Raw genomic sequence first — 41635 nt, 5'->3', positions numbered from 1 at the left:
AAGCTCTTAAGAGAACACAACAAGTTAGACCGGACTTGGCTGCTAAATGGGTACAGTCACACCGCGCAAAACAGAAAGAAGAGGATTGTTGATAACTGATATATCAGTTATCAACAATCCCATAATGTAAGCTATTTGCTCATCCTGAAGGTAACCCTCTTCCCTCCAGGTATCTCTATCTCTTCACCAGTTCGAGGATTTCTACCCTTTCTGGGTGACCTTTCAGTAACCTTGAAGGTTCCAAAGCCCCTTATGATCACGTCCTCCCCTTTCTCAAGAGAGGATCTAATCTCACTCAACATCTCTTCGAACACCTTCTGTACTTGTGACTTAGTCATACCAGTACGTTCTGCCACCTGATTTATTAATTCTGTCTTTCCAGGCATGTTAGTCCCTCCCGAAAACTTTTCTCTCCTGCTCACAATATATGTGAGTTGGCCGCGATTATAACATATACTTCAGCTATACTCACATAGCGTATAGATCATATGCTACACGAATTTTGATTCTTAGCGGCAAGATGCCTGCCACAATAAATAAAGTTTTATTAGGAGCATGCCTAATGATAAAGCCTTCTACGTTCTCCATAGTCGCGTTAGATCCAGTTACTGGAGAATTGGGCGTAGCCACCCAAAGTAAATTCCTAGCTGTGGGTGCAGTAGTACCCTGGGCTAGAGCCAATGTAGGCGCTATAGCCACACAGTCATGGGCAAACACTTCTTATGGTCCCAAAGGACTAGATCTACTTGAGCAAGGTCTTTCCCCTCAAGAGGTGTTGGACAGGTTACTAGATGAGGATCCAGATAGGGAATTTCGCCAGGTAGGAATAGTGGATTTCCAAGGAAGATCCGCAACTTTCACAGGCTCCGAGTGCTTTCCATGGGCAGGGGGTAGAAGTGGTCCATACTATGCTTGTCAGGGCAACATACTAGTCAGCGAAGACACAGTCATAGCCATGGAACAGACGTTCAACGAGTCCGAGGGGGAGTTAGCAGACAGATTAATAGCTGCCCTGCAGGCTGGCCAGAAAGCTGGTGGTGATAGTAGAGGGCAACAATCAGCAGCCTTGTTGGTGGTCAAAGATAGAGGGGGTTATGGTGGCTTTAACGACGTATACATAGATCTCCGAGTTGATGACCACTCATCACCTATAGATGAATTAGCAAGGCTGTTGAGACTACACAAATTGTACTTCCCAAGGGAGAATGAAGAGCTACTAGAGATAGATGATAATATCCTCAGTGAAATATCTAGTGCATTATCTTCTCTCGGCTACCTAGAAGATAGTAACCAAGGCAAAGAATCCATTATGAAAGCCTTTGAGAAATTCGCAATGAAAGAAAACCTAGAAGAAAGGCTACGGGAAGATAACAAGATTTATCGCGTCGTGCTTGACTTTCTTGCGGAGAAGGCAGGTAATCGTTGAACATGATCGGACACGCTCTCTTGGCCTATATTCTGCTGTGGGACTCCGTATATCGGAGAGGATTCATTAGGAGTGGACTGTAGAGTAATGATAATGAAAAACCAATCATCTACCTCTTGGAACCCGCTGAAAAAGACATATTTGTTATTCTTCATAGTAACGCTATTGCTGATTGCCTGCAGTATAGGGCAGGAAACTAGCAGCCAAAACAAAAGCAGTACTCCCACGGAAGTCAGCAGTGCATCGAGCCCGAGTCCTGCTGCGATTTCCCCTCAAAGCCCTTCTCCTAGCCCAACCGCCATACATACAAATAACTCGTCATCTAATAGCAGCGCTAGCGCAAACCAAAACAAGCATACTAATGTCCCTCAGTTCATCAGACAGGAGGGTGAATTAAGCATACCGGAAGTGGTGCACATGGTGAAGCCTTCTGTGGTGGAGATAATAGCGTGCGAATTCGAGAATTGCAGCCGCGGTAGCTCCGGTACCGGATCGGGCTTCATCATCGACAAAGAAGGCCACATAGTGACGAATAATCACGTGGTGGAAGGTGCTCGGCGAGTCACGGCTATACTCTACGACGGTCGTATCAGAGAGGCCAAAGTCGTGGGTACAGATCCCCTCACAGATGTAGCTTTAATAAAGATAAACGACAATAAGTTGCAGCCTGCGAAGTTAGGAGATTCCAGTAAGGCACAGGTAGGAGAGACCGTAGTAGCTATAGGTAGTGCTTTGGGATTGATGGGAGATCCTACCGTCACCGTAGGTGTGATCTCTGCTTTGGATCGAGCTCAGGAAGAGCCAAGTACGGACCCAACACAGCCTGGGACTAACCTATATGGACTAATTCAGACTGATGCTGCGGTTAACCCTGGTAATAGCGGCGGTCCCTTGCTTAATCTCAAAGGAGAAGTCATAGGCATAAATACACTTGGAGCTAGGCTAACTGAAGGTGGAGTCCCCGTTCAAGGTATAAACTTCGCCGTATCGATCAACACGGCCAAGGATGTTGTCCAAGAGATACTACAGAAGGGAAGAGTTACCTACCCTTATATAGGTATATGCACGACATTTATCTATCCTGAGGATGTAGTGCGCCAGAACCTTCCTAATGTAAGAGGTCAACTGATAACCCCTTGTGCGCCAGGAGTCCCTGGAGTTAGACCTGGTACACCAGCATCAAGGGCTGGTCTGCAGGAAGGAGATATAATCGTCGCTATAGATAATCATAAGATCAGCAACGAAAGCGACTTCGTCCGGATACTTAGAGAGCACGAGCCTGGAGACAAAATTACCCTAACAATAGAAAGAAACGGCAAGAAGATTCAAAAGGAACTAATATTAGCAGAAAGGCCATCTAATTCATAGTCATAAAATACTACAAAAACGAGAGTATCCCACAGGTCCTGTTTATAATGTTACCTGTGGGATACCTTTCTAGGGCTAAGTTTATATGCGTAGAAACTGGGCAGATGTAGTACTCGAATCCTGCGCAATCTTCGTATTGGTTATGGCGCTTTCTTACCTAGGAAAGTCAAAGTTCAGAGATCTTCTGCTAGACCTAGGTTGGCTGTCATCTAATGGCCCCACCAAAACATTTGCAGAATGGTATATAGCAACACCTGGTCATGCAGCTATAACCTGCTTGTTGATAGCTTTAGCTGTTAGTAGCTTATACACACTCACACAAATCGTGACTTTTAAAGTCATAAGGGGAGAGGATTAACCCCTCCCCATTACAATTGGAGCGAGGGACGAGACTCGAACTCGCGACCTCTTCCTTGGCAAGGAAGCGTTCTACCAACTGAACTACCCCCGCATCACCTTAGGAGCGGGCAACGGGAATCGAACCCGTGCCTGGTGCTTGGGAAGCACCTGTGATACCTCTTCACCATGCCCGCTTGTTAAGGTTCACCTCGATTGCATCGATAGTATAGAAAGAGTACAGTCTTGGTGTCAAGATCAAGGTAGCGATATAAGTTCTATTGCTTGGAACTGTAGGGATCAAGTACATCACGAATGCCATCTCCTATATAAGAGAGAAGAACAACCAGCAGGACAAGCATAGCACTAGGTACAAAAACCTGGAACTGGGACTGAGAGAAGAACTTAACGGCGTCATTTATCATCCTGCCTATGCTTGCCATTGGAGGCTGGGTTCCGAGTCCAAGTAGACTCAAAACCGATTCGTTAATTATCACTCCTACAGCATCCAAGGTTGCAGCCGTGATGACTAGGCCAATAACGTTAGGCAACACATGATTTAGAAGTATACGCCGATCCGTGACGCCCAAAGCTCTAGCTGCTAGTATAAATTCTCGCTCTCTTATAGAGAGCGTTTCGCCGCGCACAAACCTAGCCATAAGAGGCCAGCTTACCAGGCTAAGCGCTGTGGCTACTAGAAGCAGTCTACCAATACTCCCAAAGTGCTTGGTGACCCAATCCCCCCAAACTGCGGTAACCAATATAGCTAAGAGCAACCCTGGAAAAGCAAAAAGCATATCTGCTAAGCGAGAAAGCAGATTATCAATCCAACCTCCTAGGTAGCCCGCTAGTAGGCCAATGGTAGCTCCCAGAAGCACATTTATTGCTTCTACTACAAGGACCACCAACAAGGAAACCCTCAACCCCTGCAGTAATCGGGCAAGCGTATCTCGACCTAGGTTGTCAGTCCCCAAAGGGTGAGAAATAGAAGGTGCGCTATTGATAGCTAAAAAGTCGGTAGCAGCTGGATCAACTCTATATATAAAAGGGCCTATCAAGGCAGCCAACACTATAAATACAAAGATAATAAAACTTAGGAACGTAATTCTATTGCGGCGAAATCTCTGCCAGTAGCTGTCTCTGACATGTGATGGTTCTGCCAGCAGCCGGACTGCAGAGTCTTCTTGCGCCTGCATAGACCTATTCCTAACTCACTCTTATTCTGGGATCCAATATCATGTAAGCCATATCTGTCAACAAGTTCATGATAACTACAGCCACGCCAAGCAGGATAGTAGTTCCCTGAATAACTGCGTAATCTCTCTGCTGAATCGACTGAACTGTGAGGAAGGCTATACCAGGAACATTAAGCAGGTTTTCTACCACAAAAGCACCAGTAATGAGAAAGGCCACAGAAGGTCCTATTACAGTAACCAAAGGCAGCATGGCGTTCCTAAAGGCGTGCCTCCAGATCACCAGTCGTCTGGGTAATCCTTTAGACCTCGCAGTACGAACGTAATCCTGCGTAAGCACCTCGAGCATGCTGTTGCGTGTGAGACGAGTTATATACCCAATATTGGCAGCAGCCAATATTATGACCGGTAAGACATAGTGTTGCCAGGTTCCCCATCCAGCAACCGGTAAAGTAGGTAATCCAGCGCTATTCATAAACCTTATTATCTCCCAAGCAATGGGGATGAGAACGAATGAGGGCACAGCATAAAAACCCAAAGTCAAAAATACTATTGCCCTATCCACAACCGAGTTATGCCTTATAGCAGCAATAACCCCTAGGGGTATCCCGATCATCAATCCCAGAACTAACCCTAAACCACCTACCCTGAACGACACGGGTACTCCCGATTTGATTAGATCCCAGACACTTCTACCTTCATATCTGTAGGAGAGTCCAAGGTCGCCGTGCAGCAATCCCCATATATAACTTAGGTATTGGATCCATAAAGGTTTATCTAATCCGTACTCATGTCTTAGACGGGCGTATGTAGTTGGGTCCTGATGAGGACCCATTAATATAAGGATGGGGTCACCAGGAGCTAGATGTCCTACCATAAAGGTTATAAACGTCAAGCTAAAGAGCACGAACACAGCACTAAGTAACCGTCGTGCTATAAACGATCCCATTGTGTTCGGCCTTCTATACAGTTACTTTAGACCAGTCAGGAGCCATTATGCCTTGACCAGTAAGTACAAGCCCCTTTACAGATGGTCTGATCAGAGCAGTTACCAGTGGGTTGTACAAAGGTAACCAGCCAACTTCGTTTACAGCTATCTGTTCAGCCTGATTATAAAGCCTGAGCCTTTCCTCGAACTGAGAACTAGCGCTCATAACATCAGCCTTCTCTGTCAGCTCATCGAACTTCTTATTGGACCAATGACCATTGTTGTTTGGTGACTCAGTCTGTAATTGCTGTGACAGGAAGTTTTGAGGGTCTGGATAATCTGCACCCCAAATACTTAAGTAAAACTGCAAACCTTTTGTAGGATTCTCCCGAGTAACATCCAAATTCTTTGAGAAAGTACCTAACTCCATGGGCTGCAGGTTCACTTTTACACCCAGGTTGGTCTGCCACATACTCTGCAACGCCTCGGCAACACGTTCATTATCGCCCTCCTGACCGTAGGCAAGCGTTACACTAATAGAGGAAGGGTTAATCCCAGCAAGCTTTAGTTCCTGCTTTGCCTTATTTGGATCATATTCTAGGCCCTTCACAGGCAAATCAGACCCTGGAATTCCCTGAGGCAATATACGATCAGTAGCATGGACAGTACCGCCTAGTACTTTCTCTGCTAATGTATTACGATCAGTTGCGAAGGCAAAGGCTCTTCTGACATGAACATTGTCGAATGGCTTCAGCTTATTATTGAAGCCTATATATCTCACAGCTAGAGCGGGTACTTCCTTGTAGTCAGGTTTGCCTTTTACGTTAGGAATCTCCTGGGCCGGGATACCATCCTGCCCACCACCGGTAATGTCTAACTGGCCAGTTTGATAGAGTTGATAGGCGGTCTCGCTGTTTTGGATAAACGGCATCTGTATGTTTATCTGTGGTTTGCCCTGCCAATAGTAGGGATTAGGTTCAAGAGTCATGCTCTGGTTGTGTTTCCATTCTCTGATCCTGAAGGGACCTGTGCCAAAAGCTTTGTTCGTCCAATCCTTTCCACTCTCAACCAGCTTTCGGGGAGCAACAAATGAGTAGGGGAAAGTCATCAGATCCAGGAAATAAGCTATAGGCCTTTCAAGAGTTATTTCCAATGTCTGCTTATCTACAACACGAACACCCTTAGCCTCTTTCGCCTTACCGCTAGCTACATCCTTTGCACCCAAAATATCTTGCAGCTGGAAAGGGGCAGCAAAACTTTGAGTTGTAGGGGTCAATGCTCGATTGATAGCATATGCGAAATCTTCAGCAGTGCACTCAGAGCCATCTGCATACTTGAGACCATTTCTGAGCTTAAATGTATAAACTGTACCATCCTTAGATACTTTCCAACTCTCCGCAGCGTCTGGTACAACCTCCAAATTCTCATTAAGTTTGACCAGTCCAGAGAACACTAGGTTGATGATAAGAATGCTCTGAGCATCCTTAGGATTAGCTGGATCTATGCTAGATGGTTCAGAAATACCTGTATTAGCCCACCTTAGTACCCCTAAAACTGAAGGAGTAGCTGCACTCGGTACCTGAGTTACAATTGGGGTGCTGACAGCAGGCGCGGTTGGGGATGCACTCGGTGCAGCGGTTGGAGATGGGCTAGGGGATGATGGAGCTTGAGATGCACTCGGGGTAGGGGTCGGACCTGTAACAGATAACCCAGGGGTTGGTGTAGCAGTTGAAGATTTGCCACAAGCAGCCAATGCAAGCAGAGCACTGGTCTTCAGACTTAGCCTCAGGAACTTTCGTCTGTCCATGTCTTACTCTCCTGAGAGGGATAATAAGGTTACCATTGCCAAAAAACGGGCTAAGATTAGTATAATCCTCGCAGGCTCCATCATCAAAAGGCTAGAGATTACCTGCTTAGCTGCAAGTATAGAAGTAACTAATCCTCACTAGAGAGCGCAGACCATTCCCCGTTGGGATGAATCAGCGCATCAAGCTCTGATCCTCCGTATTTCCTAACTTTACCTCTACCCACACCTACATAATGTAACCCTGCCTCCTGAGCCTTCAACGGATCCAAAACGTTCCTGCCATCGATAATGATTGGCGTGTGCATAATAGAAGCTACTCTCTTGAGGTCAATGGATTTGAACTCTGTCCATTCAGTAAGGAGTAGCACCGCATCCGCACCCTCAGCCACCTCATATACATTCCTGCACATCCTGACGTTAGGCAGTCTTCTTGAGGCCTTAGGCATGGCCACCGGATCGTAAGCCTTTATCTCTGCGCCCTCCTGTTCGAGCAGTCTCATAATCTCTACGGACGGTGACTCGCGGATATCATCTGTATTAGGCTTATACGATATACCCCACACGCCAATAGTTCTCCCCTCGATGTGCCCTAGCTGCTCCCTTAGCTTGAATAGGACTCTACGAAACTGGTGGGTGTTGACATCCATCACGGCCTTCAGGAGCTTGGGGTCTGCTCCATGTATTGCCCCAAGATGTGCCAATGCCATGACATCCTTGGGGAAACAAGATCCACCGTAGCCCACACCAGGACGGAGGAAAGCTTTCCCTATCCTTTTATCCAATCCCATACCTTCAGCGACTACCGAGACGTCAGCACCAACCTTCTCGCAGATATCTGCTATCTCGTTGATAAAGCTTATCTTGGTAGCCAGAAAGGCGTTCGAAGCATATTTGATCATCTCAGCACTCTTGGTATCAGTTATCAACACTGGGGCATCGATTGGCTCATACACCTGCTTTAAGCGCTCAGCGGCAGACCTATCTTCCGCGCCTATCACTATGCGATCTGGGCTCATGAAATCCGAGATCGCTGATCCCTCACGTAGGAACTCAGGATTAGATAATACTTGAACACCTGCTAGTCCAGGGTTAACAGTTGATATCAGCCTCTGCAAGCTCTGGCAGGTACCAACTGGAGCTGTACTTTTGTTCACTACCAGCACATCCGGAGACTGTATTATCTCAGCGATCCTGGCTACAGCAGCCCGTAGTATAGTCACATCAGCGGCCCCATTAGAGCTGGGAGGAGTAGGTAGACATAGAAAGATAATATCCTTGTTTATCAGCCCTTCACCATAATCAGTAGTAAAGAACAACCTCTCGCTGGCAACATTGCGATGCACGAGCTCCTCAAGTCCAGGCTCGTAGAAAGGAATCTCTCCTCTTTGTAGTCCATCAATACGCTCTACATCTATGTCTATACAAACCACCGAATTACCAAGCTCTGCGAAGCACGCACCAGTTACAAGGCCTACATAGCCAGTACCCAATATTGCTATCTCGTGCACAATTCCCTACCTCGTAAGGTTTTTAGTTTTATTCCGGATTTTCAAGGCAGTATAGCAACCTGATAAGAAATTCATGCAAACTATAATTTACATTGCGTGATCATCAATCACAACTTTACAATATTATGTGTCCGAGCTACTCATCGTTGCTACTTCAGATAACCACCTAAGCAAACACTACGCCAAGCTTACTCCCCGCAAGCTAGAGATTAGAAGATCCTGGCTGCAGAGAGCATTTGAGGCGGCAGTTGATTATGCTCTCCAACACGAAGCCTATATATTCGTGCAGGCAGGAGATCTGTTCGATACTCCTGACCCTTCCAACGCTGATTTGGACTTTGTAGCTTCCTGCTATAACAGACTCCTACAGAAGGGCATAAAGATCCTGGCAGTAGGAGGAAATCACGATACACCATCCAACCAAGGCGTACAAGGTGGAAAATCCCCTCTAGCTCCGCTAGCTACACTTGGTGTGCTCAGTTTGCCAGAACGCGGCAACCCATGTCAGCTCAATGTCAATTTTGAAGGAAGAGATATAAGTATTATCAGCTTCACACCCGACTTTAACAGTCGCTCGACAGACCCCCTTGAGACTGTCCTGGATCTCGGTTTAGATCCAGATATATTAGTAACCCATGCTGCAGTCGAAGGACTTGCGCCATTTTTAGAAAATGATCCCGTAATTAGACATACATCTATCAATAGATCTCAAAATCTGAGACTTATCATTACTGGACATATACATCAATTTCAAATATTCCGACTTGGAAAAGTTCAAGTGGTCATACCTGGGTCTACTGAGCAGATAACGTTCGGAGAGGCGGGTAACCCTACAGGATTTGCTGCAATCAAAATATCTTCAGGCATGAAGATAGAGATACAGCAAGTAGATACTCCTCACCAGCCAAGAATCAATCACAACATACACATCACTGATGGAGACACTAACCTGCATGAAAAACTCCTCTCAACCATCCTGGAGTCGGCTTCGCCTGACACACTCATGAGGTTAGTGTTGTCGGGAGATATCTCAAGGACAACTTATAGATCTCTTGAGTTGGCACAGCTAATAAAGACAGGCCAAGAGGCTAATTTCCACTTTGAGATAGATACCACACGCCTGCTTTTGGTAGAGGAGTTTGCAGTAGGTATATCCAGAGGGCTGAGGATATCTCAAGTCGACAGAATTCGCGAAGTAGCTGAAGAACTGATAGGCAGCACAAACGAGCCCTCACAGGCAGGTTTGATCCAAAAGGCAAGAGACATAGTACTGGAGCTTTACAACGAGTGATTACCCTAGGAGAACTGCAAATCACCAATTTCAAAAGAATTAGGTCGCTCTATATAACCTTCCCGCGTCAAGGAACAATACTGGTAGAAGGGCCAAATGAGTCTGGAAAGAGCACTCTCTTTGAAGCCATATACTTTGCTCTTTATGGTCAACCCATAGTCACAGAGACCAATAGGAAGTCTTTGGACGATCTCATAACTTATGGTGAAAACCAGCTTCGAGTAAAGCTATCGGTGCATACTGACAAAAACACCCTGTACATAGACAGGATCGTGAAAAGAAGCAAAGGATCGACGATTACATTCAGAATAATGAGCGGATCTGGGAGAGAAGAGGTTATAAACTCCGTTAGAGCAGCAAACAGTCGTATAGTACAGGAACTTGGTGGTATCGATGGTTCTGCTTTACTTAACTCCTGCTTAGTAGAACAAAAAAAGCTCTCCAAGCTCGAGGAGCTAGATGCCAAAGAAAGGCGAGACTCACTCATGAAGATACTCAACTTGGAGAAGCTCTCTTATATCGAGGACAGGCTTCGAGTGTCCAAAGGGGAGATAGAGCAGCTCGATGCGCTCAAGATTAGGTACGAACTTGCAAACTGCTTGTCGCAGAAGGAGCAGTTGCTGATATCTCTTCGGGAGCTCGAAGAGGACTACAGGAATGGGCTCACAAACATGGCCGCCAGCCAAATCAAATCACTATACTCCAGAATAGCCAGCGCTAAGAACGACCTTGGGCAGGCTATGGAGTTGCAACAGCTATTAGCTCACAAAAAGGAGCTTGAAGGAAACATCTCAGCTAATAGGCCCAATAGGCTATTCCTAGAACCTAATACCCTAGCAGCTTTATTTCTATCAGTAATTATCTTCCTCGTAGCATTGTTCACAAATACAAGTTGGTTCATCAAAGGTCTATTGCTGATAGCCTCGATAGCCTTTATAGCTTACCTGGTGGTTAGCAATCTAAGAAGGTTAACCTCAAAGGAGGCGACTTCTCAAGATTCAGAGGCTCAATTATTGGCGCTCAGTCGTAGGGTCAGTGAAATAAGTGCCAACCTTGGGCTGAAAGATCTTAACAGCTTGCAGAACCTAGTAAATCACAGGAATATGCAGATAGCCGAATATGAGGCACAGATAAAGTTCCTGCAAACTAATCCTGAGATGGTGCTTGGTGGAGATTTACAAAGTAGGAAACAAAAGATCGATCAGATAAAGCAGGAAATACAAGTACTCGACCATAGGATAAATTGGCTCAGGAGCGAAGTACCTTCCGGCGAGGAAACCTTGCGCTCTCCTCAAGAGTACAAGAAGGAGATAGAAAGGCTTGAGGAAGACATAAGAGTACGTGAAATTGCTGTGCACATCCTGCAAGAATCAACCAAACGCATAATCTCCAATGTACTACCTGATACTGAGAGGAACATGAACTTGCTCCTACCTATCCTCACTGCTGGTCGATACCACGATGCCAGAATAAGCGAAGATTACAAGATAGAAGTCTGGGACGAAGAAGCCGGTCGATACGTAGGAAAAAACATTTTCTCAGGCGGTACCAAGGACCAGATGAGCCTCGCATTACGATTGGCCTTTGCCATCGCCAGCCTGCCGCAGGAAAGGGGTGCTTCGCCAGGATTCCTGTTCATGGATGAGCCCCTGAGCTCGTTCGATGAAGAGAGGACGCACTCCCTAATAGACCTGGTAACTATTGGAGAGCTGGCGAGGATATTTCCACAGATATGCATAATATCTCACAGCAAGTCCTTTGATCCGGGTGCATTCCAGTACTTCATACGTATGGAGGATGGCAGAGTTGCCTCTAGCAACCTAAGTGGTCGAGAAGAGTTAAGCCTGGCCTAAAGAATGCTATAGCGACCACCAGCCCAACACTTATGGAGGCGATATGTGGGAAGAGCATCAAGATGATGAAGCCATCGTAGCGAAGAACGTCTGGAAGGAATTCGATGGCACACCAGTAGTCAAGAACGTGTCCTTTACAGTCTTAGAGGGAGAGATCTTTGGCTTTATAGGGCCTAGCGGTTCCGGCAAGACAACCATGATAAGGATGCTAGTTGGGTATTATCTCCCTACGAAGGGGGACATAAAAGTACTTGGCATGCCTCCTAGCAAGCTTGGGCGAAAGGGTCGCAGGAGATTAGGATACTTGCCACAAAACTTTGTACTTTACCCCAACTTATCAGTCATGGAGAATATGCGGTTTGCCGCATCCCTCTATGGGTTACTTCCTATACAAAGGCGAAAATACATAAGAAACACTTTAGAGTTCCTGGAGCTTTGGCCTCACCGAAAAAAGTTAGCAGATAATCTTTCTGGAGGCATGCAACGTAGGTTGGAGCTGGCTGCTGCGTTAGTACATAATCCAGATATTCTGTTCGCAGATGAACCTACAGCAGGCATAGATCCAATCCTTAGAGAACACATCTGGGAAGGATTCAGACAACTCAAGGGTGAAAAGAAGACTCTCTTTGTCACAACCCAGTACGTCACTGAGGCTGAGTACTGTGACCACGTAGCACTCATGTCGAATGGTCAGATAGTAGCCTGTGATACTCCTGAAAACCTCAGGAGGACAGCTATAGGTGGGGATGCTATCGATGTTGAGCTAGAGGGCGTTGTTCAAGGTGACTTAGCAGACGTAATACAGTTTGAAGGACTGAAAAGAGTTGAAAAACTTTCGGATAACACTTGGAGATTTTATGTGAACAACGCTAGCTCCAGCGCGCAGGTGCTAGTTACCTGCCTGAACTCGTGCGATATATCTGCAAGGTCTATAAAAGAGTACAGGCCTAATTTTGACGAAGTCTTTGTAAGACTGCTACAGGATAGAGAAAAAACAGCCCCAAGCAAAGCAGATCCTACCCCCCGTTGATTCTAGAGCGCACTATTGCCATCACCTCGCTGGACTTGGCCCTAGCGGTGGATTCGATTTCCTCTGCTCGTCTCCTGTATCCATCTGCCTGAGTACTATCCCTCATCAAATTACAATTTATGTACACATTCAGAAGTGCTCCCCTCGCTGCTGCCTCGGCCATCAACGCGGATACACCAGCATCGCTAACTGCGTTGGCATTGCCTTTACCTGCCACATACTCAGATAGCTCGAGCACTTCCACGCATTTCTGAGCTATAGTCAGAGGCACCTCACAAGCTCCAATCAAGGACTTCTGTATCTCAGCGTTCCTTACGGCTACCTGTTCTTCAGTGTCTTTGGGCAATCTGAATGCATTCATTAGAGCATTATAAGCTTCTTCATCATCATGCATAAGCTGTAGCAAAGAGGACCTGAGTTCCCCACAGGAAGCTACTACCCTCCTCATATCCCCCTCAAATTGCATATATTTCTTCTTCCCTATGGTGAGGTTGGCCACCATAGATGAGAGCGCAGCTGCTATCGCCCCTACAAGTGCTGAGGCTGCACCTCCCCCAGGTGTTGGTGCACTGCTGGCAAGGCTGTCTAGAAATTCTTCCAAATTCACCTCAGACCTCCTAGAGAGTATTGACATCTCTACAAGTTGACTAAAGCTCAATCTTGGTAAGCCAAGAGCATACGAAGCAGCTCCAAGAGCTACACTAGAAGGCATTAGCCCCACAAGCTCACTACTAACCACGTAGGTTCCCTCCTGAGCAGCCAGCTGCTTCACCCTCTCAAAAACTAGATGCAGCGGAGCCCTCACCGGATCAACTATATTCATTGATACTTGAGCAAGCCCCAGGCTCTCCAGCCATAGACCTAGGGCTCTGACACCCAGCATACCCCCAGAGGATTCTCTTATTCTAAGGGCTATCCTTTTAGCTATGGAAACATCAGGCGTACCAAGAACACAGTTAAAGGCTATTAGTGGACCCCTGGCGCCCACAACACAAGCACCTGCTGTCGGATGCGGCATGGCAGGGCCAAAATCTGGCTCTAGGAAATTCCCAGCCAGTATGGCCTGAGAATATAGCCTTCTCACATCCGGTAGAGCCCTATATTCAGGATGCCTTGCGGCCCATTCGTACAAGTACACCGGAACTTCAAGCTCATCGCCTACTCTAGATGCAACCTCAATTGCCGCCTTTACGCTATCCTCTTGAGTAGCTGCCCCAAGCGGCACAAAAGGCACTACATCCACAACCCCTATTCTGGGATGCACCCCCACATGGCGCCTTATATCTAACACCTCCACTGCCCTTCGTATCATAGACATTACAGCCTCAACTATTTGATCAGCGGGAGCAGTCAGAGTGATAACTGAACGATTATGGTTGGGGTCTGAATGTATGTTTAGGACATAAGCTCCCAATGCTCTAGCAGCCGAGGCTATGGACTCTATCTTTGCTCTATCTCTGCCCTCGCTAAAGTTGGGTACGCACTCGAGCCATCTACCTAACAACTGCAGCACCGCCCAGCATCTTAATATTGAATCTCTCAAGCATTCTTACCATAGCCTCTAGCGGCAAACCAACCACATTGGTGTATGATCCCTCCATTCTCTCCACTGGCGAGAAAAACTCATCCTGAACAGCATACCCCCCAGCTTTATCCATAGGAGATCCAGTTTCTACGTATGAGACGATTTCCTCATCGCTATAGTCGCGCATCTTTACTCGAGTCGTTACTACGCTGCAAATCAGCAACGTTCTATCACCAGCACAAACAGCGGTATGTACTAGGTGCTCCCTGGCTCGGAGAGCCTGTAACATCTCGAAAGCTTCCTCTCTAGAAATGGGCTTTCCGAGCGAGCGACCATCGAGATCGACAACAGTATCGGCAGTGATCACTAGGTAGTCTTCAAAGCCAGATTTGGATGCTACATTTCCCCACTTCTCATAAGCTAGCCGCCGTGCTAGATTCCAGGGACTTTCACCCGGAGCAACATCTTCAGGAATGTCAGGTGAGAAGATCTCAAACTGAATCCCCAGTCTAGAAAGTAGTTCTTTTCTACGTGGTGAGGAAGAAGCCAAAACGATCTTTCGATGCAGCATTCTATAGATAGACTAGCAAAAACTGTAAAAGCTTGAGTACAAATCCTAGTAACTGTAACTCCAAGTTGATAGAGTCGTTAGTGTGAGTGGAGAAGAAAGGCAACTCAAGAAAATAAGAATAACTCTTCTACCAGCTGCCCAGAGATTTATCCTCGATGCGGCCAATACCCTAACGGAGCAAGAAGATAGCGCAGCTATGGGGATAGAGTCCCCCTGTGGTGGGGCAGGGTTCTGCGGGAAATGTAGAGTCCGCTTTCTTGAGAATATCCCACCACCAACGAGTTGGGACAGGCTACACTTTGAGAGCAAGGAGCTATCGGCAGGTTTTCGCCTGGCTTGTAAGGCAAAACTAGACTCGGACTCTATAGTGGTAGTACCCAATAAGCCCGGTAAGGTGTGTATACAGGGCAAAGAGTACAAATACAACTTTGCCCCTAGTGCGCAAAAAACAGTGATACATGCCTCGCTCTCGGATGTTACAGATGATAACAGGCATATCCTGCCTATAACTATCCTAACAGCTTACAGGAAAGAGCTAACATTATATTCTGTCGGGAGTGATATAACAAAAACGGAGCCGGGAGTAAGTAAGAAGCAGTGCCAAGGAGTGGCGGCAGTCGTAAGAAACAGAAGTATCTCGGTATGGGCCCACGATCTAGAGACTGGAGAGGAGATCTTCACGGCTACAGTCAAGGAGATCAATAAGGGACAGTCTCTACAGGGCTTGTTAAGAGCAGCCTGTCTTAAGCAGGGCAGACGCCTCTCTGACATAAACGACGCACTCATAGTAACAGATGGAACCCTGAGGATAGACGAAGAGGAAGGCAACTATAAGATCTTTGGACGTGGGAAGCCTCCCATTTGTGGACTCGCGATTGCTTCGATGATGGGAGCAGATATACAAGTAGACGCGCCGAACATGCTCATGTCCCTAGAACCATATCCATGGATTCTCCTCACCGTCGGGGACAGATGTCTACTCACCTGGGACTACAATGGCTTCTTCAGGAAGGATCTATTCAATTTTGAGCACGATATAGCTGATGAACTTAAACCAACCTTCGCACAGGCAATCGAAGCCACGATAGCCTTAAAAAAGATCAATCTAATTGATGATAAAGGACTGCTTCATCTCACAACCCCAATCAGAAAGAACCCAGAGATAGAAGTCCTTGATATAATCCATAGCGACAAGAACCTTTCTATTCGAATTCGCACACAGACAGATACATTCCTGCTCTCCCAAGCACACATACGGCAAGTTCAGAGGATCAAGGGAGTACTTGCAGATCTTCAGGATAAATTGCTCACCAGGGCAGATATAGATAGCAACGAGTTGGTGAAGATAGTGTTATTAGGGGAATCCCTCGGATTTACTTCTCAGAAAGGACTGAAAGATCTAGGGATTCTAAGAGCGTCAGAAGGCACAGTTATAGAATCCTTCCCCGATGCTGAGGCATTTGGTGCCAGGCTGATGTTGCTCTCATCCCGAGCTTACAAGGATGCTACAGGGCTATTGGAAACTATCGAGTCTATCCCTAATCCAATGTTAAGCAGGGACTGGGCATCTAACCTCTATATCTCAACACAGAGCAAAAATAGCCACAAGCTAAAGCCTAAGGAAAAAGCCCTCTAGAAGCTCAAAAAGACTTGAATTTGATCGCTATGAGTTGATAGACTTTTTATGCGCGGAAGTGTCGGAATTGGCAGACGAGCATGACTTAGGATCATGTGCCGCAAGGCGTGTGGGTTCGAGTCCCACCTTCCGCACCTAAAAAACAAACAAGACATAACAAAGCTGGAGGATAATTATCCTCCAGCTATTTTTATATAGACCTGGTTTTTATACACTATGCAAGCTGGAATCGTATATGAGGCCAGTTGATGGGGCTACCTAGGTTTAAGGCCCGGAGAGAGCTTCCCAGCCCCGGAAAAATTCAAGCTTGAGAAGCTAAAAATAAAGCGGGGAATCTAAGATTCCCCGCTCTGGTGGAGATGGGGGGAGTCGAACCCCCGTCCAGAGGCTTTGGACCGAAACATCCTACAGGCTTAGCCGATCTTTGCCTTCTCGCTTGAGTACTCCCGACCGGCAGGGTTACTCAAGCCAGCCGGATTTAGTCTTAGGCGTTCGCGCCCCGGCAAGCACTAGCGCCGCACTCCGGTTTCTCGACGCCCATCTCAGCTCCACCGGAGAGGGAGCTGAGTGGACGTAGCCGCAGCTAAATTAGGCGGCTAGAGCGTATTCTGTGTTGGCAGTTGTTTTCTTGCCCCTTCGTCACGGGGTCGAGGCATCCCCGGCCTGCAGTTTCGCGCCCTACACCCCTGTCGAATCCGGTCATCCCCATGTTTTCAAGGTGCCTATCTAACCCTATGCTTCATAGCCGCCTGGATCTCTCTTTGAGCATCCCGCTCGGCTATAGCCTGACGCTTGTCATACTCTCGCTTACCCTTAGCAAGGGCGATTTCTATTTTAGCAATTCCATTCTTAAGATACAACCTTAGAGGGACCAATGTATAGCCCCTTATCTGCTGCTTACCCGCCAAGCTAGCTATCTCTTTGCGATGCAGCAATAATTTGCGAGGTCGAAGTGGGTCATGGTTGAAATACTTCCCACTTTGTTCATAAGGAGATATATGCATGTTGTACACCCAAGCCTCGCCATTTTCGACTCGAGCATAGGCATCCCTTAGATTCACCTTGCCCTGACGTATGGACTTAATCTCACTGCCTGTGAGAGCTAAACCAGCTTCGATCTTATCTTCTATGGCATAGTCATGAAAGGCCTTACGGTTAACAGCGATAGTCTTCTGCCCTTCAGCAGATGATTGTTGAGTCTTTGACATTTCCCCTACCTTAGTGCCCCTGTTCTCTACCGAGAGTATGATGATAACACATAATGTATAATCGCTGTGATGTGGTCCAGGGATCATAACAACCAAATACTAAGATGTATTTCATTCCTGTTTATAGTATTTCTGCTCTTGATAGGCGGGGTTATCGTCCCTGTACCAACAGCTAGGGCTGCATTACCCGCATCTAACGCAGCCGTAGTCTTGCCCTATCCAGAACCTAATATAACTGCTAAATCGGCTCTAGTAATGGATCGTAAGACCGGTAAGATTCTATGGGCCTACAAACCCAACAAGAAACTCGCTATGGCCAGCACCGCCAAAATGATGACGGCCATCCTCGCTCTACAGTATGCAAATCCAGAAGAGGTCATCAAAGTATATCCTCGTGACCTTGTAGGCGGATCCACTGCTTACCTGCGTGCGGGAGAAAGGCTAACCCTAACAGATCTCCTCAAAGCGGCCCTTATACCATCCGGTAACGATGCAGCGGTAACAATAGCGGATTACATAGGACGAAAGTACCTAGGCGGAGTGGGGGACAACGGTATCCAAGTATTCGTTGATGAGATGAACGCTAAGGCACATGAGTTGGGTTTAGACCATACAGTGTTTCGGACTCCCAACGGTTTTGATGCTCCCGGACAGTACTCAACAGCCTTGGACCTAGCCAAACTGGGGAGGGAGCTGCTTGATAACCCTCTACTGTCCTCGATAGTTGGGACTTATAGGACAAGAGTAATTGGATACTTGGGGGGAAAGCCTGTATATCACACGTTGGTATCCACCAACGATCTATTACCCACATATCCTGGTATGAAGGGGATCAAAACAGGCACTACGCCTGCAGCTGGAGAGAATCTAGTATCTTACGTGAAAAGAGGCAATGTAGAGCTTATAGCGGTTGTATTAGGATCGCAAGACAGATTTGCTGATACTAGGGCTATCCTCGACTGGATGTTCAGTAGTTACTCCCTCGCAGAGTCGGTTCTACCTATAACTTCGCCGATGACTGCACATGTAAACTACCTTCAGATGTACCCTTACTATCTGGAGGCCAGAAGTGAATGAGCCTATACGTCTACACAAACTGCTCGCACAGATGGGAGTTGCGTCCAGAAGAGCAGCGGAAAAAATGATAGCTGAGGGTAGAGTCTCAGTAAACGGTCGTATCGTCAACACACCTGGAGCAATGGTCAGTCCCGAAGACGAGATCAAGGTGGATGGTAAGCTGGTACGACAGCAACCCGAAATGAGGTACATACTGCTGAATAAGCCGGCAGGCATACTGAGCACAGCAAAAGATGAACGAGGCAGAAAAACGGTTATAGACCTGCTTGGACAATCTCAACGTGTCTATCCAGTTGGGAGGCTTGATAAGGATTCTGAAGGATTGATGCTGCTCACCAATGATGGAGAGCTTGCTCAAAGGATTACTCATCCACGCTATGGTGTGCACAAGCAATATATGGTGGAGGTCGAGGGTTATTTCTCGGATAGATCGCTCCAAGACCTCCTGCAAGGTGTGGAGTTAGAAGACGGCTTTAGCAAGCCACTAGATGCCAAAATCATCAGCAGATCCCGTAACGAGAGCAAATTACTTATCACGATGGGTGAAGGTAGAAAGAGGCAGGTACGTAGGACCTTGGCAGCGCTAGGTTACAACGTAACGAGACTAATAAGAGTTGCACTGGGCCCGCTGAGCCTAGGTGAGCTTAAGCCCGGTGAGTACAGAGAACTAAGCGATCAGGAGGCAAAATGGCTAAGGAGTCAGCTGGGGCTAACTCCAGAGATATCCAACATTCAGCAAAACCACAGACAATAGCCATAGACGGACCATCTGGAGTCGGGAAGAGCACTATAGGCAGGCTTTTGGCGGACCGACATGGATATCTATTCTTCGACACAGGGGTTCTCTACCGAGCACTAGCGCTCAAGGCAATCGAGAAGAATGTAGATCCCAAAGATGAAGAAGCCCTAGCTAATATTGCATCAAGTATGAAGGTTAGCGTATTACCTTCGCCTGCAACTTCTCACTCTATGTATAAGGTAATAGTTGATGGAAGCGACGTTACCGACAGGCTACGCTCCTCTGAGGTCGAAAATATAGTCTCAATCGTATCAGCACACCCAAAAGTAAGACGATCCCTGCTGGAGCACCAAAGGCGTATAGCGAAATCTGGCCCGAGCGTAGTCGTAGGCAGAGATATAGGCACAGTAGTCCTGCCGGATGCACAACTGAAGATCTATCTAGACGCCACACCAGAGGAGAGAGCCAATCGAAGATACAGAGAGCTCCTATCTCGAGGGGTAAACACCACCTACGAGCAGGTGCTCACGGACATCCACCGCAGAGATAAGCTAGACTCAAGTAGGGCAGCCTCTCCACTAAGGGTACCTAAGGATGCAGTAGTAATAGATACTACTGGCAAGAATATCCAGGAAGTATTAGCAGAGGTGGAGCATTGGATGTAAAACATATTACAAACCGATCTCCAAAAGATCGACTCTCACATATAATAGCCCGGTGGATTATAGTCCACATAATTACCCCTCTAATGGTCAAACTGGAGATCATTGGTAAGGAAAACATCCCCAAAGAAGGGCCATTCATAGCCGCTGCCAATCATCTGAGCAACCTCGATCCTCCACTACTGATGTCGCAGTTGCCACGTGTTCCCCGAGTAATGGCTAAAAGGGAGCTCTGGCGGTTTCCAATAGCCGCAGCTTTCTTCAACTGGGTTGAAGCCATTCCTATCAAGCGTGAAGGGTACGATAGAAGGGCTCTTCGGGAGGCTGAAGAGGTATTGGCTTCAGGAAGACCTTTTGGTATTTTCCCCGAAGGCACCCGTAGCAGAACAGGCAAGCTACAACCAGGATTACCAGGAGTAGGGATGCTAGCGATACGCTCTAAAGTGCCTGTAGTTCCAATAGCATTTATAGGTACCAACCAAGTTTTCAAGGGGCGCAAATTCCACCCAAGAACTAGAATAAAGATGATCATAGGAAAACCTATTTCTCCCGAAGAGATACAGCATTTAGGAAATGCCAAAGCTGTAACAGACTACATCATGAGTAGAATAGCTCAAATGCTTCCACCAGAGATGCGTGGGGCATACTCTGAAGAAAAATTCGAGAAAGAATCTGAGAGAGATCCATCCTCTAGGGAGGAACAGAGCAATGTTTAGAGCTGCAATAGTAACCGCATCGGATCGAGGTTTTGCAGGAGTCAGAGAGAAGGACGAGAGCGCGGAAGTTATACGCGACATGTTAAAGGACCTGCCAATCGAAATCGTTTCGTATCAAATAGTGCCAGACGATCTAAACAAGATAGCCTCAACCTTGTTGACGCTATCCACCCGGGAGGACGTTCATCTCATATTGACCACCGGAGGCACAGGACTGTCACCCAGAGACGTTACACCTGATGCAACACTGCAGATCATTGACTATGAGGTACCAGGTATAGCAGAGGCAATGAGATTGGAGGGATTGAAGCATACCCCCATGTCAATGCTCTCGAGAGCAGTTGCCGGAGTAAGATCCGACACCCTAATTATAAATCTGCCAGGCAGTCCTAAGGGTGTAAGGGAATCTCTTTCTGCTGTCATACCAGCTTTAGTGCACGCGCTAGAAAAGCTCTCAGGAGATGAAGAAGATTGCTATCCACAACCAGAAAGTAACTAGAATCTCTACAATGCAGCATTAGATTTTCCATAAAATACTGTGTAGAGGAATTACTATTAGTTAAAATTTGAAAGTGGGTAGCTTATTCGGATACACTCTAGTGTTAGGTAAATATTTAGTGGGGCAAGATTGATAAGGCCCATTCATATCACGGACCTACCGTATCTAATCAGGCGCCAGCGACTCACGTCGCTAGATATGCCAGAAACCTCGGTTAGAGGCTTCTCTCCAGTAGTTTTTGCTCTCAAGTCTTCGCTATATCCCATGAGAAAGCACTACCGAGCTTTCGCCTACACTACCCCAACACATATAAGAAGCATATGCTACACCCGTACAACGCAGAACGAGGACACGCTGCACCTTATAGCCCTCGGGGATTTTGGAAATTATTCTCCTAAAACAGAAACCTACAGAGAAAAGCTGTTGTCTTCTGTGTGTGCTTGGGCTGTAAGGGAGGGCAAACAGAAGGTAGTAGCCAAAGTGGCGGAGGATGACCCTCTTGTGGAGGTATTGGTAAGTCTAGGCTTCACTAGAGTCACTGAAGAAAAAGTATTCAGCCGTGAGATATTCAATGCAGGATCCAGTTCGGCTATACCTGAAACTAGCCTAGCTGAGCAGGACATATGGGATGCATGGAGGCTCTATAACTATACAGAACCCGCAACAATAAGAAGAGCTGATGGCCTGACCCCGAGCGTGTGGAAACGCAATCATATTGAGAAGACCCAGCACAAGGAATGGATTGTGCGAGACACAGAAGGTAACCTCGCTGTATACGGTAATCTAAAAAGTGTGAAAAGAAACTATATTCTGAATTTCTTCTATGATCCAGAAATCCCAGAGTTAGAGCAGAGCTTGCGCCTAGCCCTAAACCTGGGTATCAACAAGATATCGCAAATAGGACATGTTCAGGTTTATTGTACAGTCAGGGAACATCAGGACGAATTGGAGTGTTTATTAAATGATGAAGGGTTCTCTCTCCTACATAACCAATTACGGCTTGTCCTGTACACTACAGCATTCGTCAAATCTAAAGATAACCAAACAGTACCGTCAGTCGAAACAAACCCGGCAGCCCTCCAAACAGGCTTCTTCCGGAAGAAAGATACTACACAAAAAGACGCTATAATCTAGTTATGTCAATAATGAGGTGCTTATGGTGCACGAACTGAGATACGAACACAACGAAGAATACACAGTAACAGATGATCTGGATGCCATGCTTGCGGCTATTCCACCTCGTATCAGTAGGCCTCTCAAGGAGATGCCTGACCTCCCTGACTTAATCGAGGTGGTAATGGACCTTGGCAGGCTACCTGAAGCTAGGTTTCCACATAGAGAGGTTACCCTAGGGGATAATGAGGTAACCCATGAGGATCTACGATATGTCATAAGCAGGATCGGAAGCTTTGGGGACGATAACAGAGCGGGAATCGAGAGAACCCTGCATCGCATAAGCGCTATACGCAACCGTAAGGGAGACGTGATTGGTATCACATGTCGAGTAGGCCGGGCGGTTATGGGCACGATAAACATCATCCGTGACCTAGTAGAGACCGGCAAGAGCATCCTGATACTTGGCCGTCCTGGTGTTGGTAAAACCACCATGCTGCGTGAAGTAGCAAGGGTACTATCAGAAGACCTGAGAAAACGCGTGATAATAGTCGATACTAGCAATGAAATAGCTGGTGATGGCGATATACCACACCCAGCCATTGGGCGTGCAAGAAGAATGCAGGTACCTACACCCAGCATGCAGCATGCTGTGATGATAGAGGCTGTGGAAAATCACATGCCCGAGGTGATCATAATCGATGAGATAGGTACTGAGCTTGAGGCAGCAGCGGCACGTACTATAGCTGAGCGAGGAGTACAGCTGATAGGTACAGCACACGGTAATACGCTAGAGAACCTGATGATGAACCCTACCCTATCAGATCTGATAGGCGGTATACAGTCCGTTACATTAGGTGACGAAGAGGCTAAGCGCAGGGGCACCCAGAAGAGCATCCTTGAGCGCAAAGCTCCTCCGACCTTTAATATCCTTGTAGAGATACAAGATAGAGATAGGGTAGCTATACATCCAGATGTAGCTGAGACGGTGGACGCTATCCTTCGTGGCTACGAGATCAAGCCAGAGGTCAGATGGAGAGATGCTACTGGCAAAGTACACATCGAAAGAGGAGTAGCTTCATATTTCCAGGAGCGTCCCTCCAGACGCCTCGAAAACAGGATGGACAGTGGAATCGATAGAAAAAGTGTCTCATTAACTACTGAAACTACTGAGACACAGCACATCCCAAAAAACGTCAAACAGGAAAGTGAGGAAATACCGCCCGAGGCCCAGGAACCTATAATCAAACCGAAGAAGGTCTATCCTTTCGGTGTAAGCCGCAACAAGCTGGAGCAGGCAGCTATCAGGATGGGAGTACCTATCATAATAGTCAAGAACCTTGACGAGGCAGAAGTAATCATTACGGTAGATAACTACTATAGAAAAGCTCCTCCAGCTATAAAGGATGCTGGAACTAGAGGCAAGTCTGTATACGTACTACGAACTAATAGCGCTACGCATATAGAGCGCCTGCTGTCCAGCTTGTTTCATATACCGATTCCAGTAGACCCAGTACTGTCAGCTCAATACGAAGCCGAGGAAGCAGCACAGAAGATCCTGAATGACGAGGTTCCAGCTGTCAAATTATCTCCTCAAACACACTCCATAAGGAGAATGCAGCACCAGATAGCTGAGAGATATAACCTCCAGTCACGTAGCAGCGGCAAAGAACCTTTTCGAAGCGTAACCCTCTTCAAAGGGGAGTAGGGTGTTCATAACTTTTGAAGGACCAGAGGGCAGTGGCAAAACTACTCAAGCTAGAATACTCGCCACTGCCCTTGAAACACTGCAATGTAGAGTAGTACTAACCCGTGAGCCTGGAGGCACACTCGTAGGTGAAGAGATTCGAAAGATACTGCTTGGACCTTTAGGCAAAGATCTTGACCCTAAGTGCATTCTCCTGTTATTCTCTGCCGCAAGAGCACAGTTAGTCAGGCATGTCATCAAGCCTGCAATAGACTCAGGTAAGATAGTAATATGCGACAGATACGCTGACTCCACCAGGGCTTATCAATGGGGGGGTGATGGGATACCAAGGGACGAAGTAGAAAGAGCTATACAGCTAGGGACTGAAGGCTTGGAGCCGGACATAACTTTCTACCTAGACTTAAGCCCGGAAGAAGGACTGAGAAGACGGAGAACTGATTTGTCCAGAGGGGCAGAAAGCGGCTGGAACTCTATGGATGCCAGAGAGTTAGAGTTTCATCAGAGAGTTAGAGAAGCCTACTTATCTCTGGCTAAGGAGTACAGTTCAAGGTTCTATGTAATAGATGCCACAGGGCGCATCGAAGATATCCATAGGACTATAATCGAGATCGTCAACAAGAAGCTACAATCTCGTATAGGAGGGAAGGTTTGAAGTTAGTCATTGCAATTATCAGCAGTCGAGATACCAATGCACTGCTAGATGCACTCAACCGTGAAGAGATAGGAGCAACGCTCATCAACTCAACTGGAGGATTCCTCCGAGAAGGTAACGCTACCGTCTTCATAGGGGTAGAAGACGAGCGGGTGAATAGGGTCATCACTATTCTGTCGCAGACTTGTAAAACCCGAACTCGATTAGTAAGCCCCTCGATCCCGGCTATTGAGTCTGGCGAATACTTACCTACCGGGCCTATTGAGGTAGAGGTGGGCGGCGCAACTATATTCGTCCTGCCTGTAGAAAGATACGTGCGCATATAAGTACCGAAAGTGACCACCAGCTTATACGAGCTTGTACGGCTGGGGCTGGCTCTTGCTGGGGCATTCATAGCCATGATATGGATAGCACTAGCCCTTTGGACGTACAAGGACTCGCAGAGTAGATCTAATAACATACTGGTCCCTATTCTTTCAACTATCCTAGTAGCAGCCACCTTCCTAGTAGGATGGTTGATATACTTGATGTTGCGCCCCAGCTATACCCTCGAGCAGGTACGCTTGATAAAACTCAGAGAAAGAGAATCACTTGCTAAAGTCTCCGAAGTGGAACTATGTCCAAGGTGCAAGACACGCGCACAACCGGAGTTCAAATACTGCCCAATCTGCGGATTAGATCTTAAAAGCACTTGCCCAAACTGCAGACGGTCGGTCCGAATTACATGGAACATATGCCCTTACTGTGGCCATCAGCTTGAGGACCTAGAGAACTAACAAGTCTGTGATATAGAAATAAGTTACATTATGTCTTATAATTACTGTCCACATAGCGTATATATTCCCGAGGCCGGAGGTCACATTATGCATAACACAGACACCTCCCGACAGTGCGCAATATGTGGACATCCCCTGCCCGAAGACCACTTCTATATTGAGGAACGCTGGAGCAAGAGTGAGGTAGAGAGCAGCCACATACTTCCCCTGCGACTTAGCAGGTCACAGATAGATGACCAAGGCAGATATGTGTTTTACTTCTGCCGCTGGAGGCATCTAGGAGACTTTCTCTCGGAGTGCGGCTTGACATCTACCCAGCGTAGAGAAAGGGACGAGCACGCAGACTCTACCTACCAAAAAGCCTAGATCGTCTTTAGTGCTATTCTCTTGCCTTGCAGGCGCGGAAAACTTACCGCACTCCCACCAATAAGGGGCATGGCATACTCCACAAACGCCTTTGTAACGAAATTACCCTCCGGAGAGATATACTCCTCAGGTAAAAGTTTTTGCTGGTTAGCTATCTTCTCGAGCTCTACCATACCAGGTCTACTCATATAGGGATCGTTTGATATTCGTTCTATAGTTACCATGCGATTGGTAGTGCCCTTGGTAGCTTCTTCTACAGCATATTGTCCCACCATATAAGCCTCTTCTAGATCTACCTGGCTAGCCATCGACATAGACATCCTCTGGATGGTGCCCGGTTTATCATACCGGGCCCTTAGTCCTAGATCACGACTCACAAGATCAGCAAGATAAGCTGCGGTGCCTGAGATATACTTGTGGCCGAAAGCATCTTGACTAAATACTGGGTCAACCCTAGCTATATGGTTACCGTTCTCATCTCGTACTGTCTCAGCAACTACAATCAGCACATAGCCATACTTCCGATAGCAATTCTCAACATCCTCTAGAAACCTCTCTCTAACTAACGGTCGTTCAGGTACGTATATAAGATGTGGCGCGTCTGTCTCTCTGACCTTACCGAGGATCGATGAGGCAGCTACCCATCCAGCATCCCTCCCCATAACCTCGAGGATCTTGACTGGATCTACCCTACGCATGGCTTCAGTATCTAGACCAATCTCCTGGGTAACTGTGGAGATAAACCGAGCTATGCTTCCATAGCCAGGAGAGTGATCAGTGTATGGAAGGTCGTTATCTATAGTCTTTGGCACAGCTACTGCATATAATTCATAGTTTGCTGCTTGAGCTGCTAAAGCTATCCTATGAGTCGTATCCGCGGAATCATTACCGCCTATATAAATAAAGAACCTTACGTCCAGAGAGCGTAGGATCTGTAGAGCTCGATCTATATCGTCATCAGAGAGTTTGTAACGATTAGAACCTAGTGCAGCAGATGGTGTTTTCTTGATTTCTTCCCATACACTCTCAGGCTCAGCCCGCAAGTCTACGACCTCGCCACGAAACAAACCTTCTACACCATGTAACATACCGTAAACTTCCCCGACAGCAGGATTCTTCAGGGCCGCCTGAACCACTCCAACCAAACTAGAGTTTATCACCGCCGTACAGCCACCAGATTGACCTACTATCAGGTTACCTTTTACAGCCAACTTTACCTCCGCTCTTCAATAATCTTATGGCAGCATCCACTACAACCTCGGGATCTATATCTCCAAGATCCTGGGCTTGAGAAACGCTACCCATTTTATGCCCTACATATAGAGAAGGCTTCGGCCTGTTAGGTGCCCTTATACACATAGAGGGCGGTGCACCTATTTCCTCACACGGGCCCCAAGCCTTCTCATTAGTGGGCCCCCATAGCGAGACTATCTTAGTACCCACAGCCTCAGCCACATGCATAGGACCGGAATCGGGACCTATATAAAGGTCGCATCTAGAAAGCACTGCAGCTAGAACTTGCACGCTAGTCTTACCAACTAAGTTTATCAGCTCCGTCCTTGAGACCTTGATTACCTCCTCGGCCCCTCCTAGTTCTTCAGGACCTCCAATAAGGATGAAGCTACCACCCAGAACTTGATGTAGTTGATCAATCACTTTGGCGTAAAGCTCCGCACGCCATGCGCGTCCTGGGATCCATCCTCCCAGACCATGGTGCACAGCTATTAATGGTCTAGCTGTGTTAGTTCCTAATAATCTATCAGCCTTGGCATAAGCCTCCGGACAGACCTTCATGCTCAAACTGCCACCACTTGCACAAGGCGCCAATGCTAGTACTAAATCTCTCCAATAAGCTCCCTCACATTTGGCTCCAAAACCCTGGTCAGGCAGGGAAACATTGAGAAACCATCCTCTACCATTATCAATACCAACCCTAAGAGACGCACCTGATGCAATTGCTATCGAGAACAACTTAAGAGTACCTAGAAAAGTAGTCATATGATGGGCAAAAATGACGATATCGTAGTGTCGTCTGTATACGGACCATAAAAGCTTTATCCAAGCGATGATCGACCAAGGCGTGAAAGCTCTAAGACCTTCTATGAGCTTCCGATCAAATGTTATTACCTCGTTGACTCGTTCATCACAGACAAATACCTCAGCTCCAGCACTACCAATTAAAACATCTATGCTGTATTCGGGCAGGCAAGAGCTAGCTGCATCCACAGCAGCAGTTAATATGACTGTATCGCCCAGATCTCCTAGTTTGACGATAAGTAGACGCCTGTTCAAATACTATTCACTCCCAGGCCAGTCGCCTAGAGCAAAGATAAACTTCCCCTCAGTAGTGACGGTATCACCCACCCTGGCTACTCCTTTACCTGTACCAATCTTTCCCCTGACCCTGTCCAGAACCACCTCAAGAGTAAGTACATCTCCGGGCTTAACTGGCTTTCTGAACCTCACATCGTCTATACCTGCAAAGTAGGCAAGCTTGCCCCGGTTTTCCTCCATTCCAAGTATGGCCACAGCACCCACCTGAGCCAAAGCTTCCACCTGTAACACACCTGGCATTATAGGCATACCAGGAAAGTGCCCTTGAAAGTAAGGTTCATTGGCACTGACGTTTTTAATACCTACCGCACGGACTCCATATTCTATCTCGATAATTCTATCTACCAGGATGAATGGATATCTATGGGGAATTATTTTCTGTATTTCTTCAGCTTCAAGCACAGTAACCTCCAAACGCTATTTCTTACAGGACCATTCTAGGGATCTGTACTTGTCGTTTGCCAGTTGCCCTGCGAGCTGTCTTTCGTAGCTCGTGAGGTCACCTACATACAACTGTAACTGCCAGACAAGACTGAACCCCTCAATCAGGGCTTTTTCTACGTCTTCTCTTTCGGGTATATAACCAAGCACCTCCTGTAGGCAGGTTGCCCTGTTTTTGCTGGACTGAAAAGCTAATAGTCTAGTATCGTTATCCGGAAAGCTCAGCCCCATAAACAGCTTATATTGAGGATCCAGCAGTGGTATCGAACCATGTTGGAGAAGGGCTTTCCTTGTCCTAGTCTGAGCGCTACCTATCAGCTTACGTCCCATATAAGTTGGCTCGTATTGTGATGGTATTGTAGAACAGGCAGGATTAGTCCTAAGCAACCTGGTATCACCCTTAGGGGCAAGCTGTACATCTGCTCCCAGGAGTCTTAGACCAGCAACCAGGCAAGAGGATATCTTCCTGTAACTCTCGGTTACTGAACCGCTCACCCGTTCATCAGATAGAGGCGCTGCTATACTATACGTAACTTCACTCGTGCTGTGATAAAGCGCTCTACCTCCGGTAGGCCGTCTTACCCACGTTATACCGGGAACAGATCTTGCATCCTCGTTTAGGTCAGAATATGGTTGAAATCTTCCTAATGAGTAGCAGCCAGGTAACCAACCATAGATCCTTATAGTAGGAGGAGACTTGCCTTCATCTACGGCCGCTAGTATGGCCTCATCTATGCCCATATTGGTAGCCCCATCGCAAGCACGATCTAATATCAGACGCCAGCTTTGCATGACAGAAGGTGTACTCCTATAGGAATTCCCTTCGCACTATCGCATCAGCCACAAGGCACACGTCAAGCATCTGCTCAACATCATGCACCCGCACTATATCAGCTCCAGCAGCAATGGAAAGTGCTACGGTTGCGGCCGTGCCGAACTTTCTCTCCTGAGGATCTTTACCGGTTATCCTGCCGATAAACCCCTTCCTAGAAGTGCCTATCAGCACAGGATAACCCATTGACTTGAACTCTCCAAGACGAGCAATTATCTCCAGATTATGCTCGATAGTCTTCCCGAAACCTATACCAGGGTCTATAATTATAGACTCCCTACGCACCCCTGAATCCAGCGCCCTATTCACCCCGGCTTCCAGTTCAGAATAGATCTCGCTGATGAGATCCTCATATTGAGGATTGTCCTGCATATCTTTCGGTGTGCCCTTCATATGCATCACAACCACACCAGCTTCATAAGCAGCTACCAGCTTGGCCATTTCTGGATCGCGCAGGCCAGATACATCGTTGATGATATCTGCTCCTGCTTCCAGAGCAGCCTGTGCAGGCCTCAAGCGGTAGGTATCCGCTGAGATAGGGACATCAGTCATAGGCCTAATCCGAGATATCAGGTCTTTGAGCCTGCTTGCTTCCTCTTCCTCTGGGATAGGTTCTGATCCCGGCCTGGTACTCATCGCGCCTATATCGATAATATCTGCTCCTTGATCTAAAAAAGTTTCCACCCGAGATACTGCAGCTGATACATCCTCCAAGCCGTCGCCGGAGAAAGAATCAGGGCTTATATTGACAATCCCCATAACTAGGGTGCGAGATCCTAGCTCTATAGTCTTGTCCCTAGCGGATAGCACACTAGGTGTATTCATCCTTAGGACATTACGAATCTGCCTTGAAAGGTCTTTATAGGAACTGGCTAAACGCCCAGCCCACCATTCACATCTCTGAGAGCTGCCTATCACCAGGGCTCCCTCTTTTCCACTCAAGACAGTGAGCCCTTCATTCTCAGCATATCTGAGAATGGCATCATCTAAGCTTTTTTCCGACAACACTTTGAGAACTACAGGCTGGTAATCTTCTTCCGTACTGATCGTTGCCCCCAACCTGCTAGCCTCAGCCCTAATGACATCTGGTCTTGGGGTTATTCTACGAACAATAAATTTCATCGGTTTCCCTCTGGCGGGCAGTATACCATAACTAAATGACAGACATGCACTTAGTTGACTAACCATAAGCTGTAGACCAATAATTGCTCCACAAGGAGGTGGCAAGTGTACAGGAATAGGATAGAAAGAGCTCAACAAGTAATGAGAGATCGCGGGATAGATGCTCTGATTCTAGGGCCAGGATCGGACCTCCTATACCTCACTGGTTACAACATTCATCCAAGCGAGAGGTTGACCGCCCTGCTAGTCTTTGCACATGCCGACCCTAAGCTATACATTCCTGAGCTGGAGGCAAGCAGGATTACTGCCCCATCACTAAGCCTTGTAATTTGGAAGGAATTAGAATCTCCTACCAAATTAATCTCAAAAGAGCTAGCTGCAAAGGGGGCAGGGACGATAGCAGTAGGGGACCAGCTATGGAGCATCTTCCTCCTAACATTACAGGAAGATATAAAGCATGTTAGGTGGATACCTGCAAGCACAATACTCGCACCGATGAGACTGATAAAGACCGCCGAAGAGATAGAGCTCATGAAACAGGCTGGCAAGTTGGTGGACCGTGTATGGGAAAGGATCTTGACGATTGATCCCAGGGGACTCACCGAACGTAAGATGGCTCAGATAGTATCTGATTTGCTCTTAGAAGAAGGCGCCGAGGATATAGCTTTTAACATAGTAGCCTCTGGGCCTAACAGCGCTTCGCCACACCACTCTCCTTCTTCCAGGGTGATATCAGAGGGGGACATGGTCATATTCGATTACGGCGGTCCTTTGATGGGCTATAACTCAGACATAACTCGTACACTACATGTTGGGAGAGTTGACGAAGAAGAGCTGAAAGTTTACAACGCTGTTAAGGAAGCACAGCAGCTAGCCTTCCTAGCAGTGAAACCAGGGGCTCCAGCGGGAGAGGTAGATAGGGCTGCTCGGGATCACCTCAGATCGCTGGGGTTAGACAAATTCTTCATACACCGTACTGGTCATGGACTAGGATTGGATGTACATGAGCCGCCATACATAACTCCAGATAGTGATCTACAGCTTCAAGAAGGTATGGTCTTTAGCATCGAGCCCGGGGTATATATCCCTGGTAAGTTTGGAGTCAGGATAGAGGACATAGTGGTAGTAACGCAACAAGGTGCCGAGCGTTTAAACCTGGCAACAAGAGAGCTCATAGAAGTCTAGTCCTGATATGTGCTTGTATTGGGGGAAGGCAGGATAGATACGCTAACAGCAGACCTTACACGTACACGGTGATAAACTAATAAGTTACAATTCAATTGTTGATTACGAGGGATTAAGCATGTTGCTTCAACCCAATTGGTACATCTCTTGCAGAACTAGGCCTAGTTTCGTAACCCTATGACCCATAGCATTAGGAGGGGTCGACCATGGCGCAGAAAACGAATACCGAGCTTGAAGAAGCCATAAAAAGATTGATCGCCCTTGGGAAGAGCAAGGGGCATGTAACTGAAAGAGATGTCTTCGAGCTTGTTCCCGAGGCCGAAGATAACATTGAGTGCTTTAACCAAGTTAGTGATGCTCTCATTCAGGAAGGGATAGAGGTTCTTCCCGAAGAAACCACAGAAGCAGAAGCTAGCCCAGAGGAAGATCTGGATCAAACCCTAGAAGAACTAGAGAATGATGGGTATCTCACTGACGCTGTCAAGATTTACCTTCGAGAGATAGGATCTGTACCTCTTCTTACTCCTGAGGAGGAGATCGAGCTAGCTAAGAGAATAGAGAAGGGCGATACCGAAGCTCTACAAAGGTTCGTGCTGGCAAACCTTCGTCTAGTAGTAAGTATAGCCAAGAGATACGTAGGGCGAGGTCTGCCTTTGCTAGACCTAATACAGGAAGGCAATATCGGTCTGATGCGAGCCGTTCAAAAGTTCGACTGGCGCAAAGGACACAGGTTCAGCACATACGCTACTTGGTGGATTAGGCAAGCCATTACACGTGCTATAGGTGATAAGTCCAGAGAAATCAGGCTTCCGGCTCACATAAATGAAGAACTTAATAGAATTAACAGGATAAGGCAGCAGCTCTCACAGACCGTAAATCGCGAGCCCACGCCTGAAGAGATCGCGGAGAGGGCTGGCACCAGCCCAGAGCGAGTAAGAGAACTTCTTGGGTACTTACAGCAACCTGTATCTCTCGATACACCTGTTGGTGAGGAAGCAGATAGTACTCTTGGGGAGTTTGTCCCTGACGTTCGAGCCAATCCTGAGGAAGAAGCTACTGATGAGGTACTCAAAACCGAGATGGATAGAGTGCTGGATGAAGTGCTTACCCCTCGCGAGAAACGCGTGTTGCAGCTAAGGTATGGGCTTGGTGATGGTCATACTTATTCGCTAGAGAAAGTAGGGAGAGAACTAGGAGTTACCCGCGAGCGAGTGAGGCAATTAGAGAAGCAGGCACTTGAAAAACTCCGCAGAGGGCCCGCTATAAGAAAGCTCGCCGAATATATGGAGGAACGTTGATACTCATCTGGAGGTATAGGCATAGTTGGCCGCACACAAGACTCAAGTAAGGGTAAGATACGCACATACTGATCAAAGTGGTGTTGTATATCATACACGTTACATAGAATGGTTTGAAGCAGGTAGGTCAGATGCAATGCGTGAGCATGGTATGCCCTACAGTGAAATAGAATCTTTGGGCATTCTGCTACCCGTAATAGAGGTCTATGCGCGTTACCATAAGCCTGCTGTATATGAACAGCTACTCGATATCTGGACCTATGTGGGAGAACTCACAAGGACTAGAATCAGATTTGACTACCGAATTACTCTGGCCGAACAAAATGAACCATTAGTCACAGGTTATACGGTACATCCCTTCATAAGCAAGGATAACAAGGTACTTCGGCTGGACCGTATGCCCGAGTTATGGCAAAGGCTACAGGAAGCTGCACGAGAGCTTTCTTACGATGCTGTACATTGATGTCCTTTGACCCAAAGGAATCTTCATGTCTCAAATGAACACAGTTCAACGCATCTTCGGAACAACCCTAAGGCAGGTTATATTCCCCGCGCTGTATAACTGTCTAGCTGTTATATATGATCCAATCAGTTTTTTAGTATCCGCTGGACAGTGGAACACATGGCGACTATATGCTCTAGATTACATACGAGGCAAAGAGGTCTTAGAAATAGGTTTTGGCACAGGCAGGCTGCTTGCCACTCTGTACTCACTTGGTTACTCCGTAACAGGCATTGATCCTTCCACTAGAATGCATGCTCTGGCTAAAAAGAGGCTGCCAGAAGAGCTCACAAACTCTAGACTTATAGTCTGCAGGGTACAAAAGATGCCATTTCCTGATGCATCTTTTGACACGGTAATCAGTACTTTTCCTACGGAATATATCCTGGAGGAAGATACCTTCAGAGAGGTTCATCGCGTCCTTAGGGAAAACGGCAGATATGTGATAGTGCTCTCGGCAGAGCTGCTGCCGACGAGTTGGTACAACAGGGTACTTATCAAGGTATTTAGTATTCTTGGATACAACACATGTCCAGCTCGTATCTACGATAAAGTTCCTTACAGAAAGTATTTCGTAGGCAGACGCATTACGCGGCAAAACAACAAGAGCCTTGTCCACATGCTGGTCCTCGAAAAGCTCTCCAATTAGACATACTCTCAAGAGATCCCAAACCAGCCCTAAGACAATGGCATGTATATTGCAAAATTCGATTCTATCAAGCTTTCTTTACAGCACCCATTGAAGCCGGTAAGTGAGGTACATGGAGGATTCGAAATGGCAAATGTTGGATATTCCCTCTCATGTGAGGAACACAGACCTAACGACCTAATAAGATATGCCAAGATGGCAGAAGAGGCAGGGTTTGAGTTCGCCCTTATCTCAGACCATTTTCACCCTTGGACGGACAAACAGGGGCAAAGCCCTTTTGCATGGAGCGTACTTGGAGGAATAGCACAGGCAACAGACAAGCTGATACTTGGGACTGGAGTTACCTGTCCCATTTTGAGATATCATCCTGCAATCATAGCTCAAGCTGCAGCCACGATAGCCGATATGATGCCTGGTAGGTTTTTCCTGGGACTAGGCACAGGAGAGAACCTGAACGAACACATACTCGGACAGCACTGGCCTGAACCAAAGATAAGGCTGGATATGCTCCAGGAGGCCGTAGAGATCATAAGAAAGCTATGGGAAGGAGGATACAAAAGCCACTACGGGAAGTACTTTAAGGTAGAAAATGCACGTATCTATACCTTGCCCGAACAGCTCCCTCCGATAATGATCGCCGCATCTGGCACTCATAGTGCACAAGTGGCAGCTAGCATAGGTGACGGCTTTATAGGCGTTGGCCCTAGTAGCAAACCCATTGATACCTTTAACAAAAATGGTGGTGCAGACAAACCTAAGTATGGGCAATTGACCGTCTGTTGGGCGGAGAGCACCGAAGAGGCTATCAAAACAGCCTATGAATGGTGGCCTAATGGAGCTCTGAAGGGCGACTTGACCCAAGAACTACCCTTACCAATTCACTTTGAGCAGGCAGCTAGTATGGTGACCGAACAGGATGTAGCCAAGTCGATAACGTGCAGCTCAAATCCAGAGGACCATTTAGCAGCTATACAACAAATGTTGGACGCAGGCTATACCCACGTATATGTACATCAAGTGGGACCTAATCAAGAGGGGTTTATAAGATTCTATCAGAAGCATATTTTTCCAAGATTACAGTAGCCCCCTCTATTCCGATCCTCCTAATCAATAGCAAAGCAGTCGGGGGATATTTGGCTGCATTTACTATTGATTTATTTCATAAATGTTGTATGCTACTAACTATTCTCAAGCTGGATAAGGGGAATTTAAAAAGCGAGGGGTTAGAAGATGAAAACAAAAGCAAGGTTGTGGATTTGGTTAGTAGTATGTCTAGCCATAGCGCTGTCCGGTTTTTCGATCTCGTATGGGAAACAAACTTCGGATAGCACTACTAGTAAACCGAGTTACACCACCGAATACGCACTGGTTCAGTTAGTTGGAGATCCACTCTCAACTTATTCAAAGACTAAGCCACCTCAGGGAAAGAAGATAAACTTCAATAGCTCGCAAGTCAAATCATACCGAGCTTTGTTAGCAGAGAGAAGGAACGAATTCAAGAGCTGGTTACGAGAGAATGCACCTAGTGCTAGAGTCACAGGAGAATATGACCTCGCACTCAACGCAGTAGCTGTGAAACTAAATGGGACAAGCCTAGAAACAATACGTAAGTCCCCGCTGGTACAGAGTGTTGAGTACGAGGGCCTTTACTATCCTACAGATGCTAATGATCCAGATCTCAGCATCATCAATGCACAACAGGCGTGGGCACAAGGCGGTGGGCCAGCTAATGCTGGAGAAGGCATCAAGGTAGCCATAATTGACTCTGGAATAGACATAAACCATCCATGCTTCAACGACGCAGGATATCCACAGCAAAGACAGTTAGGTGATACCAGGTTCACCAATAACAAGGTCATCGTAGCCAAGGTATTTTATAACAAGGCTAAGGTACAGGGACTTACACCAAAAGCCATCGATACTCACGGCACCCACGTAGCTGGAACCGTAGCTTGTAATCTGGACACACCTGCAAACGTCAATGGCGTCGACATTCCCTATAGGGTATCAGGTGTGGCTCCAAGGGCTCTACTGGGCAACTACAACGTCTTCCCTGGCACGGTTGGTAGTGCTAGATCAGAGGACATACTAAATGCCCTGGAAACAGCCTATAGAGACGGATTCGATATAGCTAATATGAGCTTGGGAGGCGGCTACAGAGGAGTTCAGGATCTACTGACCCAAGCAGTTGATAATCTAGATCGTGCCAATATGGTGATAACGGTGTCGATGGGCAATAATGGCCCAGGATACTTCACAGGTGGTTCTCCAGGGTCCGCTGAAAGGGCCCTCACAGCAGGAGCCAGCACTGTGCCTCATTTTGTGGGAGCACCTGTGACTGTAGATGGTAAGGGAACCTTTGGTGCTGCTGCAGGCGATTTCGCCACAGTATCAGAAGATCTTACAGCACCTCTTGCTGTAGTTACATCCAATGGCAATCTCGATACGGCATGTACGGTACCTCAGCGCGATCTGTCGGGACAGATAGCATTGATATCTAGAGGCGTATGTTCCTTCTCTACTAAGATCAGAAACGTACAACAGGCTGGAGCTATAGCAGCGCTAGTGGCCAATAATGTAGCCGGTGACCCAGTAGCTATGGGGCAGGACGGCACACCCAACCAGCCAACCATACCCGCCTATATGATCTCGAGAGGGGCCGGCCAGGAGCTTCTGGATGCTGATGGTAATAGCACTACAATATCGGCTTCCCTAAGCTACTTCCTTACAGATAGCGTGGATATCATGGCGGGCTTCAGTTCGTGGGGACCGACCAGGGTCGATTACAGAATCAAGCCAGATGTTGTGGCTCCTGGGGTGAACGTGCTGAGCTCCATACCTGGCGATTGCGGAGATCTGGGCTGTTGGGCGTTCTATCAAGGAACCTCAATGTCAGCTCCACATCTAGCGGGTTCTGCGGCCGTGATCAAGAGCCAGCATCCAGATTGGAGCTCATGGCAGATCCGGTCCGCCATCACAAACACAGCTAATGATGACGTGCTAAAGGATTACATAGACGGTACTACTATAGTCAGAGATTCCCTGATCCGAGGTGCCGGTCGCGAAGATCTGCTGGCTGCTGTAAATGCCAAGGTAGCTCTAGATCCAGTAAGCATAACCTTTGGGCTCGTACCATCAGGATCTGGGCAAAGCAGCAGCAAGACAGTCACTATAGCTAATATAAGCGGTACTACATTAACAGGACTTAGCGTACAGATTACTGATGTGACTGGCAGCGGGGTGACTTATACTGCCAATATCTCCAGTTCTACACTGGCAAATGGAGATCAGGGCAGCATTAGGGTGAACATGAAAGCTAGTAAAGGAGCTCCTACTGGTTTCCACGAGGCTACGCTCCGGATATACTCAAACGGTGTCGAAATAGCTCATGCTGAGATACTTACTGTAATAAAGTAAGTCGTTTGTTGTAAAATAACTGCAGGGCACTACCATAAGGTAGTGCCCTGCAGTTATTCGGGGGCATAGAAACAACCCAAGGATAATTACAATGTCAGACTACGTAGTACCTTCGTCCACAAGAATAGGGCATGTCCACCTTAAAGTCTCGGATCTTGAAAGATCTCTCTGGTTTTACCAAGAGCTACTAGGATTTGAACTCGTAGCCAAGATGGGATCAAGTGCAGCGTTTCTTTCTGCTGGTGGATATCACCATCATATAGCCATAAACACTTGGGAGAGTCTCGGTGGCACTCCACCACCATTAGGATCTACAGGTCTTTATCACTTCGCTATCAACTACCCCAAGCGGAAAGACCTGGCAATTATCTTTGAAAGGCTATTGCAGTATAACTGGCCAATAGATGGTGCCTCAGATCACGGTACCCACGAAGCCATATACACCCATGATCCAGACATGAACGGCATCGAGCTAGCATGGGACCGTGATCGAACCGAATGGCCAACAACAAACGGTAAGATATACTTCTACACTCGACCACTCAATGTAGACAGCCTGTTGTCCGAAATCCAAAAGTAACAGTCAATATCGGCTATCCTTCAGGCATATCTCTTGCTAATATTTAGTCACGAACTAAATAATATAAAGGAGGATCATATATGGAGGATGCCGCCAAACTGATACTACGCCTCACCACTGGATCCCTGGTGGCTGGTCATGGTGCCCAGAAGCTCTTTGGACTGTTCGAGGGCCCCGGACTTGAAGGTACTTCCGGTTGGTTGGAGTCTATGGGACTAAAGCCAGGCAAGGCTTGGGCCTGGCTTGCAGGGCTTGCTGAGTTTGGTGGGGGCGCGCTCACAGCATTAGGCCTTATGAATCCTCTGGGGCCATTAGGAATTATAGGTGCCATGTCTATGGCAACAGCCAAAGCTCACTGGGGTAAGCCCATCTGGGTTTCAGCAGGAGGAGCGGAACTGCCGGTTACAAATATAGCAGTAGCTACTGCTATGGCCCTTGCGGGACCAGGCAAGTACTCACTTGATCACGCACTAGGGATAAAGCTTCCTAGGTGGATCTTTGCTGCAGGGCTTGCAAGCATACTGAGCACCGTCGTTTATGCCAAGATTACTAGTGAGATGCTGGCTAGCCAGCAAAGTGGACAACAGGCTCAAGAAACCAAGCAAGAGCAAGCTGCCGAATAGATTCCAAAAATACGAGCAGGGTATTGTGCATTCTAGCTTACCTGCTCGTATTTTATTCCTGACTATATAGGAGGAAGCTTGGGCCTACTAGGCAAATCAGGCAAATCAAGATTATTCGCGTAATCTTCCGGGGTCGAGGCTCCCTTGGTAGATCCTGTAACATCTGGTTCGTGGAACTCAGGAGTAGAAGTATCCGGCAAACGATGATAATGATCACCCCAAGCTACGTGCCCTTCAGCAGGCTTGATCTTGATCTCTCCATCAAGAGAATTAGATCCAACTGAGTGCTGCCTCTCGATCTCTCTAAGAACCTTTTCGACCTCATCCTCAGAACTCTCAGTAGATGTTGCCTCTTCGTTAGCTGAAGAATATATGTCCGCTGGAGGATCTTGAGAGGCAAGCTCCTCAGAACCAGACTGGAAGGATGACTCTTGGTATATGGGGTTCTCCTCTTCGATTAGCTCAGCCTCTACCTTTTGTGTATCTATATCCTCATCGAGCACAGAGTTATTAGAGTGGTTATAGTTATTGTCGCCATACCTTGGCTCATCGTTCAAAGAAAGGCTGAGCTCGCGAGTCACGCTATCGGTAGCGCTTCTAAACTCTCTTATCATACGCGCAACCGTCCTGCCGGCCTCAGGAAATTTCTCTGGGCCGAGAACGATAAGCGCGATTATAACTATTACCAACATCTCCATAGGGCCGATACCGAACATAGGCTACCTCCATGCGGCATTATATCATCTTGAGCCGGAAGCCTCACCTACAAAAGCCGCCATGTAATCCTTAGACAAGAGGTCGTGCAGATCTGATCTAACTACTTCCATAGGATCTAACCCAGCTAGACGACAAGCAGTTCCCAGAGCACGCCAGTAAATTAGTAATCTGTTCTTTCTGCTATGTTCCCTATTACCAATGGCAATGAGGTGCTCTATCTGGGAAATTTCCTGTTTCTCAGAATCAAGAAAAGCACTATGGATCTCTTCAATTGAAGGACGTTCATCCAAGAGCACGTAGCATAGACAGGTCCAATAAAGCACCTGGTAAGCCTCTAACTTAGCATCCTCATAGTAGCCTTTGTGCACATGAGTACCTTCGAGCACACCTAGAAGCTCTTGCCACTCTTCTAATAACCTAACCCAAGGATCAGGTCCAACACCATGCAATATCTTGGAGGTACTCGAGCTTTCTATAGTAGGCTGTCTACTAAGCCAATCGTAGGCTCCTAACAGTACAGACAGATCAGAATATACATCTTCAGGATCAAATAACGGGGGCTCGATCTCGACGAGATCTCCATCCTTAATAAGGCGATAGAAGCAGGAGAAATGACCTGTGTGGCATGCCCCCGGCAAGCGCTGGTCTACCAGGATTAGAAGCGAGTTTAACTCGCAGTTCGGTCTCAACTCCCTGACATGCAGGGTTCTACCCGAGGTCTCACCCTTGAGCCAAATCTTCCTCCTGCTGCGGCTCCAGAAATGCACCAAACCTGTTGATAGCGTGTGTTCTAGCGCCTCTCTGTTCATAAAAGCTACCAATAATACCTTGAGGGTAGCAGCATCCTGTACTACCACTGGTAGTAGACCTTGCTCATCATACTGGAACATATCAACGATATTTACAGCCTTACTGGTATCCCACATTCACTCATCCTCTTTTTTACCTGGGATACCGTATAGTGACCATAGTGGAACATAGATGCAGCCAGCACCGCATCCGCTCCGTGCCGAATCGCCTCTACAAAGTGGTCAGGAGTTGATGCCCCACCAGAAGCTATAACTGGGATTGAAACAGCAGAGGCAACAACGTCAAGTAGATCTAGATCGTAGCCCTCTCCCGTGCCGTCACGGTCGATACTAGTTAGCAGGATCTCACCCGCACCTCTATCCTGAGCTTCACGCGCCCAGTCTACAGCTCTCTTACCTGTGGGGTTTCGTCCGCCATGGGTATACACATACCAATCATCATTTTCCTTCTTGGCATCAATCGCCACCACTATACACTGGCTACCAAAACGCTCAGCACCAGCCGTGATGAGGTCAGGGTTCCAGGCTGCTGCAGTGTTTATAGCTATCTTATCCGCACCAGCTCGCAATACCCTGTGCATATCTTCTACCGAAGAAATTCCACCAGCAACAGTAAGTGGTATGAAGATCTCGTTTGCGGCGCGGTTGACAAGGTCGATTATGAGTTTTCTCCCCTCCACTGAGGCTGTTATATCCAGAAACATGAGTTCGTCTGCACCTTGGGAGTTATATATAGATGCTAACTCCACCGGATCGCCTACATCAGGCAAAGGGGTAAAATACCGGTAGTTCTTCACCACCTTACCATCTTTCACATCCATACAGGGTATCACTCTCTTCGTGAGCATGACCGCGGTTACCCCCTATAGTCCCTAGGCACAGAATACTTGGTTATGACTTCCTCAGGGAGCCTGCCCTCATACAAAGCCTTGCCAACTATTACAGCATAGACTCCAGCTTTGCTAAGTTCCTCGAGATCTCCTAGTTCACTTATCCCTCCACTTGCTATAACTGGCACAGAAACATAGCTCACCAATCTCTGCACAGCAGGGATATCAGGACCCGTCATTGTGCCATCAGTCTCGATAGCAGTGAAGAGAATATAGCCAACACCTGCATCTTCTACCGACTTTGCTGC

Annotated in this window: 42 protein-coding genes, 3 tRNA genes and 1 other RNA gene (1 of these 46 only partly in view); 26 read left to right on the top strand and 20 right to left on the bottom strand. The window is 47.2% G+C overall.

The genetic code is table 11. From position 1 onward, the window contains the following. Window positions 1-131 precede the first annotated feature (131 nt). Window positions 132-386, bottom strand: coding sequence for an HU family DNA-binding protein (locus N2245_RS13100; protein ID WP_012874657.1), 255 nt, complete (start codon window positions 384-386; stop codon window positions 132-134). 176 nt (window positions 387-562) lie between these two features. On the opposite strand from N2245_RS13100, the gene N2245_RS13095 reads away from it, so the two are divergent. Continuing rightward, window positions 563-1426 (top strand): DUF1028 domain-containing protein, encoded by an 864-nt coding sequence (locus N2245_RS13095; protein WP_494537171.1) that lies wholly within the window; start codon window positions 563-565, stop codon window positions 1424-1426. Between the two features lie 417 nt (window positions 1427-1843). Continuing rightward, window positions 1844-2794, top strand: a complete 951-nt coding sequence (locus tag N2245_RS13090) for a S1C family serine protease (protein WP_494537170.1) — start codon at window positions 1844-1846, stop codon at window positions 2792-2794. A 375-nt stretch (window positions 2795-3169) separates the two neighbouring features. On the opposite strand, the gene N2245_RS13085 is transcribed toward N2245_RS13090, so the two are convergent. The 6 genes from N2245_RS13085 to N2245_RS13060 all read right to left on the bottom strand — a co-directional run bounded on the left by N2245_RS13085 (window position 3170) and on the right by N2245_RS13060 (window position 8566). Beyond that, a tRNA-Gly gene (locus tag N2245_RS13085) sits at window positions 3170-3245 on the bottom strand. Between the two features lie 11 nt (window positions 3246-3256). Next, window positions 3257-3327: transfer RNA gene (locus tag N2245_RS13080), tRNA-Gly, on the bottom strand. A gap of 81 nt (window positions 3328-3408) precedes the next feature. Beyond that, window positions 3409-4326 (bottom strand): ABC transporter permease, encoded by a 918-nt coding sequence (locus tag N2245_RS13075; protein ID WP_494537169.1) that lies wholly within the window; start codon window positions 4324-4326, stop codon window positions 3409-3411. Between the two features lie 10 nt (window positions 4327-4336). Next, the gene (locus N2245_RS13070) at window positions 4337-5272 is read right to left on the bottom strand and encodes an ABC transporter permease (protein ID WP_494537168.1); all 936 of its coding nucleotides are present in this window, start codon (window positions 5270-5272) and stop codon (window positions 4337-4339) included. A 13-nt stretch (window positions 5273-5285) separates the two neighbouring features. Beyond that, window positions 5286-7058 carry a peptide ABC transporter substrate-binding protein gene (locus N2245_RS13065; RefSeq protein WP_494537167.1) on the bottom strand — a complete coding sequence of 591 codons (1773 nt, stop codon included), beginning with the start codon at window positions 7056-7058 and terminating at the stop codon, window positions 5286-5288. A 128-nt stretch (window positions 7059-7186) separates the two neighbouring features. Further along, a complete protein-coding gene (locus tag N2245_RS13060; RefSeq protein WP_494537166.1) occupies window positions 7187-8566 on the bottom strand; it encodes a UDP-glucose dehydrogenase family protein in 1380 nt (459 codons plus the stop codon). A gap of 127 nt (window positions 8567-8693) precedes the next feature. Here N2245_RS13060 and N2245_RS13055 point away from each other — a divergent pair, with 127 nt between their 5' ends. The 3 genes from N2245_RS13055 to N2245_RS13045 are packed head-to-tail and all read left to right on the top strand — an operon-like array spanning window position 8694 to window position 12740. After that, window positions 8694-9857, top strand: coding sequence for a metallophosphoesterase family protein (locus N2245_RS13055; RefSeq protein WP_494537165.1), 1164 nt, complete (start codon window positions 8694-8696; stop codon window positions 9855-9857). Continuing rightward, window positions 9854-11710 (top strand): ATP-binding protein, encoded by a 1857-nt coding sequence (locus N2245_RS13050; RefSeq protein WP_494537164.1) that lies wholly within the window; start codon window positions 9854-9856, stop codon window positions 11708-11710. The genes N2245_RS13055 and N2245_RS13050 overlap by 4 nt, the downstream gene beginning before the upstream one ends. 43 nt (window positions 11711-11753) lie before the next feature. After that, window positions 11754-12740, top strand: a complete 987-nt coding sequence (locus tag N2245_RS13045; protein ID WP_494537163.1) for an ABC transporter ATP-binding protein — start codon at window positions 11754-11756, stop codon at window positions 12738-12740. Here the strand turns inward: N2245_RS13045 and ftcD are convergent. Both ftcD and N2245_RS13035 read right to left on the bottom strand, forming a co-directional pair. After that, entirely contained in the window at window positions 12727-14253 is a 1527-nt protein-coding gene (gene ftcD, locus N2245_RS13040; protein ID WP_494537162.1) for a glutamate formimidoyltransferase, read from the bottom strand. The genes N2245_RS13045 and ftcD overlap by 14 nt on opposite strands. Then, entirely contained in the window at window positions 14234-14815 is a 582-nt protein-coding gene (locus N2245_RS13035) for a Maf family protein (protein ID WP_494537161.1), read from the bottom strand. Before N2245_RS13035 ends, ftcD begins: the two co-directional genes overlap by 20 nt. Window positions 14816-14918: 103 nt before the next feature. Between N2245_RS13035 and N2245_RS13030 the strand changes: the two genes are divergently transcribed. Both N2245_RS13030 and N2245_RS13025 read left to right on the top strand, forming a co-directional pair. Next, a complete protein-coding gene (locus tag N2245_RS13030) occupies window positions 14919-16472 on the top strand; it encodes a 2Fe-2S iron-sulfur cluster-binding protein (protein WP_494537160.1) in 1554 nt (517 codons plus the stop codon). Window positions 16473-16524: 52 nt separating this feature from the next. Continuing rightward, a tRNA-Leu gene (locus N2245_RS13025) sits at window positions 16525-16606 on the top strand. 217 nt (window positions 16607-16823) lie between these two features. Here the strand turns inward: N2245_RS13025 and ssrA are convergent. Next, window positions 16824-17179: a transfer-messenger RNA gene (gene ssrA, locus N2245_RS13020) on the bottom strand. Between the two features lie 15 nt (window positions 17180-17194). Continuing rightward, window positions 17195-17680 carry an SsrA-binding protein SmpB gene (gene smpB, locus N2245_RS13015; protein WP_012874643.1) on the bottom strand — a complete coding sequence of 162 codons (486 nt, stop codon included), beginning with the start codon at window positions 17678-17680 and terminating at the stop codon, window positions 17195-17197. Window positions 17681-17818: 138 nt separating this feature from the next. Between smpB and N2245_RS13010 the strand changes: the two genes are divergently transcribed. The 11 genes from N2245_RS13010 (at window position 17819) to N2245_RS12960 (ending at window position 25988) form a co-directional block, all read left to right on the top strand. After that, window positions 17819-18757: a D-alanyl-D-alanine carboxypeptidase family protein gene (locus N2245_RS13010; protein WP_494537159.1), complete on the top strand. Its 939-nt coding sequence runs from the start codon at window positions 17819-17821 to the stop codon at window positions 18755-18757. Next, window positions 18750-19511: a pseudouridine synthase gene (locus N2245_RS13005; RefSeq protein WP_494537158.1), complete on the top strand. Its 762-nt coding sequence runs from the start codon at window positions 18750-18752 to the stop codon at window positions 19509-19511. Before N2245_RS13010 ends, N2245_RS13005 begins: the two co-directional genes overlap by 8 nt. After that, window positions 19445-20161 carry a (d)CMP kinase gene (gene cmk / locus N2245_RS13000; protein ID WP_494537157.1) on the top strand — a complete coding sequence of 239 codons (717 nt, stop codon included), beginning with the start codon at window positions 19445-19447 and terminating at the stop codon, window positions 20159-20161. Before N2245_RS13005 ends, cmk begins: the two co-directional genes overlap by 67 nt. After that, on the top strand, window positions 20152-20874 hold the full coding sequence (locus N2245_RS12995) for a lysophospholipid acyltransferase family protein (RefSeq protein WP_494537156.1): 723 nt from the start codon (window positions 20152-20154) through the stop codon (window positions 20872-20874). The genes cmk and N2245_RS12995 overlap by 10 nt, the downstream gene beginning before the upstream one ends. After that, window positions 20867-21373, top strand: a complete 507-nt coding sequence (locus tag N2245_RS12990) for a MogA/MoaB family molybdenum cofactor biosynthesis protein (RefSeq protein ID WP_494537155.1) — start codon at window positions 20867-20869, stop codon at window positions 21371-21373. Before N2245_RS12995 ends, N2245_RS12990 begins: the two co-directional genes overlap by 8 nt. A gap of 198 nt (window positions 21374-21571) precedes the next feature. After that, entirely contained in the window at window positions 21572-22507 is a 936-nt protein-coding gene (locus N2245_RS12985; protein ID WP_494537154.1) for a hypothetical protein, read from the top strand. A 22-nt stretch (window positions 22508-22529) separates the two neighbouring features. After that, window positions 22530-24194 (top strand): R3H domain-containing nucleic acid-binding protein, encoded by a 1665-nt coding sequence (locus N2245_RS12980; protein ID WP_494537153.1) that lies wholly within the window; start codon window positions 22530-22532, stop codon window positions 24192-24194. A gap of 1 nt (window position 24195) precedes the next feature. Further along, on the top strand, window positions 24196-24846 hold the full coding sequence (gene tmk / locus N2245_RS12975; RefSeq protein WP_494537152.1) for a dTMP kinase: 651 nt from the start codon (window positions 24196-24198) through the stop codon (window positions 24844-24846). After that, window positions 24843-25172 (top strand): cyclic-di-AMP receptor, encoded by a 330-nt coding sequence (locus N2245_RS12970; protein ID WP_012874634.1) that lies wholly within the window; start codon window positions 24843-24845, stop codon window positions 25170-25172. The genes tmk and N2245_RS12970 overlap by 4 nt, the downstream gene beginning before the upstream one ends. A gap of 72 nt (window positions 25173-25244) precedes the next feature. Continuing rightward, the gene (locus tag N2245_RS12965; RefSeq protein WP_494537176.1) at window positions 25245-25622 is read left to right on the top strand and encodes a zinc ribbon domain-containing protein; all 378 of its coding nucleotides are present in this window, start codon (window positions 25245-25247) and stop codon (window positions 25620-25622) included. A gap of 87 nt (window positions 25623-25709) precedes the next feature. Further along, window positions 25710-25988: a hypothetical protein gene (locus N2245_RS12960; RefSeq protein WP_494537151.1), complete on the top strand. Its 279-nt coding sequence runs from the start codon at window positions 25710-25712 to the stop codon at window positions 25986-25988. Here N2245_RS12960 and N2245_RS12955 read toward each other — a convergent pair. The 5 genes from N2245_RS12955 to folP are packed head-to-tail and all read right to left on the bottom strand — an operon-like array spanning window position 25985 to window position 30717. Then, on the bottom strand, window positions 25985-27199 hold the full coding sequence (locus N2245_RS12955; protein WP_494537150.1) for a 6-phosphofructokinase: 1215 nt from the start codon (window positions 27197-27199) through the stop codon (window positions 25985-25987). The two genes, N2245_RS12960 and N2245_RS12955, sit on opposite strands and share 4 nt — an antisense overlap. Next, window positions 27183-28280, bottom strand: coding sequence for a glycosyltransferase family 9 protein (locus tag N2245_RS12950; RefSeq protein WP_494537149.1), 1098 nt, complete (start codon window positions 28278-28280; stop codon window positions 27183-27185). The genes N2245_RS12955 and N2245_RS12950 overlap by 17 nt, the downstream gene beginning before the upstream one ends. 3 nt (window positions 28281-28283) lie before the next feature. Then, window positions 28284-28724 (bottom strand): 3-hydroxyacyl-ACP dehydratase FabZ, encoded by a 441-nt coding sequence (gene fabZ / locus N2245_RS12945; protein WP_494537148.1) that lies wholly within the window; start codon window positions 28722-28724, stop codon window positions 28284-28286. A gap of 15 nt (window positions 28725-28739) precedes the next feature. Next, window positions 28740-29555 (bottom strand): lipoate--protein ligase family protein, encoded by an 816-nt coding sequence (locus N2245_RS12940; RefSeq protein WP_494537147.1) that lies wholly within the window; start codon window positions 29553-29555, stop codon window positions 28740-28742. 16 nt (window positions 29556-29571) lie between these two features. Further along, entirely contained in the window at window positions 29572-30717 is a 1146-nt protein-coding gene (folP, locus tag N2245_RS12935) for a dihydropteroate synthase (RefSeq protein WP_494537146.1), read from the bottom strand. Between the two features lie 105 nt (window positions 30718-30822). On the opposite strand from folP, the gene N2245_RS12930 reads away from it, so the two are divergent. From N2245_RS12930 to N2245_RS12895, 8 genes are all read left to right on the top strand, one after another. Continuing rightward, entirely contained in the window at window positions 30823-31902 is a 1080-nt protein-coding gene (locus N2245_RS12930) for a M24 family metallopeptidase (protein WP_494537145.1), read from the top strand. Between the two features lie 206 nt (window positions 31903-32108). Further along, complete coding sequence (locus N2245_RS12925) at window positions 32109-33200, top strand: sigma-70 family RNA polymerase sigma factor (RefSeq protein ID WP_494537144.1); 1092 nt, start codon at window positions 32109-32111, stop codon at window positions 33198-33200. 25 nt (window positions 33201-33225) lie between these two features. Continuing rightward, a complete protein-coding gene (locus N2245_RS12920; protein ID WP_494537143.1) occupies window positions 33226-33663 on the top strand; it encodes an acyl-CoA thioesterase in 438 nt (145 codons plus the stop codon). A gap of 34 nt (window positions 33664-33697) precedes the next feature. Further along, the gene (locus N2245_RS12915; protein WP_494537142.1) at window positions 33698-34351 is read left to right on the top strand and encodes a class I SAM-dependent methyltransferase; all 654 of its coding nucleotides are present in this window, start codon (window positions 33698-33700) and stop codon (window positions 34349-34351) included. A gap of 126 nt (window positions 34352-34477) precedes the next feature. Then, on the top strand, window positions 34478-35434 hold the full coding sequence (locus N2245_RS12910; RefSeq protein WP_494537141.1) for a TIGR03557 family F420-dependent LLM class oxidoreductase: 957 nt from the start codon (window positions 34478-34480) through the stop codon (window positions 35432-35434). A 147-nt stretch (window positions 35435-35581) separates the two neighbouring features. Further along, window positions 35582-37768 (top strand): S8 family serine peptidase, encoded by a 2187-nt coding sequence (locus N2245_RS12905; protein WP_494537140.1) that lies wholly within the window; start codon window positions 35582-35584, stop codon window positions 37766-37768. 91 nt (window positions 37769-37859) lie between these two features. Further along, the gene (locus N2245_RS12900) at window positions 37860-38348 is read left to right on the top strand and encodes a VOC family protein (protein WP_494537139.1); all 489 of its coding nucleotides are present in this window, start codon (window positions 37860-37862) and stop codon (window positions 38346-38348) included. Window positions 38349-38428: 80 nt separating this feature from the next. Continuing rightward, complete coding sequence (locus N2245_RS12895) at window positions 38429-38971, top strand: DoxX family protein (RefSeq protein ID WP_494537138.1); 543 nt, start codon at window positions 38429-38431, stop codon at window positions 38969-38971. 62 nt (window positions 38972-39033) lie between these two features. Here the strand turns inward: N2245_RS12895 and tatB are convergent, their stop codons facing one another. The 4 genes in view from tatB to hisA are tightly spaced (at most 24 nt apart) and all read right to left on the bottom strand, a layout consistent with a single transcriptional unit that may run on beyond the window. Then, a complete protein-coding gene (tatB, locus tag N2245_RS12890) occupies window positions 39034-39687 on the bottom strand; it encodes a Sec-independent protein translocase protein TatB (protein ID WP_494537137.1) in 654 nt (217 codons plus the stop codon). A gap of 24 nt (window positions 39688-39711) precedes the next feature. Next, window positions 39712-40614 carry a phosphoribosyl-AMP cyclohydrolase gene (gene hisI, locus N2245_RS12885; protein WP_494537136.1) on the bottom strand — a complete coding sequence of 301 codons (903 nt, stop codon included), beginning with the start codon at window positions 40612-40614 and terminating at the stop codon, window positions 39712-39714. Then, window positions 40590-41345 (bottom strand): imidazole glycerol phosphate synthase subunit HisF, encoded by a 756-nt coding sequence (gene hisF / locus N2245_RS12880; protein WP_494537135.1) that lies wholly within the window; start codon window positions 41343-41345, stop codon window positions 40590-40592. The genes hisI and hisF overlap by 25 nt, the downstream gene beginning before the upstream one ends. 8 nt (window positions 41346-41353) lie before the next feature. Continuing rightward, on the bottom strand, window positions 41354-41635 hold the 3' end of the coding sequence (gene hisA / locus N2245_RS12875) for a 1-(5-phosphoribosyl)-5-[(5-phosphoribosylamino)methylideneamino]imidazole-4-carboxamide isomerase (RefSeq protein ID WP_494537134.1). Its footprint extends 450 nt past the window's final position; only the last 282 of its 732 coding nucleotides appear in the window; its start codon lies beyond the right edge, outside the window; its stop codon occupies window positions 41354-41356.

The sequence above is a fragment of the Thermobaculum sp. T2p genome (assembly GCF_059335935.1).
The sequence above is the reverse complement of the archived record's forward strand: the minus strand, read 5'-3'. Positions and strand labels throughout refer to the sequence as shown.

Coding starts and splice junctions, on each gene's coding strand:
- N2245_RS13100 (WP_012874657.1), bottom strand. CDS start 386: ATGCCTGGAAAGACAGAATTAATAAATCAGGTGGCAGAACGTACTGGT.
- N2245_RS13095 (WP_494537171.1), top strand. CDS start 563: ATGATAAAGCCTTCTACGTTCTCCATAGTCGCGTTAGATCCAGTTACT.
- N2245_RS13090 (WP_494537170.1), top strand. CDS start 1,844: ATGGTGAAGCCTTCTGTGGTGGAGATAATAGCGTGCGAATTCGAGAAT.
- N2245_RS13075 (WP_494537169.1), bottom strand. CDS start 4,326: ATGCAGGCGCAAGAAGACTCTGCAGTCCGGCTGCTGGCAGAACCATCA.
- N2245_RS13070 (WP_494537168.1), bottom strand. CDS start 5,272: ATGGGATCGTTTATAGCACGACGGTTACTTAGTGCTGTGTTCGTGCTC.
- N2245_RS13065 (WP_494537167.1), bottom strand. CDS start 7,058: ATGGACAGACGAAAGTTCCTGAGGCTAAGTCTGAAGACCAGTGCTCTG.
- N2245_RS13045 (WP_494537163.1), top strand. CDS start 11,754: ATGTGGGAAGAGCATCAAGATGATGAAGCCATCGTAGCGAAGAACGTC.
- smpB (WP_012874643.1), bottom strand. CDS start 17,680: ATGTCAAAGACTCAACAATCATCTGCTGAAGGGCAGAAGACTATCGCT.
- cmk (WP_494537157.1), top strand. CDS start 19,445: ATGGCTAAGGAGTCAGCTGGGGCTAACTCCAGAGATATCCAACATTCA.
- N2245_RS12990 (WP_494537155.1), top strand. CDS start 20,867: ATGTTTAGAGCTGCAATAGTAACCGCATCGGATCGAGGTTTTGCAGGA.
- N2245_RS12985 (WP_494537154.1), top strand. CDS start 21,572: ATGCCAGAAACCTCGGTTAGAGGCTTCTCTCCAGTAGTTTTTGCTCTC.
- N2245_RS12980 (WP_494537153.1), top strand. CDS start 22,530: ATGGTGCACGAACTGAGATACGAACACAACGAAGAATACACAGTAACA.
- N2245_RS12965 (WP_494537176.1), top strand. CDS start 25,245: ATGATATGGATAGCACTAGCCCTTTGGACGTACAAGGACTCGCAGAGT.
- N2245_RS12960 (WP_494537151.1), top strand. CDS start 25,710: ATGCATAACACAGACACCTCCCGACAGTGCGCAATATGTGGACATCCC.
- N2245_RS12940 (WP_494537147.1), bottom strand. CDS start 29,555: ATGCAAAGCTGGCGTCTGATATTAGATCGTGCTTGCGATGGGGCTACC.
- folP (WP_494537146.1), bottom strand. CDS start 30,717: ATGAAATTTATTGTTCGTAGAATAACCCCAAGACCAGATGTCATTAGG.
- N2245_RS12925 (WP_494537144.1), top strand. CDS start 32,109: ATGGCGCAGAAAACGAATACCGAGCTTGAAGAAGCCATAAAAAGATTG.
- N2245_RS12915 (WP_494537142.1), top strand. CDS start 33,698: ATGAACACAGTTCAACGCATCTTCGGAACAACCCTAAGGCAGGTTATA.
- N2245_RS12910 (WP_494537141.1), top strand. CDS start 34,478: ATGGCAAATGTTGGATATTCCCTCTCATGTGAGGAACACAGACCTAAC.
- N2245_RS12905 (WP_494537140.1), top strand. CDS start 35,582: ATGAAAACAAAAGCAAGGTTGTGGATTTGGTTAGTAGTATGTCTAGCC.
- N2245_RS12900 (WP_494537139.1), top strand. CDS start 37,860: ATGTCAGACTACGTAGTACCTTCGTCCACAAGAATAGGGCATGTCCAC.
- N2245_RS12895 (WP_494537138.1), top strand. CDS start 38,429: ATGGAGGATGCCGCCAAACTGATACTACGCCTCACCACTGGATCCCTG.
- tatB (WP_494537137.1), bottom strand. CDS start 39,687: ATGTTCGGTATCGGCCCTATGGAGATGTTGGTAATAGTTATAATCGCG.
- hisI (WP_494537136.1), bottom strand. CDS start 40,614: ATGTGGGATACCAGTAAGGCTGTAAATATCGTTGATATGTTCCAGTAT.
- hisF (WP_494537135.1), bottom strand. CDS start 41,345: ATGCTCACGAAGAGAGTGATACCCTGTATGGATGTGAAAGATGGTAAG.